The organism is Bacillus sp. FSL M8-0049 (assembly GCF_038593355.1).
Lineage (GTDB): Bacteria > Bacillota > Bacilli > Bacillales > Bacillaceae > Bacillus > Bacillus safensis.
On the sequence record NZ_CP151986.1, the window covers coordinates 3,219,949 to 3,277,619 of the forward strand.

General features: G+C 41.7%; 59 protein-coding genes (2 of these 59 only partly in view). 33 read left to right on the forward strand and 26 right to left on the reverse strand.

The genetic code is table 11. The features are described 5' to 3' along the window. The 5 genes from NSU13_RS16625 to pgsB all read right to left on the reverse strand — a co-directional run. Nucleotides 1-1,068, reverse strand: the 5' portion of a protein-coding gene (locus tag NSU13_RS16625) for a C40 family peptidase (RefSeq protein ID WP_046313026.1). It extends 156 nt beyond the left edge of the window; the window shows 1,068 of its 1,224 coding nt (coding positions 1-1,068); its start codon is at nt 1,066-1,068; its stop codon lies off the left edge, out of view. A gap of 108 nt (nt 1,069-1,176) precedes the next feature. Beyond that, complete coding sequence (locus tag NSU13_RS16630; RefSeq protein ID WP_087976066.1) at nt 1,177-1,347, reverse strand: hypothetical protein; 171 nt, start codon at nt 1,345-1,347, stop codon at nt 1,177-1,179. Continuing rightward, on the reverse strand, nt 1,344-2,510 hold the full coding sequence (locus NSU13_RS16635; protein WP_024426300.1) for a CapA family protein: 1,167 nt from the start codon (nt 2,508-2,510) through the stop codon (nt 1,344-1,346). The genes NSU13_RS16630 and NSU13_RS16635 overlap by 4 nt, the downstream gene beginning before the upstream one ends. Before the next feature lie 18 nt (nt 2,511-2,528). Beyond that, nucleotides 2,529-2,978 (reverse strand): poly-gamma-glutamate biosynthesis protein PgsC, encoded by a 450-nt coding sequence (gene pgsC / locus NSU13_RS16640; protein ID WP_024426301.1) that lies wholly within the window; start codon nt 2,976-2,978, stop codon nt 2,529-2,531. Nucleotides 2,979-2,993: 15 nt separating this feature from the next. Beyond that, nucleotides 2,994-4,175 (reverse strand): poly-gamma-glutamate synthase PgsB, encoded by a 1,182-nt coding sequence (pgsB, locus tag NSU13_RS16645; protein ID WP_024423670.1) that lies wholly within the window; start codon nt 4,173-4,175, stop codon nt 2,994-2,996. A 755-nt stretch (nt 4,176-4,930) separates the two neighbouring features. On the opposite strand from pgsB, the gene NSU13_RS16650 reads away from it, so the two are divergent. The 9 genes from NSU13_RS16650 to rbsB all read left to right on the forward strand — a co-directional run bounded on the left by NSU13_RS16650 (nt 4,931) and on the right by rbsB (nt 14,381). Continuing rightward, nucleotides 4,931-6,412 (forward strand): spore germination protein, encoded by a 1,482-nt coding sequence (locus NSU13_RS16650; protein WP_034281169.1) that lies wholly within the window; start codon nt 4,931-4,933, stop codon nt 6,410-6,412. After that, nucleotides 6,402-7,499 (forward strand): endospore germination permease, encoded by a 1,098-nt coding sequence (locus NSU13_RS16655; protein ID WP_342489646.1) that lies wholly within the window; start codon nt 6,402-6,404, stop codon nt 7,497-7,499. Before NSU13_RS16650 ends, NSU13_RS16655 begins: the two co-directional genes overlap by 11 nt. Then, a complete protein-coding gene (locus NSU13_RS16660) occupies nt 7,489-8,631 on the forward strand; it encodes a Ger(x)C family spore germination protein (RefSeq protein WP_034281174.1) in 1,143 nt (380 codons plus the stop codon). The genes NSU13_RS16655 and NSU13_RS16660 overlap by 11 nt, the downstream gene beginning before the upstream one ends. Nucleotides 8,632-8,747: 116 nt before the next feature. Then, on the forward strand, nt 8,748-9,734 hold the full coding sequence (locus NSU13_RS16665; RefSeq protein WP_342489647.1) for a LacI family DNA-binding transcriptional regulator: 987 nt from the start codon (nt 8,748-8,750) through the stop codon (nt 9,732-9,734). Beyond that, nucleotides 9,731-10,609, forward strand: a complete 879-nt coding sequence (rbsK, locus tag NSU13_RS16670) for a ribokinase (RefSeq protein ID WP_024426306.1) — start codon at nt 9,731-9,733, stop codon at nt 10,607-10,609. Before NSU13_RS16665 ends, rbsK begins: the two co-directional genes overlap by 4 nt. Beyond that, entirely contained in the window at nt 10,606-10,998 is a 393-nt protein-coding gene (gene rbsD / locus NSU13_RS16675; protein WP_034281179.1) for a D-ribose pyranase, read from the forward strand. The genes rbsK and rbsD overlap by 4 nt, the downstream gene beginning before the upstream one ends. A gap of 15 nt (nt 10,999-11,013) precedes the next feature. Next, a complete protein-coding gene (locus tag NSU13_RS16680; RefSeq protein WP_342489648.1) occupies nt 11,014-12,495 on the forward strand; it encodes a sugar ABC transporter ATP-binding protein in 1,482 nt (493 codons plus the stop codon). Between the two features lies 1 nt (nt 12,496). Beyond that, nucleotides 12,497-13,450 carry a ribose ABC transporter permease RbsC gene (gene rbsC / locus NSU13_RS16685; RefSeq protein WP_024423678.1) on the forward strand — a complete coding sequence of 318 codons (954 nt, stop codon included), beginning with the start codon at nt 12,497-12,499 and terminating at the stop codon, nt 13,448-13,450. Nucleotides 13,451-13,463: 13 nt separating this feature from the next. After that, a complete protein-coding gene (gene rbsB / locus NSU13_RS16690) occupies nt 13,464-14,381 on the forward strand; it encodes a ribose ABC transporter substrate-binding protein RbsB (RefSeq protein ID WP_034281181.1) in 918 nt (305 codons plus the stop codon). Between the two features lie 38 nt (nt 14,382-14,419). Here rbsB and NSU13_RS16695 read toward each other — a convergent pair whose 3' ends face one another. Together NSU13_RS16695 and alsR are read right to left on the reverse strand one after the other, a co-directional pair. Further along, on the reverse strand, nt 14,420-15,037 hold the full coding sequence (locus NSU13_RS16695) for a flavin reductase family protein (RefSeq protein WP_065214862.1): 618 nt from the start codon (nt 15,035-15,037) through the stop codon (nt 14,420-14,422). 59 nt (nt 15,038-15,096) lie between these two features. Then, nucleotides 15,097-15,984, reverse strand: a complete 888-nt coding sequence (gene alsR, locus NSU13_RS16700) for an acetoin biosynthesis transcriptional regulator AlsR (protein WP_034281183.1) — start codon at nt 15,982-15,984, stop codon at nt 15,097-15,099. A gap of 150 nt (nt 15,985-16,134) precedes the next feature. On the opposite strand from alsR, the gene alsS reads away from it, so the two are divergent. From alsS to NSU13_RS16725, 5 genes are all read left to right on the forward strand, one after another. Further along, entirely contained in the window at nt 16,135-17,835 is a 1,701-nt protein-coding gene (alsS, locus tag NSU13_RS16705) for an acetolactate synthase AlsS (RefSeq protein WP_217008699.1), read from the forward strand. A gap of 35 nt (nt 17,836-17,870) precedes the next feature. After that, on the forward strand, nt 17,871-18,641 hold the full coding sequence (gene budA, locus NSU13_RS16710; RefSeq protein WP_024423683.1) for an acetolactate decarboxylase: 771 nt from the start codon (nt 17,871-17,873) through the stop codon (nt 18,639-18,641). A gap of 152 nt (nt 18,642-18,793) precedes the next feature. After that, nucleotides 18,794-19,270 carry an Lrp/AsnC family transcriptional regulator gene (locus tag NSU13_RS16715; protein WP_024426311.1) on the forward strand — a complete coding sequence of 159 codons (477 nt, stop codon included), beginning with the start codon at nt 18,794-18,796 and terminating at the stop codon, nt 19,268-19,270. Nucleotides 19,271-19,286: 16 nt separating this feature from the next. Further along, nucleotides 19,287-19,868: a chromate transporter gene (locus tag NSU13_RS16720; RefSeq protein ID WP_342489649.1), complete on the forward strand. Its 582-nt coding sequence runs from the start codon at nt 19,287-19,289 to the stop codon at nt 19,866-19,868. Further along, complete coding sequence (locus NSU13_RS16725) at nt 19,868-20,404, forward strand: chromate transporter (protein ID WP_335370887.1); 537 nt, start codon at nt 19,868-19,870, stop codon at nt 20,402-20,404. Before NSU13_RS16720 ends, NSU13_RS16725 begins: the two co-directional genes overlap by 1 nt. Nucleotides 20,405-20,438: 34 nt before the next feature. Here the strand turns inward: NSU13_RS16725 and NSU13_RS16730 are convergent, their stop codons facing one another. Then, nucleotides 20,439-21,758: a UDP-glucose/GDP-mannose dehydrogenase family protein gene (locus tag NSU13_RS16730; protein ID WP_342489650.1), complete on the reverse strand. Its 1,320-nt coding sequence runs from the start codon at nt 21,756-21,758 to the stop codon at nt 20,439-20,441. Between the two features lie 116 nt (nt 21,759-21,874). Beyond that, nucleotides 21,875-22,018 carry a hypothetical protein gene (locus tag NSU13_RS16735; RefSeq protein WP_003214884.1) on the reverse strand — a complete coding sequence of 48 codons (144 nt, stop codon included), beginning with the start codon at nt 22,016-22,018 and terminating at the stop codon, nt 21,875-21,877. Between the two features lie 186 nt (nt 22,019-22,204). Here NSU13_RS16735 and NSU13_RS16740 point away from each other — a divergent pair, with 186 nt between their 5' ends. Together NSU13_RS16740 and NSU13_RS16745 are read left to right on the forward strand one after the other, a co-directional pair. Then, nucleotides 22,205-23,812, forward strand: a complete 1,608-nt coding sequence (locus tag NSU13_RS16740) for an SWIM zinc finger family protein (RefSeq protein WP_326135247.1) — start codon at nt 22,205-22,207, stop codon at nt 23,810-23,812. After that, complete coding sequence (locus NSU13_RS16745) at nt 23,799-26,576, forward strand: DEAD/DEAH box helicase (protein ID WP_125585889.1); 2,778 nt, start codon at nt 23,799-23,801, stop codon at nt 26,574-26,576. Before NSU13_RS16740 ends, NSU13_RS16745 begins: the two co-directional genes overlap by 14 nt. 68 nt (nt 26,577-26,644) lie before the next feature. On the opposite strand, the gene NSU13_RS16750 is transcribed toward NSU13_RS16745, so the two are convergent. From NSU13_RS16750 to NSU13_RS16760, 3 genes are all read right to left on the reverse strand, one after another. Further along, nucleotides 26,645-27,433, reverse strand: coding sequence for a PAS domain-containing protein (locus tag NSU13_RS16750; RefSeq protein WP_342489651.1), 789 nt, complete (start codon nt 27,431-27,433; stop codon nt 26,645-26,647). A gap of 153 nt (nt 27,434-27,586) precedes the next feature. Then, complete coding sequence (locus NSU13_RS16755) at nt 27,587-28,447, reverse strand: Cof-type HAD-IIB family hydrolase (protein WP_335370886.1); 861 nt, start codon at nt 28,445-28,447, stop codon at nt 27,587-27,589. 407 nt (nt 28,448-28,854) lie between these two features. After that, a complete protein-coding gene (locus NSU13_RS16760) occupies nt 28,855-29,211 on the reverse strand; it encodes a hypothetical protein (RefSeq protein WP_024423691.1) in 357 nt (118 codons plus the stop codon). 117 nt (nt 29,212-29,328) lie between these two features. Between NSU13_RS16760 and NSU13_RS16765 the strand changes: the two genes are divergently transcribed. Then, nucleotides 29,329-29,739 (forward strand): YwpF-like family protein, encoded by a 411-nt coding sequence (locus tag NSU13_RS16765; RefSeq protein WP_024423692.1) that lies wholly within the window; start codon nt 29,329-29,331, stop codon nt 29,737-29,739. 27 nt (nt 29,740-29,766) lie between these two features. On the opposite strand, the gene mscL is transcribed toward NSU13_RS16765, so the two are convergent. Both mscL and fabZ read right to left on the reverse strand, forming a co-directional pair. Further along, complete coding sequence (gene mscL, locus NSU13_RS16770; protein ID WP_024423693.1) at nt 29,767-30,162, reverse strand: large conductance mechanosensitive channel protein MscL; 396 nt, start codon at nt 30,160-30,162, stop codon at nt 29,767-29,769. 127 nt (nt 30,163-30,289) lie between these two features. Next, nucleotides 30,290-30,724, reverse strand: a complete 435-nt coding sequence (gene fabZ, locus NSU13_RS16775; RefSeq protein ID WP_012011512.1) for a 3-hydroxyacyl-ACP dehydratase FabZ — start codon at nt 30,722-30,724, stop codon at nt 30,290-30,292. Nucleotides 30,725-30,943: 219 nt separating this feature from the next. On the opposite strand from fabZ, the gene NSU13_RS16780 reads away from it, so the two are divergent. Continuing rightward, nucleotides 30,944-31,999 carry a tetratricopeptide repeat protein gene (locus tag NSU13_RS16780; protein WP_251232408.1) on the forward strand — a complete coding sequence of 352 codons (1,056 nt, stop codon included), beginning with the start codon at nt 30,944-30,946 and terminating at the stop codon, nt 31,997-31,999. 14 nt (nt 32,000-32,013) lie between these two features. Here the strand turns inward: NSU13_RS16780 and NSU13_RS16785 are convergent, their stop codons facing one another. From NSU13_RS16785 to spoIIID, 4 genes are all read right to left on the reverse strand, one after another. Beyond that, a complete protein-coding gene (locus NSU13_RS16785) occupies nt 32,014-32,832 on the reverse strand; it encodes a flagellar hook-basal body protein (RefSeq protein ID WP_098677175.1) in 819 nt (272 codons plus the stop codon). 30 nt (nt 32,833-32,862) lie between these two features. Beyond that, nucleotides 32,863-33,702 carry a flagellar hook-basal body protein gene (locus NSU13_RS16790; protein WP_034281198.1) on the reverse strand — a complete coding sequence of 280 codons (840 nt, stop codon included), beginning with the start codon at nt 33,700-33,702 and terminating at the stop codon, nt 32,863-32,865. A 124-nt stretch (nt 33,703-33,826) separates the two neighbouring features. Continuing rightward, nucleotides 33,827-34,828, reverse strand: coding sequence for a cell shape-determining protein Mbl (mbl, locus tag NSU13_RS16795; protein ID WP_007497573.1), 1,002 nt, complete (start codon nt 34,826-34,828; stop codon nt 33,827-33,829). Nucleotides 34,829-35,012: 184 nt separating this feature from the next. Further along, a complete protein-coding gene (gene spoIIID / locus NSU13_RS16800) occupies nt 35,013-35,291 on the reverse strand; it encodes a sporulation transcriptional regulator SpoIIID (RefSeq protein ID WP_008343327.1) in 279 nt (92 codons plus the stop codon). A 347-nt stretch (nt 35,292-35,638) separates the two neighbouring features. On the opposite strand from spoIIID, the gene NSU13_RS16805 reads away from it, so the two are divergent. From NSU13_RS16805 to NSU13_RS16815, 3 genes are all read left to right on the forward strand, one after another. Next, a complete protein-coding gene (locus NSU13_RS16805) occupies nt 35,639-36,052 on the forward strand; it encodes a MarR family transcriptional regulator (protein ID WP_024423697.1) in 414 nt (137 codons plus the stop codon). A gap of 15 nt (nt 36,053-36,067) precedes the next feature. Beyond that, nucleotides 36,068-37,255 (forward strand): MFS transporter, encoded by a 1,188-nt coding sequence (locus tag NSU13_RS16810; RefSeq protein ID WP_041115530.1) that lies wholly within the window; start codon nt 36,068-36,070, stop codon nt 37,253-37,255. A 114-nt stretch (nt 37,256-37,369) separates the two neighbouring features. After that, the gene (locus tag NSU13_RS16815; RefSeq protein WP_041115529.1) at nt 37,370-37,969 is read left to right on the forward strand and encodes an undecaprenyl-diphosphatase; all 600 of its coding nucleotides are present in this window, start codon (nt 37,370-37,372) and stop codon (nt 37,967-37,969) included. Nucleotides 37,970-38,007: 38 nt separating this feature from the next. Here the strand turns inward: NSU13_RS16815 and NSU13_RS16820 are convergent, their stop codons facing one another. Continuing rightward, entirely contained in the window at nt 38,008-39,396 is a 1,389-nt protein-coding gene (locus NSU13_RS16820) for an MFS transporter (protein WP_034281204.1), read from the reverse strand. Nucleotides 39,397-39,553: 157 nt separating this feature from the next. Here NSU13_RS16820 and NSU13_RS16825 point away from each other — a divergent pair, with 157 nt between their 5' ends. The 5 genes from NSU13_RS16825 to NSU13_RS16845 all read left to right on the forward strand — a co-directional run bounded on the left by NSU13_RS16825 (nt 39,554) and on the right by NSU13_RS16845 (nt 43,678). Next, a complete protein-coding gene (locus NSU13_RS16825; RefSeq protein ID WP_046312998.1) occupies nt 39,554-40,441 on the forward strand; it encodes a transporter substrate-binding domain-containing protein in 888 nt (295 codons plus the stop codon). A gap of 42 nt (nt 40,442-40,483) precedes the next feature. After that, a complete protein-coding gene (locus NSU13_RS16830) occupies nt 40,484-41,161 on the forward strand; it encodes an amino acid ABC transporter permease (protein ID WP_342489652.1) in 678 nt (225 codons plus the stop codon). Nucleotides 41,162-41,171: 10 nt separating this feature from the next. Next, complete coding sequence (locus tag NSU13_RS16835) at nt 41,172-41,912, forward strand: amino acid ABC transporter ATP-binding protein (RefSeq protein ID WP_101676546.1); 741 nt, start codon at nt 41,172-41,174, stop codon at nt 41,910-41,912. 191 nt (nt 41,913-42,103) lie between these two features. Continuing rightward, a complete protein-coding gene (locus NSU13_RS16840) occupies nt 42,104-43,312 on the forward strand; it encodes an ammonium transporter (protein ID WP_034281208.1) in 1,209 nt (402 codons plus the stop codon). Between the two features lie 18 nt (nt 43,313-43,330). Further along, entirely contained in the window at nt 43,331-43,678 is a 348-nt protein-coding gene (locus NSU13_RS16845; protein ID WP_034281209.1) for a P-II family nitrogen regulator, read from the forward strand. Nucleotides 43,679-43,762: 84 nt separating this feature from the next. On the opposite strand, the gene NSU13_RS16850 is transcribed toward NSU13_RS16845, so the two are convergent. Next, on the reverse strand, nt 43,763-44,659 hold the full coding sequence (locus tag NSU13_RS16850) for a peptidoglycan DD-metalloendopeptidase family protein (RefSeq protein ID WP_342489653.1): 897 nt from the start codon (nt 44,657-44,659) through the stop codon (nt 43,763-43,765). A 116-nt stretch (nt 44,660-44,775) separates the two neighbouring features. On the opposite strand from NSU13_RS16850, the gene NSU13_RS16855 reads away from it, so the two are divergent. From NSU13_RS16855 to rpsN, 5 genes are all read left to right on the forward strand, one after another. After that, entirely contained in the window at nt 44,776-45,285 is a 510-nt protein-coding gene (locus tag NSU13_RS16855) for a GNAT family N-acetyltransferase (protein WP_029706351.1), read from the forward strand. Nucleotides 45,286-45,450: 165 nt separating this feature from the next. Beyond that, the gene (locus tag NSU13_RS16860) at nt 45,451-45,873 is read left to right on the forward strand and encodes a DUF5362 family protein (RefSeq protein WP_070326111.1); all 423 of its coding nucleotides are present in this window, start codon (nt 45,451-45,453) and stop codon (nt 45,871-45,873) included. Nucleotides 45,874-46,017: 144 nt separating this feature from the next. Next, nucleotides 46,018-46,167 (forward strand): 50S ribosomal protein L33, encoded by a 150-nt coding sequence (rpmG, locus tag NSU13_RS16865; protein ID WP_024423713.1) that lies wholly within the window; start codon nt 46,018-46,020, stop codon nt 46,165-46,167. Nucleotides 46,168-46,249: 82 nt separating this feature from the next. Next, a complete protein-coding gene (locus tag NSU13_RS16870; protein WP_342489654.1) occupies nt 46,250-47,446 on the forward strand; it encodes a GTP-binding protein in 1,197 nt (398 codons plus the stop codon). A gap of 16 nt (nt 47,447-47,462) precedes the next feature. After that, nucleotides 47,463-47,732, forward strand: coding sequence for a 30S ribosomal protein S14 (rpsN, locus tag NSU13_RS16875; protein ID WP_025093900.1), 270 nt, complete (start codon nt 47,463-47,465; stop codon nt 47,730-47,732). A gap of 253 nt (nt 47,733-47,985) precedes the next feature. Here rpsN and moaA read toward each other — a convergent pair whose 3' ends face one another. Together moaA and fdhD are read right to left on the reverse strand one after the other, a co-directional pair. Then, nucleotides 47,986-48,993: a GTP 3',8-cyclase MoaA gene (gene moaA, locus NSU13_RS16880; protein WP_029707486.1), complete on the reverse strand. Its 1,008-nt coding sequence runs from the start codon at nt 48,991-48,993 to the stop codon at nt 47,986-47,988. Nucleotides 48,994-49,003: 10 nt separating this feature from the next. Continuing rightward, a complete protein-coding gene (gene fdhD / locus NSU13_RS16885) occupies nt 49,004-49,792 on the reverse strand; it encodes a formate dehydrogenase accessory sulfurtransferase FdhD (RefSeq protein WP_034281213.1) in 789 nt (262 codons plus the stop codon). A 134-nt stretch (nt 49,793-49,926) separates the two neighbouring features. Here fdhD and NSU13_RS16890 point away from each other — a divergent pair, with 134 nt between their 5' ends. Continuing rightward, the gene (locus NSU13_RS16890) at nt 49,927-51,192 is read left to right on the forward strand and encodes an OFA family MFS transporter (RefSeq protein WP_046312982.1); all 1,266 of its coding nucleotides are present in this window, start codon (nt 49,927-49,929) and stop codon (nt 51,190-51,192) included. 82 nt (nt 51,193-51,274) lie between these two features. Next, nucleotides 51,275-53,623 carry an FdhF/YdeP family oxidoreductase gene (locus NSU13_RS16895; RefSeq protein WP_342489655.1) on the forward strand — a complete coding sequence of 783 codons (2,349 nt, stop codon included), beginning with the start codon at nt 51,275-51,277 and terminating at the stop codon, nt 53,621-53,623. A gap of 51 nt (nt 53,624-53,674) precedes the next feature. Here NSU13_RS16895 and NSU13_RS16900 read toward each other — a convergent pair whose 3' ends face one another. From NSU13_RS16900 to murA, 4 genes are all read right to left on the reverse strand, one after another. Next, entirely contained in the window at nt 53,675-54,352 is a 678-nt protein-coding gene (locus NSU13_RS16900) for a VWA domain-containing protein (RefSeq protein ID WP_070326115.1), read from the reverse strand. A gap of 83 nt (nt 54,353-54,435) precedes the next feature. Then, nucleotides 54,436-55,134 carry a VWA domain-containing protein gene (locus NSU13_RS16905; RefSeq protein WP_065214878.1) on the reverse strand — a complete coding sequence of 233 codons (699 nt, stop codon included), beginning with the start codon at nt 55,132-55,134 and terminating at the stop codon, nt 54,436-54,438. A 322-nt stretch (nt 55,135-55,456) separates the two neighbouring features. Beyond that, complete coding sequence (spoIID, locus tag NSU13_RS16910) at nt 55,457-56,482, reverse strand: stage II sporulation protein D (protein ID WP_342489656.1); 1,026 nt, start codon at nt 56,480-56,482, stop codon at nt 55,457-55,459. Between the two features lie 258 nt (nt 56,483-56,740). After that, nucleotides 56,741-57,671, reverse strand: the 3' portion of a protein-coding gene (gene murA / locus NSU13_RS16915; protein WP_024423722.1) for a UDP-N-acetylglucosamine 1-carboxyvinyltransferase. The gene runs 377 nt beyond the window's last position; the window shows 931 of its 1,308 coding nt (coding positions 378-1,308); the start codon falls outside the window, past its right edge — the gene reads right to left on this strand; the stop codon is at nt 56,741-56,743.

The window sequence follows — 57,671 nt, forward strand, 5'->3', positions numbered from 1 at the left end:
AAGATCTCCCGGCTGAAGCTCAGAACGTTTCACAGGTGTACCTGCTTTGACTTGACCTGATGCATAGCGGGGCAGCTCAATGCCAAGCACTTCTTGATACACGTACTGCGTGAACCCTGCTGTATCAAATCCTTCCTTTGGGTTCGTACCGCCTTTGACATAAGGGACTTCACCAATATACGTAGCGGCTTTTGATACGATAGGGTCCTCTTTCGCAAGCTCCAGATCTGTTAACCGTTTCGCACCTGTCCATTTCTCGCGCCAATACGATTCAGACAAATAAGAAATTGTCACACTTTCAGAACGGCTCGCATGAATAAAGCGGTCGCCTCCAATATACATACCTACATGAGAAATTCCGGGCTTATATGTGTTGCTAAAAAAGACAAAATCCCCAGGGCGGATATCGTCTAATGCCACTGTTTCTCCAACGATCCACTGCTGTTCAGCACTTCGAGGTAAATAGATTCCAAGTGATTTTTCAAATAAATACTGTAAAAATCCTGAGCAGTCGAATCCAGTCTTTGGATCTGCTCCTCCAAATTCATAAGGAATTCCTAAATAGGTCAGCGCATCTTTCACAAGAGGATCATCAGAAATTTCTTGCGTGCCGGGCAGGCGTTTGACCGCATAAAATCGGTCTGTCCAATATTTGCTTTTGCTGACATCCGTTTTCACCACACCTTGACTAAGCGTGATGTGGATGACCTGATTGTTCCCCGCGTACAACGCCACATGTGTTGGGATATCCTTTGTTTCTTCAAGGCTTCGGAAATACACAAGGTCACCGGGCTGCGCTTTATCCCATGATACCTTTTTTCCAATCTGATATTGGTCGATTACCTTCCGCGGCAAATCAAATGTTTCGGATGTCTTGTACACATATTGAATAAACCCAGATGCATCAAAGCCCGTTTTTGGATCGGTTCCTCCTTTATGATAAGGTGTTCCAATCAGCTTTTCCGCTTGCTCCAAAAGAGATGGTGTTTGAGCAGATACCGCTGATTGAGACATGAACATCAGCCCTACAAGCGCACACCCTCCTATCAATATTCCTTTCCATTTCATGATCCTTTCCCTCCAATCTTCTATAGTTTCGGCTTGACACCTTTCATTTTACACCCTTTTTCGACAAAAAAAGAGCACGCGATGTGCGTGCCCTTTATCCTTTTTAGGTTATTTACCTGCTTCCGCTTTTGACTGCTTTTGCTGTTCAATTTTCTGCATTTCAACCGAAATCTTTTGTTTTTCGTGATCTGTCAGACTGTCACTAAATTTAAAAGCAGACATAAAGACAAAGACTAAAATTAACGCAACAAACGGCCAGCTTGCTTTTAGGAATTTCATTTCTTCTCTTTCCCTCCGTTTTCTTTTAAGTTTTTAACTTTATCAGCGTGATCTACTTCAAAGAAAATGTGTCCGTCTTTTTCTTTCCAATCCGCATTCGTTCCATTGGTCAGCATACGGATAATGGCTTTTGATTCTAGAGATCCTGCTTTTACTGGAGCAGGTGTTGCTTCTTTGATGTACATTGGGACAACTTCAAATGTCGCTTTTCCATCTTCATTCAGATGATACTGAACAAGTGCAGAATCACGTGTTCTTGACCAGCCTTGGTCAAAAATAAAGTTGCCTAGGCTATAGAAAATCGCTGTTCCGTTATAGACTTCCATTGGTTCAAGGACGTGCGGGTGGGCACCGATAATGATATCAGCTCCGGCCTTAGACATCGCTCTTGCCAATTCTCTTTGTCTGTCGTTTACTTCATTGTTGTACTCCTGTCCCCAGTGAGCATGAACAACGACGAGATCTGCCTTTTCAGCAGCCTGCGAAATCATCGGAATAAAGATAGATGGATCGGCTGGCAGAATACCCGCCTGGCGATTCGTTGCTTTGAAATCTTTCCCATACACATCTGTAAAACCAAGTGTAGCAATTTTGACACCATTTACTTCTTTGTACGAAATGTTCTGCTTCGCATCTTGGAGGTTACGGCCTGCACCTGTATAATCCATGCCATTTTGTTCAAAGGCATTGATCGTGTTGTTCAGCCCTTTTTCACCATAGTCTGCCGCATGGTTATTCGCAAAGTTTAAGACAGAGAAATTTAAATCCTTCAACGCTTGGACAGAATCTTCATCTGTTTTTAAATGAATATTCTTTTGGGCTGCCTGTTCCTTATCTGATGCGACAGGATGCTCAAAGTTACCTGTCACATAATCTGACACATCAAAATATGGCTTGGCATAACGAAAGAGATGCTCTTTTCCATAGCGTTCTGTTACTTTCTCTACGTTTCTTCCAAACATAATGTCACCGACAAACGAAGCGGTCAGGATGTTTTCTGGATTCTTTTGTACAGTTGGCACTTGTGCTTTCCCGATAAACGTAAATAGAAATGTACAAGCAATGACGATCGGTAAAGCAATGAGTACGTGTTTATTCGTCTTTTTCTTTTGATTCTTTGTGATTTTCAGCAGCTTTTCCTGAAAGCTCAATTTTTTATTCATCATTGGACACACCTTATCTTAAAATAGATAGTAAACATACATGATGGCAAATGTTGCACCACTTAGAAGTAACGTGCTTCCAAGGGTAATCGTAAGACCTTGCTTTTGAATCGTATTTGCAATCAATCCAGGGACGATGATTCCGATTCCGCGGAATTCTGCTATTTCAAATGGGACCACTGGATAGAAGAAATCAAATATCAGCTTTAAGGCAATCCCTGTAATCAGCATCGCAGCAAACTTTCTGCGTCCGTATAAAATCATGAATTTTGATAAGCCAAAGCGAACGATCACATACGTAAGCAAGCTGACAGATAAGACGATTAAAATGAAGACTGGCTGGTTAAATACGAGCGCCAGATAACCCGGGACAACAAGTCCAGCTGGTACGATTCCTGTTTTTTCTGCAAAGATTAAACTAAGTAGAACACCTAAAATTAACGAGATATAAAGATCTGATCCGAACATTTTCTATATTTCCTCCTAGCTGACAAGCTGCTTAATTTTGTATTCTTGAATTTTTTCGATTAACGGTTCAGCGGCACCATGGATATTGCCGACTCCATAAACCACTCGATTATGAAGCTTTTTCTCAAGCATATTCATAATTTCTTCTGTAGATTGATATTCAAGGTTGTGTAAGTGGTCAGCCGGAATTTTCCCTTCCTCATATGCCTTCACAATTGGATCAGTTGTTTCACCAATTAAGACAAGATCACTTGCTTCAATATATGGAAGTACATCCTCCGCAAACTGGATCGTTCTATCTACCCGATCCGCACGGCAGTTCATAATAATAATCGGTTCATCTGTTGGATATCCAATTTCTTTCACACGCTTCCAAATGTTCAATGTAGATGCTGCGTCATTTGCCGCAAACCCATTTACAAAGTGTCCAGGTGTTTTCGCATCCATTAATGGGAGAATTCTCATCGCACCTGGATCAGGCGGCGCATTTAACATTCCTCTGAATGCCGTATCTTCATCAATCCCTAATGCTTGGGCAACACCAAGTGCAAGTGAAGCATTATCTGGGAAAACCATGTACTCAAATTTCCGCAAAAACTCATCGGAAATCTTGGAATTATCCGCAACAATGACTTCTGTGTTGCGTTTTTTCGCAATCTCTTTAAAGAAATCTGTATATTCACTATCCGTAATAACCAAGTGTCCATTGTAAGGAATTGTCGCTGTAAAGGCTTCTGCTATTTCATCAAGTGTCGGCCCCATAACGTCCATATGGTCTTCAAGAACGTTTACGATCACACCAATATTTGCTTGAAGCAGCTCTTCCTGAAAGATAATTTGGTAATCTGGATTTACCGCCATACATTCACTGACGATGGCATTTGCTCCTCTTTCAACTGTTTCTCTCATAACTTCTTTCTGCTCTCCGATATTCGGTCCTTGCGGTTTCCTTTTAATCGGTTTCTCCTCTGGCGTATCCCAATAAATCATTCTTGCATCCGTTCCCGTTGTTTTACCGACAGTTTTATAACCTGCCTCCATTAAGATACCGGTTGTCAATCTTGTGACGGTAGACTTTCCGCGAATACCATTAATATTGACGCGCACCGGCAGGGCATCGATATTTTTCTGATGACGCTTCTTTTCAATAAAGCCAATCCCTAACATGATGACACAGGCTATAACGATTAACCACATCGCTATCTACATCTCCTTTTTTTATGAGTGTGATATGTAAATTCAATCAACAGTATATCTGTTCAGCATAAAATCACAATCGGTATTATGTAACATAATCTTTCACTTCCTCGTATGCCAAATTCCTCTAATCAGAAGGCTTTTTTGCCTATCCATCCTTTAAATGAAAAGGCCAAAAGGCGTACAAAAATCAATCTGAATTTCTGCTGAATTCATGAGAAAGCGTTACCATCAATGATCCGAAAATCTTTTGTCCTTTTCTCCCTAAATTTTTTGACAATTATTAAGATGTATTTTGAATCAATGTTTTAAAGCCCGCTCTTCTCTATAACATCAGTCATATCAGCGCTTTAAATGAATAGTGCGTGTTTTGGAATGTTTTATATTTTTGAACGAACAGGTTAGAAAGTCATCCTCATTGGTCAGATTGCTATGTGTTGACCTATGACAAAGGTCACCTCTCAAAAAATCAAGTTATCTGCTTATTTTCAGGTCACAAAAAATTGGGATAAGATGTAAAAATTTAATCATTTCGTTATGGTTTCTCATTACGAGATTCGCTCCTTATGACCTAAACAATGAAACATTATTCATTTCTTTTTATCAAGATTCATCATTTCTTAACATTTTTAACAAGATTTTAGTTGAAAGGTGTTCAAAATTGTCGGATCATGTCATGCTTTCCCCAAAAATGACGAATAAAATTCGCTTCTCGGCTTACACTATGCTTAAAAATCTGTGAGAGGAGGCTAAAGATGCCAAACACCAATGAGCAAACACGCCTGCATTTTTTATCAGGCAGCTTCGAGGAAAAAATCCGTATCCTGAAAAAAACATTTCAGCAAAGCGGCGATTTTGAGTACCGAGAATTAATGGTGAATGAAACGAAATCTGCACTGTTTTTTATTAAAACAAGAATAGATGAAGGAAAACTAAATGATTTCATTATCGGTAACTTGTTAGGCTCTCCTGGAAAGCAGAATTATATAAAATCTCTTAGCACACTTGAAACAGGCGACTTGACACTGATCACAGACAGTATTATTGCGGGAAGTATTGCCTTTCTTGATGAAAACTCCTCGCAAATCAAGCTATTTGCTGTCGGACAGCCGCCGCTTCGCTCTATTTCTGAACCTTCTTCTGAAAGTATTATCGCGGGTGCACATGACGGGTTTGTTGAAAGCCTTGATACCAATATCTACTTACTGCGTTCGCATTTAAATGATCGGAAGCTCGCCATTCAATATCATAAGGTCGGTACAAAATCGGAAACAAAGCTTGCAACGGTTTATATATCTGATATTGCCAATCAAGAAAAGGTAGAAGAAGTCAACAGACGGATTTCTTCTATTAAAGTAGACACACTGATAAGTCCTGGCTCTATCGTTGAGGCAATTGAGGAAGATTCATATTCTATTTTCCCGCAGCTGATTGATACAGAACGTCCGGACAAGGTAAGATCTGCGATTCTTGAAGGCAGAATAGTCGTACTCATGGATGGCAGTCCAATGGCCATCATTCTGCCTATCACGTTCTTTAGTTTTTTTCAGTCGCCAGATGATTATAACAGCCGCTGGATTCCTGCTACGTTTATTCGTATTCTTCGTTATCTTGCCTGCATCATCGCAGTCATATTGCCATCTTTTTATATTGCTGTTATTGCGTTTCATTATGAGGTTGTACCAGATGAACTAGCCATTACGATGAAGAACTCTATAATTGGCATTCCCTTTCCTCCATTGATAGAGGCCATACTGATGGAGATCACAATTGAACTTATACGTGAAGCTGGGGTGCGTCTGCCTAAACCAATCGGGCAGACCATTGGCATCGTAGGAGGTTTGGTTATTGGGGATGCGGTTGTACAAGCAGGACTTATTTCGAATGTCCAAGTCATTGTAGTCGCTGTGACGGCTGTCGCTTCATTTGTACTTCCGTCGTTTGAAATGACGTCCACCATCAGGATGCTCCGTTTCCCGCTCATGTTTATGGCATCGATGTTTGGATTTATTGGCATTTCATTTGGGCTCGCCATTATTCTCATGAATTTATGCCGCCTAGAATCACTAGGGGTGCCATATTTATCACCTGTTGCTCCATTTAACTGGCAGGATTTAAAAGATACGGTAGTTCGACTCCCAATGTGGATGTACAAAAACCGCCCTGTTTATTTAAACCCGCAAAAAGACAAACAAATTGAACAACTGAGAGGGTGGACAAAGAAAAATGAAAAATAAAATATCTCCACCTCAAGCTGTTTTTTTTATCATCCAGTCTCAAATTGGTGTTGGAATTTTAGCGCTCCCCCATTTGCTGATGAAAGACATGGGACACGATGGCTGGATGGCGATAATTGTCGCGTGTTTTTTTATCCAGATTATCAATACCATTTTTCTTTATATCATCTACAAGTATCCAGAAACGTCATTTTTCCAAGCGCTGATTGATGTCTTTGGAAAATGGATCGGACGCGCCTTGGTCGTACTCTATACATTATACTTTGCCTCGGTTTGCATCGTAGTCCTTTCTATATTCACAAGGATTCTTGGCATATGGGTGCTCCCGCTCACACCAAACTGGGTGATTAACCTATTACTGATGATATGCATTATCTATATCGCAAAAGAGCAAATTACAGCCATTGTCAGGTTTAACTTTATTTTGACTCCCTTTTTGCTCATGCTCTCTCTATTGATGTTCTATGCATTGAAAGGAACCAATATTGATTACCTCCTGCCTTTTTTCCAAACAGATATCTCTCAATTTCAGCTTGGATTGAAGGACGTGGTGCTGTCAATGAATGGATTTGAGATGATTTTAATTATCTCTCCACTGATGAAGGGCACCATTAAGGAACGATATAAAGTGATGACCATTTCAAATATATGCACGACGCTTTACTACCTATTTATTACATTGATTTGTTTTATGTTTTTCAGCCCGGCTGAGCTTGATGTGATCCCGAATCCTGTTTTGTATCTATTAAAAACCATTACATTCGGTGTCATTGAGCGCACGGATTTAATTTTTCTGAGCTTTTGGGTCTTTGTCATTTTAGCCACACTGAGTAATTATCTGTACTTTTGTGCAAATGGTGTGTCCAGTATGCTGAAGAAAAAAAATCACAAAAAATATGTCTACTATTTTGCCATTTTGATTTATGCTGCAAGCTGTTTTCTTTCAACTGATAACTTTAGAATTCAGCGCTTTAATGACTTTACCACCGTTGCACAATATTCATTTATTTACACACTTCCGATCATGATGGCCATTATCATCTTTATCAAACACCGCAAAAAGAAGGTGAAATCACATGCATCATAGGTACATGTTGACACTGCTTATGTGTGTTTCCCTCATTTTCATGCCTGGCTGCTGGGATCAAAACCTATTAAAAGACATCTCTCTCGTATTAACTTCAGCTGTTGATCAAGGAGAAGATGACAATGCGAGATATTCGATTACCTATCGAAAGGTGCAGCAGTCTCAAAGTATGCAGCAAGGGAATTCTGGCAGCTATTTAACCACTGTTCTCACAACCGATGCGCCTACTTTAAGAAAAGCAAGAAGCAACTTTAGCCGGAGTGTAGACCAAAAAATTGATATGTCGAAAATGAGGGTGCTGCTGATCGGTGATGAATTTGCCCAAAACCGGCTGCTTCCTTACTTAGATATGTTTTATCGCGATCCCAAAAGCCCTTTGCTCGCAAATTTGGCAGTGGTGCAAGGGGGGAGCTGTGTGGACTTAATCAATTCTCTGCTCAAGGAAAAACTCATTGTGAGCGACTATTTAAACAACCTGATCACTTCCGCATCACGCTCCTCTCAAGTTGCACCTAAGAACATTCAAAATATCCGGTCCAAAATGCTGCAAACCGGCGAGGATTTCACACTGCCGTTACTCTACTACGATAAGTCAAAAAAGTTAACGAGTGTGAGAGGGGTTGCCTTATTTGATAATGAGAAAAAGAAAGGTGAACTGTATGCACAGGATGCCATTCTGCTCACCATTATGGATGGAAAAATGGGCAGTTATGCAAACTTCACGAAAAAAGTAAGAAGTGATATGAAATCAAAGGAGAACAATTACATCACCATTCAAGTAACGGATTCAAAGAGAGACATAAAAATCGTCAATCCTGATCATCGAAACGTAACCTTCTCTCTTGACTATGAATTCACCACCTCTGTTCTTGAATATCCGAAAGACAATTTAGATACAGACAAGAAAATCGAAATGTTAAATAAAAGGCTGTCAGCTATTTTTACAAAAGATGCCGAAAAAGTCATTGCAGCCCTGCAAGAGGCGAATTCTGACGTCCTCAGCCTTGGCAGAAAATATCGGGTCAGACACTATGATGAATATATGAAAATGAACTGGGTCACCGATTATCCGAAGGTGAAAATCATTCCAAAAGTGAAAGTGAACATTACACAAACAGGTATCATTAGTTAAGAAAAGGAAGAAGCCATCTTTCTTTTCTTTTTTTATTTTTTTAGATTGTCATTTCGATGCTTTCATGATAATCTATGTGTGTAAACGGTTACACATTCATGAAGGGAGGCTCTCCATTGGCTACAATTAAAGATGTTGCAAAAGCTGCACAAGTGTCTGTTGCCACTGTTTCACGCGTGCTCAATGATACTGGATATGTTCATTCAGATACGAAAATCCGCGTGACACAAGCGATGCAGGAGTTGAACTACTTTCCCAATGAAGTGGCTAGATCCCTTTTTAAAAGAGAATCACGCTTAATCGGCTTAATCTTGCCTGATATCACAAATCCCTTCTTTCCTCAGCTTGCTAGAGGCGTTGAGGATGAGATTCATGCGCACGGTTTTCGGTTATTATTCGGGAACAGTGATGAAGATCGAGCGAAGGAAATGGCTTACTTACAAACCTTTAAACAAAATCAAGTAGTCGGTGTCATTGCGGTCACAAATGAACCTGAATCAGATATATACAATGATGATGATCTACCTGTTGTGTTTTTAGATCGAACGGTCCCACATGCACCTTCTGTTTTTGCAGATGCTGCAGCTGGCGGGAAAATGGCGGCAATGGAATTAATCAGACGCGGCAGCCGGCAGATCACACTGTTAAAAGGACCTGCCCATCTGCAAACAGCGCGGCAGCGATTCAAAGGCGCACTCGATGTTCTCACGGAAACAGGCGTCGACTTTCATGTGATGTCAAATGCTTCATTTTCCTTTCAAGAAGCCCGAAAAAGCGCCAAGGCCCTTTTCCAGCTGTACCCTGAAACAGATGGGATCATTGCCAGCAATGATCTCGTCGCAACAGCGGTCATCCATGAAGCGCTTCGGATCGGAAAAGCCATTCCAGGAGACGTTCAAATCATTGGATTTGATGATATTCCGCAAAGTGAGCTGCTCTTCCCTTCCTTATCGACCATTAGGCAGCCCGCCTATGAGATGGGAAAAGAAGCGGCACAGCTGTTAATCAAAGCGATTCAGAAACAGCCGATAGATCAACCAGTTATTCAAATGCCCGTCTCTTTTATTGAACGAGAGACCACAAGAAAGGTGGATTCACAATGAGTCATATTGTTGTAGTAGGAAGCTGTTCAATGGATTTAGTCGTCACATCAGATAAACGGCCAAATGCCGGTGAAACGGTTTTAGGCAAATCGTTTAAAACGGTCCCAGGCGGGAAAGGTGCCAATCAGGCAGTCGCAAGCGCCAGACTCGGTGCAGATGTATACATGGTCGGCCGAGTTGGTGATGACGCTTATGGTCAGGATATTCTCAGCAATTTAGAAACACAAGGTGTCCGCACCTCATATATGAAACCGGTTACTGAAATGGAGAGCGGCACAGCTCATATCATTTTAGCAGAAGGTGATAACAGCATTGTTGTGGTCAAAGGGGCAAATAATGAGGTCACTCCTGACTATGTAAGAGAGGCCTTTTCTACAATTGATAATATCGGGATGGTTCTCATCCAGCAGGAAATACCTGAAGAAACGGTCGAAGCGGTCTGCGCCATTTGCAGTGAAAAAGAAATCCCTGTCATTTTAAACCCTGCACCAGCCCGCAAAGTATCGCAGCAGGTTTTAGAGCAGGCTGCTTACATTACACCGAATGAACATGAAGCTGTTCTAATGTTTGATGGTCTGCCAACCAGTGAGGCCTTGCGTCAATACCCTAACAAATTATTGATCACAGAAGGAAAAAATGGGGTTCGATATTTTGATGGAACGAAAGACGTGTTGGTTCCAGGCGTTCCTGTCGAAGCAGTCGATACAACAGGAGCTGGCGATACCTTTAACGGAGCCTTGGCTGTCGCTCTAACAGAAGGCAAATCCCTCTATGACGCACTTGCCTTTGCCAATCTTGCAGCATCAATGTCCGTCACAAAGTTTGGCGCACAAGGCGGCATGCCAACAAGAGAAGAATTGGAGAAAAAGAAATGAAAAAAAACGGCATCCTAAACAGCCATATCGCCAAGGTGCTTGCTGACCTTGGCCACACAGATACAATCGTCATCGCAGATTGTGGTCTCCCTATCCCAGAAGGTCCAGTCAAAATCGACCTGGCATTATCAATCGGCACACCATCCTTTCAGGAGGTCACCTCCCTCCTTCTTCAGGAAATGGCCGTTGAAAACATCACTGTAGCTAGTGAAATCAAAGAAGCCAATGAACGAGATCATTTATTTCTTAAGAAAGCGCTCTCAAAATCGTTACATGAAGTAGACCACGAGACGTTCAAAGACATGACCAAACAGGCAAAAGCAGTCATTCGAACGGGTGAAGCCACCCCATACGCAAACTGCATTCTTCATGCCGGTGTCATCTTTTAAAAGGAGGAGCCAGATATGAACATAGAGATGCATAACATCCATAAGGCTTTTGGAAAAAACACCGTTCTCTCCGGGGTCTCCTTTGACCTCGTCACAGGTGAAGTCCACGCACTCATGGGTGAAAATGGTGCGGGAAAATCAACTTTAATGAATCTGCTTACAGGTCTTTATTCTTTAGATCAAGGAACGATACAAATCGACGGAAAAGAAACCGCTTTCAAAGATCCGAAGGAAGCGGAACAGCACGGCATCGCCTTCATTCATCAGGAGCTTAACATATGGCCGGATATGACCGTCTTGGAGAACCTATTCATCGGGAAAGAAATCTATACGAAACTCGGACTGCTAGATACTAAGAAAATGAAGACTCTCGCCCAAACGCAGCTGGACCGTTTGTCTGTGAATCTCTCACTTGAACAAGAGGCAGGCAGCTGTTCTGTTGGACAAAAACAGATGATTGAGATTGCAAAAGCATTAATGACCGATGCAAAGGTCATCATCATGGATGAGCCGACAGCAGCTCTTACGGAACGGGAAATCGAGAAGCTCTTCCAGATCATTGAATCTCTCAAAAAAGAAGGCGTTTCCATTGTCTATATTTCTCACCGTATGGAGGAAATCTTTGCAATCTGTGACCGGATTACGATCATGCGTGATGGGAAAACGGTCGATACGAAAGCCATACCTGAAACGAATTTCCATGAAGTCGTCAAGAAAATGGTCGGCCGTGAATTGACAGATCGATATCCCGAGCGAACGCCTTCTACAGGAGACATTGTCCTTGAGGTGAAACAAGCAACGAGAAAAGGACAATTTCAAGATATCAGCTTCTCAGTTAAAGCTGGAGAAATCGTTGGTGTTGCAGGCTTAATGGGTGCTGGCCGGACCGAAATGATGCGGTCGCTGTTTGGCCTTGATCCTCTTGATCAAGGAGAAATATGGGTTCATGGAAAAAAGGCTGTTATTAAAAAACCAAGTGATGCCGTCAAGCTCGGCATCGGCTTTATCACAGAGGATCGCAAGGATGAAGGATTGATGCTTGATGCATCCATCCGAGAAAACATCGGTCTGCCAAACTTAAAAAGCTTCTCTCCAAAGGGATTGATTGATAAGAAAACTGAACAGGATTTTGTCGACCTGCTCATTAAAAGACTGACGATTAAAACGGCTTCCTCTGACATCTCTGCCCGAAGCCTGTCTGGTGGAAATCAGCAAAAAGTCGTCATCGCCAAATGGATCGGCATACAGCCAAAGGTGTTGATTTTAGATGAACCGACACGAGGTGTCGACGTCGGAGCGAAACGAGAAATCTATCAGTTAATGAATGAATTGACCGATCGAGGCGTTGCCATTTTAATGGTCTCCTCTGAACTCCCAGAGATACTCGGGATGAGCGATCGAGTGCTCGTCATTCATGAAGGAACCATCAGCGGAGAATTAGACAAAACAGAAGCAACGCAGGAACGAATTATGACACTAGCTACAGGAGGGAAGTAACATGAAACCACTTACTTCAAATGGACGATTTGATCACATCATGCAAAAGCTTGGGCCATTCTTAGGACTCATCATCCTTGTCGCCATTGTTTCTATTTTAAACCCGGCCTTTTTAGAGCCATTAAACATCTTAAACTTACTGAGACAAATCTCCATTAATGCCCTCATTGCCTTTGGGATGACATTTGTTATTTTAACTGGAGGCATTGATTTATCTGTCGGTGCCATTCTTGCACTGTCCAGTGCCCTGACTGCCGGCTTTATCGTTTCTGGCATGGACCCAATTTTAGCCATTATTGTCGGCTGTATCATCGGTGCCGTTCTTGGGATGATCAACGGTCTTTTAATTACAAAAGGAAAAATGGCTCCTTTTATCGCAACGCTTGCCACGATGACGATTTTCAGAGGTTTGACACTCGTTTATACAGACGGAAACCCGATTACTGGGCTTGGCTCTAACTATGCCTTTCAGTTATTCGGCCGCGGATATTTCTTAGGCATTCCTGTTCCAGCGATCACGATGCTTCTCACCTTTATCGTACTTTGGGTACTGCTTCATAAAACACCTTTCGGCAGAAGAACATATGCCATCGGCGGGAATGAAAAAGCGGCTCTCATCTCAGGAATCAAAGTACCGCGCGTGAAAATTATGATCTATTCATTAGCAGGCTTCATGTCTGCCTTAGCAGGTGCGATCTTAACATCTCGTCTAAATTCAGCGCAGCCAACAGCTGGTACGTCCTATGAGCTTGATGCCATTGCTGCCGTCGTACTTGGCGGGACAAGCCTGTCCGGCGGAAGAGGACGAATTGTCGGCACACTCATCGGGGTGCTCATTATCGGTGTCCTGAACAATGGTATGAACTTACTTGGTGTTTCATCATTCTATCAATCTGTTGTGAAAGGGATTGTCATCTTGATTGCAGTCCTGCTAGACAGAAAGAAATCTGCTTAAGGAGGCAGCTGCTATGAAAAAATATCTTATTCTCATCCTGACTCTCTCTTTGTTTCTGCTTTCTGCCTGCTCGCTTGAACCGCCGGAGTGGGCCAAGTCATCTAAGGATGGCAAGAAAAAAGACATCAAAATCGGTCTGTCGATCTCGACATTAAATAACCCATTCTTCGTTTCTCTGAAAAACGGTGTGACAAAAGAAGCAAAAAAGCTTGGCATTGAAGTCGTGATTGCAGATGCACAAAATGATTCAGCTAAACAAACAAGTGATGTAGAAGATTTAATTCAGCAAGGTGTCGACGCATTGCTCATCAACCCAGCGGATTCATCTGCCATATCAACCGCTGTCGAATCAGCAAACGCTTCAGATATACCTGTCATCACATTAGACCGCTCAGCCGAAAGTGGAAAGGTAGAAGCACTTGTCGCCTCAGATAACGTCAAAGGCGGAGAAATGGCAGCTAAATTTATCATTGACAAGGTTGGCAAAGGAGCAAAAGTCGCTGAATTAGAAGGCGTACCAGGCGCTTCCGCTACACGTGAGCGTGGAAAAGGATTCCATCAAATAGCGGATAAAGATCTAAAAGTGACAGCAAAACAAGCTGCTGACTTCGACCGGACAAAAGGACTGAATGTCATGGAAAACCTTCTTCAAGGAAACCCTGACATCAAAGCCGTTTTTGCCCACAATGATGAAATGGCTCTCGGCGCACTAGAAGCGATTCAAAGCTCTGGGAAAGACATTCTTGTCGTTGGCTTTGACGGCAACGAAGATGCACTCAGCTCGATCAAAGCAGGAAAGCTCTCTGCAACGGTTGCGCAGCAGCCAGAGCTGATCGGTCAACTGGCAGTCGGTGCTGCAAACGACGTATTAAAAGGGAAAAAAGTACAAAAGAACATCGCAGCTCCACTCAAACTAGAACAGAAGAAATAAACAGAAAACCCCCGATATCCCTCGGGGGTATTTTTCTATTACTGTGGTCTTTTCAGCACAAATGACGTGCCTAAATGGGCATAATCATTACCTGCTAGGCGAGCGACTGGTTTCAGTTCATTAGTAGAAACATAGCCTTTTTCTGCATCATAAACAGCCTCATCTAAATGTGCACATACAACCCGGCCAATGATATGATCAACTGTGATCTCCCCTTCATCATTTTGAAAGGTCAGATGTTTTTCCAGCTGACATTCAAAACGAATGCGTGCTTCCTTGATCCCCGGCACCGAAATGACATGACTCTCTACTTGATGAAGTCCGGTGCGATCCAGCTCACTCTCTTCCCTAGGCAGAGTAGCAGCTGTTTCATTAATATCTTCTATCATGCCTGCATCACTCACATGAACGACAAACTCTTTCTTATCGATGATATGCTGCGCAGTATCTTTCATCTGACCATCACGTCGTCCGATAGAAACCGCAATGAGCGGCGGGTGTCCGCTGATGACATTAAAGAAACTAAATGGTGCGGCATTGACGACATTTTCTTTAGATAGACTTGTAATAAATGCAATCGGTCTTGGAACGATAGATCCAGATAATAATTTATATGCCTCTTTTCGTGACAGCTGATCCAGTAGCAATGTAATCAATTCAGGTACGCCTCCTTTTAATGTAACGACATCATACCATACCCCTTTCTCTATACCTCTTATTCCAGCTCGGTGCGATGCAGGATATGGTGGACCAAATGAAATAAAGCAGGATTATGATTTTCACGCCTATAGGAAATCGTCCATTCCGCTAGAAGCTGTTCATCCTCAATGGAGCGATATACAACATCCAGATTAAATAAACGCCGGGCTGATTGTGGAATCACTGCAATACCGATCCCTGCTGTGACAAGGCCAATGATCATTTGATATTCCGCTGCTTCCTGCACGATATTTGGAGAAAATCCGTACTTTTCACATAGCAGGATAAAGTGCTGATAAAGGGACGGCCATGATTCCTGTGATAAAGAAATAATCGGTTCATGACGGATATCTTCAATTGTGACCGTCTCTTTTTTAGCCAATCGATGATTTTTTGGAATCGCAAAAATACATTCACTCTGCTTCATCAAACGACTGACTAATTCTTCATGCGGCGATGTAGGGTGTAAAAAACCGATATCAATCTCACCATTTAAAAGTGCCTCTAGCTGCTGCGGAACGGAAAGCTGCTGCAGCTCAATACTGACAGAGGGATACAGCTCCCTAAATTCACGTACAACGGGCGGCAGAATATCATATGTCGCCGTTCCAACAAAACCTATGATGATTTTCCCCAGCTCTCCTCTTGCTGTATGACGTGCATGATCAACGGCTTTATCAAGCTGCTGCAGCACTCCCCGAACCTCCTGTAAAAAGACCTTTCCAGCTGCTGTTAGCTCCACCACCCGCTTCGACCGGTGAAATAAAGGAAAACCCAATTCTTCCTCAAACTGCTTAATTTGCTGACTAAGTGGAGGCTGTGTCATATTCAACCGCGCGGCTGCTCTGCCAAAATGCAGCTCCTCCGCTACTGTGACAAAATACTGCAAATGTCTCAGTTCCATCCTTTCACTCCTCACACACTTATTCGTGAAACATATCAAAACTACGTTAAACATATATTGGAAAATTTATTTTATGAAATGTATAGTAAATCATATCATGAAAATATATTTTCATAAAAAATTTTACTTGCCGAAAGGAGTGCGGGGTAAATGAAATCTCAAGCACAACCCCTAACAAGACGAGGAGCAGAGTTGATTGTTGATACGCTGATTGCTCAAGGTGTGACCCATGTTTTTGCGATTCCAGGTGCAAAAATTGACGCTGTATTTGATGTATTAAAAGACAGAGGTCCAGAGCTTGTCCTATGCAGACACGAACAAAATGCAGCCTTTATGGCAGCCGCTGTCGGACGTTTAACCGGCAAACCAGGTGTTTGTCTCGTCACATCAGGTCCTGGTGCATCTAATTTAGCAACAGGTCTATTAACAGCCAATACAGAAGGTGATCCTGTTGTCGCAATCGCTGGGAACGTCATTCGTGCAGATCGTCTGAAACGAACACATCAATCACTCGACAATGCGGCATTATTCAAACCAGTCACAAAATATAGCGTTGAAGTACAAGACGTAAACAATATACCAGAAGCATTAACAAATGCTTTTCGCGCGGCACAAAAAGGGCAGGCTGGAGCAGCATTTATCAGCTTTCCACAAGATGTCGTGACAGAACACACCACACAAACACCAGTGTCTGCTCACCCTTCTCCAGAATTAGGTCCTGCACCAGATGCTCTCATCAGTTCGGCTATCGCCAAAATTCAAAATGCACACTTACCTATTGCGATTGTGGGAATGAAAGCTAGTCGTCCAGCTGCTGCAAATGCCACAAGAGCATTATTAAAAACACTTGGTATCCCATTTGTTGAAACGTACCAAGGAGCCGGCGTTCTCTCAAGAGAGCTCGAGTCTCAATATGTAGGCAGAATCGGCTTATTCCGTAATCAGCCGGGTGATCTTCTCATTGAACATGCAGATGTCCTTTTGACCATTGGCTTTGATCCAATTGAATATGATCCGAAGCATTGGAACCTTCAGCCGCAGCAGCGTCAGATCATCCATGTTGATGACATGCAGGCAGATATTGACCATTTTTATGAGCCAGCGCTTGAGCTTGTAGGCAATATTTCTGAAACCGTCAAACATCTAGCGCATGACAGTGTTCCCCTTTCTCTAAGCAAAGAGAACATAGAATTAGTCACTGAATTACAGGAGCTATTAAGCGACATTGAAAAGACACCAGAAAGAGAAAGTCATCGATCTCACCCGCTGGATGTCATTCATACATTGAGACGTCTGATTCCTGATGACACGAAGGTCACGTGTGATATCGGATCTCACGCGATTTGGATGTCCCGTCACTTCCGCGTCTATGAACCGAACTCATTCCTGGTGAGTAACGGCATGCAAACATTAGGCGTCGCATTACCATGGGCAATTGCGGCTTCTATCATGAATCCAGATGAAAAGATTATCTCGGTCTCAGGTGATGGCGGTTTTCTCTTCTCCGCAATGGAGCTAGAAACAGCAGTCCGGAAGAAAACAAACCTCGTTCACCTTGTTTGGAACGACAGCACATACGACATGGTCGCGTTCCAGCAGGAAATGAAATATGACCGTACATCCTGCGTTGAATTCGGGCAGATCGATTTAGTGAAATATGCGGAAAGCTTTGGAGCGACTGGACTAAGGGTCAACTCACCTGAGGAGCTTTCAACCGTCCTTCAAAAGGGTATAAACATAGAAGGACCCGTGATTATTGATATTCCGATTGACTATCAAGACAACCCTGACCTCGCCAGTCAAAAATGGCCAGAAGTCTTTCGCAAAAAACATGCAATGAACGTCAGATAAGACTTCGATACATTACATTAAAGGAGTGAGCGGTTATGGGTATGATGCACCCAATGAATCAACAGAATGACACAAGACAGCATGACAAACAGCAAGAGGTCTATCAAGTATCGACAATGACCTCCCTGCTGGAAGCCGTATATGATGGAGATTTCTCCCTCGCACATATTCCTGAACACGGTGATTTTGGCATCGGTACATTCAATCAATTAGATGGAGAGCTGATCGGCTTTGACGGCGCATTCTACCGGCTGCGCTCGGATGGAACAGCGACACCGGTCACCAATCAAGATTATTCACCATTCTGCTCTCTAGCATTCTTTGAAACAGATATCGTTCATCGAATTGATGCACCTATGACATCCAAAGAGCTGGAAGAAGAAATCGACCGCATTTTACCAAGTAAGAATATCTTTTATGCGGTCCGCATTGATGGATCTTTCAAAAAGGTTCAAACACGTACGGTTGAAAAACAGGAAAAACCTTACGTTCCGATGGTAGAAGCAGTCAAGTCTCAGCCTATTTTCGACTTTGAGGATATTCAAGGTACGATCGCAGGCTTCCGTACACCGCAGTATGCACACGGCATTGCGGTGAGTGGATATCATCTTCATTTTATTGATGAAGATCGAAGTGTTGGCGGACACGTATTTGATTACACCGTTGATCAAGTCACCATCCGCATTTCTCAAAAACGCCATATGAATTTACATCTGCCAAATACGCAGGAATTCTTCCAAGCAGACATTGATCGAGCTGACCTTGCACAGCAAATTGCCAGTGCAGAAAGCAGTCCAGATCAATAAATGAAGACACCCCGGTGAGCCCGGGGTGTTTTTTTATGCATAAAGACGATTTCCACCCCGTGATATTTTCGTTTCGATAGCAAATAACAAATTATCCATTCTATTCGTAATAAAATATGATAGAATATCAACAGAAGAAAGGTGGTTATACGGTGTCAAAAGACTATAGCATTCCAAACCTAACATTAGACGAAAGAGATAAACAAATTTTATCCCTATTACACGAGGACGGGCGCATGTCTTATACAGATCTCGGCAAACAGGTCGGTCTGTCACGTGTTGCCGTACAAGCCCGCATTCAGCAGCTCATTGAAGCAGGGGTCATTGAACGATTCACCGCTGTAATTAACCCCGCGAAGGTCGGCATTCATGTCTCTGTCTTCTTTAATGTAGAGGTAGAGCCGAAATTTTTAGAAGCGGTAGCCCTTCAGCTTGAAAAGGAAACGGCTGTCACAAGCCTTTATCACATGACAGGACCAAGCAAGCTGCATATGCATGGCATTTTTCAACATGAACAGGAAATGGAGACTTTCCTGACAAAAAAGCTATACCCGCTAGAAGGCGTTGTCAGTGTGGACTGCCAAATGCTCATTAAACGATACAAAAGCCGCATGGGCATGAAATTGTAGACAGGAGTTGAACCACTTGCAATCATATATCGAACTCATTATCGCTATGGTGCGAACCGGGATTCTCGGTTTTGGCGGAGGCCCTTCCGTCATACCGCTTATTCGCCATGAAGCGGTGGTGAAATATCAATGGATCAACGATGACGAATTCGGAGAAACACTCGCCATCGCCAATGCATTACCAGGCCCGATCGCAACCAAAATGTCAGCATACCTCGGCTATCGATTAAAGGGCGTATATGGCGCAATTGTCGCAACAGCTGCTCATATTTTACCAACATGTCTCGCCATGGTAGCCCTTGTTACACTTGTCAGCGTTTTAAGCTCCTCACAAATCATTCAAAATATGATTGGTGCTGTGACCCCGGTCATTGCCGTGCTACTCGGCATCATGGCATATGAGTTTGGACAAAAAGCGCTGAAAGGCTTCGGCATGATCTTCGGGGTCGCTCTATTCCTTCTTGCCTTTATTGGACTGCAAGTGCTGTCCATTCATCCAGGAATTATTGTCATGATCTTTTTACTTTATGGCGCCTTTCATTTTAAACTGAAAAATCGCTGGAATCGGCCAAATAAAGAGAAAGGAGTGTCTTCATGATGCTGATTCTCTTTTTATTCTGGGCATTCTTTTTATCCAATCTATTAGGATATGGCGGTGGTCCTGCATCTATCCCGCTCAATTATGAAGAAATCGTCAATCATTTTCATTGGATGACGAACGAAGGATTCTCCAATATGCTGGCCTTAGCCAATGCACTGCCGGGACCAATCGCTACGAAGATTGCAGCATATGTCGGCTATGACGTCATGGGCTGGCCAGGCTTTATCGTGGCACTGCTTGCCACTGTACTGCCGTCCGCTGTTGGGCTGATTTTATTGCTCAAGCTGATTGACCGCTTTCGTCAATCTTCCGTCGTTAAAGGCATGACCTTATCCGTTCAGCCTGTCATTGCGATGATGATGCTTTTATTAACATGGGAGATCGGCGGAGATGCAGTGAACGCCATCGGCTGGACGCAATCGCTCGCCATTGCTGCGATCTCCTTTTTCTTGATGACCAAATTCAAGCTGCACCCTGCCTTTCTTATTGTGGCTGCTTTCTTATATGGTGGCTTCATTCTGCCGCATTCGTAAAAAACCGATAACATTCACTGTTATCGGTTTTCTTTTACATATAAATTGGAGAAACTGATTTGCGCCCAATCGAATGATACTCGACCCCTGCTTGTTCTGCCGCTTCAAGTGTATGACAGTTTCGTCCATCAAAAATAAGCGGCCGCTTCATCCATTTCTTGTAGGAAGCGAGTGGAAACGACTGAATATCCGCCCACTCTGTTAATAGACAGACCGCATCGGCATCCTTGATCGCTTCCTCAATCGTTTGAGCAAATAAAACTTGATCCGGCAGCTCGCGAGCTGCATGCCGGGCAGCAACAGGATCATACGCCACAAGCTCCGCACCTAATTGATGGAGCTCATGAGCGATCGGAATAGATGGTGCCTCCCTCATATCGTCTGTATTCGGTTTAAAGGACAGACCAAGAAGCGCAATTCGCTTCCCTTCAAGAGCTGCCCCCAGCCGCTCCTGAATATTTCGGATAAAACCTGTCCGCTGCTCATTATTTACTTTAATCACAGCCTTTAACAGTTCAAAATCATGGGAAACATGCCCTGCAATTTGGACAAGTGCATTTGTATCCTTTGGAAAACAAGAACCTCCGTAGCCAATGCCCGCTCTGAGAAAGGAAGAACCAATCCGCTGATCAAGCCCCATTCCCTGCGCCACCCATTCAACATCAGCCCCTGTTTTTTCACAAATGGAGGCAATCTCATTCATAAAGCTGATTTTTGTCGCCAGAAATGCATTTGATGCATACTTGATCATTTCAGCACTTTTACGGTCTGTTTTGACCATTGGAAGGTGGAAATCAGCATACATGTCCTCCAGCTGATCTAATACGGCTTTTGTTTCAGCTCCAATCACAAGCCGATCCGCCCTCAATGTATCTGAAATGGCAGAGCCTTCCCGTAAAAATTCTGGGTTAGATGCAATCGCTAGTGGCTCCTTCCGTCCTAATTCTTGATGGATCAACTGATCGATTTGATCTCCCGTTCCGACAGGCACCGTACTTTTCACCACAAGAATCGCCCCTGACTTTGCTTTTAAGCCCATCTCTTTTGCAGCCTGAAACACATACTGTAAATCAGCTTGGCCATCTGCCTGCTGCGGGGTGCCGACTGCAATCATTAACACATCTGCCCGCGGGTAGACTTCCGCTCCATTTATGTGAAAATGAATTCGTCCCTGCTCAAGATTGCGTTTCAATAGCTCTTTTAACCCTGGCTCATACATTGGGGGAGTTCCCTGTTTCAGCTGCATGACCTTTCGGCGGTCAATATCAATACACGCCACATCATGTCCTGCCTCCGATAAACACACACCTGTCACAAGCCCCACATACCCACAGCCTGCAATCGCAATATTCATGACACCATCAGCTCCCCATACTCCTTATGCTTGTAATGACATCGTATGCCGGGAGCGTTCATTCCATTCTTAAAAGCATACAAAAACCCCCTGCCATCACTAGCAGGGGGTCACTTTTATGAAACAAGACCATTTCGAATATGAGCAATCAGATTTTCAAGCATTTCTTTTGTTGTGACATCATTTGAATTTTCACCAATATCATGAGCGTACATCAAAATCTTTAAAAATTCTTCTTGATTTAAACCCTTATTATCCATGTCTGTATCCTTTCGATTCCACTAATTTCATTATTATATGCTGTAAGGTTGGTTTATGCAATACTCTATTACATCATTCGACAGCTTTTGAAATTTATGACCATTTTCATGAAAAACTTTTTTATGAATCCCCATTGAGCTATAATAAAAGAATTGGAATCTTTTACTTGGTTAGGAGCGGATCAAATGCTTCAGCACAACATCAACGAAGAAGAAATCAAACAAACTGCCGAACAGATCAAAGAACTTCTTCCTGCAACAGATGAGAACAAACAACTCATCAAAAAAGCATTGATTACTTATAGACAGGACAGCGTATATCGGCTCAAGCAAGAGTCTGATACTGAATGGTCAGCTTATGTACATGACGTCGTGGCAGCAAAGGTCCACCTTCATGTGCTGTTTCCTGTGAGAAGCAGCTGCTCATGTCCAGCAGATGGACTTTGCAAACACATTCTTGCTGTCTTCTTTTCGCTATACGCTCAAGTAGAGAGTGTGACCGGATTTACAGAAAATTGGTCAGAAAAAGATGAATTACAGCGCAGCAAAGAACTGATTCGCCAGCACTTCCAAGTGAAGCGCCCAGACGAACAATCACTCCAAAGCTGGCTGACTTTTTTCCAAGAGGAATTTAACCTCTGGCTGAAACGGACACCGAAGCATCAGCAAACACCGCAGCATTTGTATTACGGCTATTTATCGATCCTAAAAAAACACGCACCTGCTTCACCTGAATTCAAGAGCTTGTATGCGATTCATACGTCGATCGATGTATGGCTGAGGCTTCATGAACTCATCGACCTCGGCCGGCTTGATGCCGAAAAGGACTTTTATTCCATGAATCCATATGTAGAACAGCTCATGAACACCATTTTCGATTCAGTGGATCATTTGAAGACATACGCCCTTTCCTTTTCCCTCGATCCGTTTCTTGAAAACACACCAACTGCCGTTCGCACACTTCTTCAAATCAATGGACCTTTCCAGCATGAACGAGTAGCGGTCTTTATGGAGATTTGGGGCACCATATTAAATAGAGGGAAATGGGTCAAAAAAGAAACAGAATTACTAAAGAACGCCCAGAAGAAAGAACAAACGGTTGAACGTACCATCGGCCTGATGCACATGGATTATTTACTGAAAGAAGACGAAAGCCTCTTTCAGCAATTACAGCTGCTCAATGCGGATATGCTGCCAAATGTGCTTAATTGGCTGAAGGATCTCACAAACCGAAAGGACTGGAAGCGGCTCAAGCTCTGGTATCATGAAATCACCTATATATTAGAGGAATATTGCCAGCTCGACCTTTCCTATAGAGAACTGCGGGGAGCCGTCAGTGATTTCTTCTTTTATTTAGATGCATACTTTAAGCAGACGAAGGATCATCATTTATATGAACGTTATCTCCAAATCTGTATGCCTTATGCGTTTACAGAATACAGTCAGCTTTTGTATGCACAGCAGCGTTATGCGGAATGGATTGAGATTCACAGCCTTGTTGGTTTCTCCATTAGTGAACTGGAGAAGGATTTGATCAAACAGATTGCAAAAGAGGAGCCGGAAGCCCTCATTCCATCGTACCACCGTGAAATCTCACTGCTTCTCGATCAAAAGAATCGAAGTGCTTATCGAGAGTCTGTGAAAATGCTGAAGAAACTGCGTACGCTTTATCATAAAACGAAAAAAACCGTGATCTGGGAAAGGTATGTAAAGCAGCTGCAAGATTCAACAAAACGGCTGCGTGCGTTCCAAGAGGAAATGAAGAAAGGAAAATTGATTGATGACACGCCATAAACAAATTGTCATTCATGCAGAACAAACTGAAGATTTCTCTTTCACCATTTCAGCGCAAGCAGAGGACGGACACCCTGTTCCGCTTAATGAAATGAAGAGGCAGCTTTTCCAATGGCACGAATCTTCTTTCTACGGAACATTTTTAGAAGATGTCAGCTTTATTGGCACTCCTGCCTTTCTGTTAAGCCCTTGGATGACCGTTGAATTGCTAGGAAAAAATTCATTTAATACGTTTAGTCATGTGACATTAACGGATGAAACGGAACCACTGATGAAGACTGCCTCCACCATTTACGAATTCATCGAGGACGAAGATTTCGTTCCCGATTATGAGGCGTGGACAAAAGGCGAGCTTCGGTTTAAAGATAAAGAAGGCCTATTAGATGGTTATACGGCTGATTGGTTCTCCTTTGCTGTACAGGATTACATTCAGTATGATGATGCCTTGCAGCACAAATGGGAACTCATGAACGCACAATCGCCTGCGCTCTCAACCTTCCAAGGACATTTTCTAGATGAGCAGGATTTCTTAGAGACGATTGGCTGGATAGATGATGAGACGCCGTTCACTGTCGGCTTGCGCTTAAATGAACCGGATTTTGACGGAGATGATTGGAAAATCGAATTGTTTTTGCGGGACAAGAAAAACAGTGACCTTCACTTTTTTGAAGGCATTCGTTCATTGAAAAGGTCTTGGCATCCGTATCAAGATAAAATTTCAAGAGAGCTGGAACGATTCAGTCAAATTGTCCCTTGGCTTTCTTTCACATCTGGCACCACACTTATGTCAGAAGAAGAAGCATGGCTCTTCCTATCTGAAGCAAGTGAAACACTTGTCAATATGGGCATTGAGATTCTGCTCCCATCGTGGTGGCAAATTGTTAAAGACAGCACGATGATGTTAAAAGCAAGGATTTCTTCTACACCGCGAGGCGAATCGCATGTCGGAATGGACGCATTAATGGACTTTAATTGGCGCTTTGCTACAAACGGCATTGAACTGACAGAAGATGAGTTCAACGAGCTTGTCCAAAGCAAACGACGCCTTGTCAACATTCGAGGACAATGGATCAAAATAGACCCGACCTTCATTCAGCAAATGAAAAAGTGGATGGAGCGTGCCGAAAATGAAGGGCTTCACATGTCTGATATTTTGTCACGCGAACTGGCAGATCAAGAAGCTTCCTCTGAATCGATTCCAGAACTACTAGACAGTTCAGCATTTGCCCATATTCAATTTGAACTTTCATCGCAATTAAGAGGGCTTGTCCACCAATTAAATGATTCGCACGAGCTGCCTTCTTACGAAATGAGTGAGTCCTTCAAAGGCAAACTGCGTCCGTATCAGCAGCATGGCGTAAATTGGCTTTTATTTTTAAGATCTCATGGATTTGGGGCTTGTTTAGCAGATGATATGGGTCTTGGAAAAACGATTCAAATGATCGCGTATTTCACGTATTTGAAGGAGCAGGAGCAAAATGCCGCTCCCTCTCTCATCATTGCGCCGACCTCTGTTTTAGGAAACTGGCAGCGAGAGCTCGAAACATTCGCACCACATTTGAAGGTTGCCCTGCATTATGGCCCATCGCGTCCACAGGGAGAGGACTTCACAAAAACATATGAGTCAACAGATATTGTTTTGACGTCTTATGGACTCTCACATTCTGATCGTGATGAATTAACGGCAGCAAAGTGGAATACCATTTGCTTAGACGAAGCCCAAAACATCAAGAACGCCCATACGAAACAATCGAGAGCGATTAGACAGCTCAAAGGACAGCATCACATTGCCCTCAGCGGGACACCAATGGAAAACCGTTTGACAGAGCTTTGGTCCATATTCGACTTCGTCAACAAAGGATATCTCGGCAGCCTGACCAGCTTCCATAAAAAGTTCGTCCTTCCGATTGAAAAAGACCGTGAAGAAAAAAGAATTGAACAGCTCCAGCAGCTGATCAAACCATTTTTATTAAGACGAACAAAACAAGATGAAGAGGTTGCCCTGAACCTGCCTGAGAAACTCGAAGAAAAAGAATTCATTCCGCTCTCCGCTGAGCAGGCGTCTTTATATGAACAGCTCGTGAAGGATACATTTGAACACATGGCATCATTAACAGGGATGCAGCGAAAAGCCATTATTTTAAGTATGCTTGGCAGACTCAAACAGATTTGTGATCACCCTGCGCTCTATTTAAAAGAGAGCGGAACAGATGTGAAACTGCTGAAACGTTCGTTAAAAATGGATAAACTCGCAGAGCTGTTAAAAGTGATACATGAGCAAGGAGAAAGCTGTCTCATCTTTACGCAATATATTGAAATGGGCAACATGATCAAGCAGCTGGCAGAAAAGATGTTTGGAGAACCAGTCCAATTTTTAAATGGCAGTCTCTCAAAACAAGAGCGGGACAAAATGGTGGACCGCTTCCAGAAGAAAGAATTCAACATCTTAATTCTCTCTTTAAAGGCAGGAGGAACAGGACTCAATCTAACCGCCGCAAACCATGTCATTCACTACGATAGATGGTGGAATCCTGCTGTGGAAAACCAAGCAACAGACCGAGCTTATCGGATTGGACAAAAACGATTTGTTCACGTCCATAAGATGATCACAACGGGCACAATCGAGGAAAAAATCGATCAAATGCTCGAAACAAAACAAACATTAAATGATCAAATTATCCAAAGCGAAAGCTGGATTACAGAGCTATCGACAAACGAACTAGAAGACTTATTTACCTTAAGTGCCGCCGCTCAATCATCTTAATCACAGCAAAAAGAGGACTTTTCATTAATCTTGAGAAAAGTCCTCTTTTTCATTTCATATAACGTACGCTAAATGTTTAGTTTTTTCAATGCAGATTTCACATTCATATACGTATTTAATTCACGGAAGTCCTCTCTCATTTCTCCCATTTTCATTGCAAGATTCGGTTTAATTCCTGTCACAATGAGTTCAGTACCTGTCATTAAAATCAAATCGTTCAGCTTAAAGATCGCATCTGCCACAAATGAATCCACTTCTAATAATCCGGACAGATCGACAATAAAATAATCATCCTTGGATTGAGAGATATAGGTGGAGACCGTTGAAATGATCTTATCAAATCTAGGCGCTGTTAACGTACCAATGATCGGTAACACAGAGATACCATCTTTCACCGGAACGATTGGGACAGAAATATTCAGCACTTCATCAATTGATTGCTCAAGAAGCTCCTGCTGTTCCTTCTCTTTCGTGACATCCTTTTGCAGACCAACGAAATAAAGACGTTTTCCTTCCTTTTCGTCAATCCAAAGGGGAGCGACACTTAACTCGTTCCAAAACATTTGTCCAGATTTTTTATAATTTTTCAGCTGAACCGTGACAGCCTCTTTGTTCTCAATGGCTGTTCTAATTTGCTTGAGAGCGTTTTGTTCAGTTTCATCTCCCTGAAGGAAACGACAATTCCTCCCCAATACTTCGGTTTCTTGATAGCCTGTCATATCTAAAAAGCCCTTGTTCACATATATTAAAGGATTATCAGGTAAAGACGGGTCCGTCACCGTCAGGCCAACCTGAGTATAGTCCAAGGCTTCCTTGATTAAATGCAGATTTTCGGACTTATAAGATTCCAGCGCCATTCGTTTACTCTCCTTATTTTCCTTACAAGCGGGTTATATTCATAATTAAATTATATGATGTTCCACATCATGTGTAAATAGAAGTGGTTCTGAATTCCTCTTTTGTAGAATGCGCTTCATCCTATGTGATTTATACCACGACATCTGATTCATCTATTTCAAAAGGTGCCGGATCATATGCGCGACACCGTGTTCATCATTTGATAACGTCACGTGATCAGCGATTTCTTTTATATCCTGTCTCGCATTCCCCATTGCAACCCCAACACCAGCAGCTCGAAGCATTGATTCATCATTTAAACTGTCTCCTACAGCCGCTGCCCTACTTAAAGGTATACCTAGTCCTTCTGCCAGCCTTGTTAATGCCTGCCCTTTAGACGCGTCCTTTGAACCAATTTCAAAGTTATGATCAGCCGAACTGACCAATGTTAAATCTGAATCATTACCAAACATATCCCATCCGGCTTTCAATCTGTCTTGAAAAAAAGAAAAACCTAAGATATTGTAAAATGAAAGCTTTCGATCCTCACGAAACAATTCTTTATATGTATCAATATAAGAAAAACCCGACTGGCTGTATTGAACTTCTGCCGCTTGTTTTAAGACATTTTGATCCGTTTCTGGATTTGCACTTTTTAAACGGTCCATTTCAATCGCAAGAAGCTCTCTGCCGCGATTTGGTGTGAAAATGGCTTCGTTTGTAAAGACTTCATAATAATAATCACGTTCTTCAAGCCATGACAATATATGTTTAGCCTTTTCTGCTTGTAAAGCAGCTGAATGGTACACTTGTCCAGTTGGATCATGAATCACAGCTCCATTGGCACTAATCACCCATGTATTCATACCAAGCTGGTCAAAAATAGACCTCACATCAAAATACGCTCTCCCTGTTGACACGACAACCTCAATTCCATTCGCAGCTGCTTCCTTTAATGCCTGCTCGTTTTCCTGACTCACTTTGTGTTCACTGTTCAATAAAGTTCCATCTAAATCCGTTGCGATTAATTGAATGTTTGTCATCGTTCTCTCCTTTTTGTCTTTATTTTCAACCGACATACCGTTAACAAAATCCATCATCATTATGAAATGAGTATCCACTATTTGCAAGAGCTGATCGGTTAAACAGTAAATAAAAGGGTATCCGGCCACGCAAATATGACCGGATACACACAAAGGGGATTCACAAGGGGATACATGACCTACACAAAGAAGTATTGGTTCTATATTACGCAGTGTACATATGAACAAGGCAGCATCTATCAGCTTTAGCTAGAGGGGGGGCTGTCAGATGATAGACGTTACCTTTTGATTCGGGACTTGCCTCCTTTCCTTTCAACTACCCCTAGTCTACGGAGAAAGGCCGTATGTGACAAAACAGGAAAATAGCAAAATAGGCCTTCAAATTCTCTATATCCTCATTAATTTCTGTTTTTTACGGCTTGCGTATAAAACATCATCTTGTTTTGTTTGATGAAATACTTATTTTTCATAAATTGATAAAAAATATCTGAATGAATCCAATTACTAGAAGGCATGTGAATATAATCAGATCCGTCCCACGCAAACCAATAAAAACAAAGCCGGCCATCATGAATCGACAGCTGAAACTCAAAACAGTCCATTTGATCCTCGGTGACATATTGAAACGTGAGTGACTCTCCTTCTTCCATATACACATCACAAAATGAAAGAATATCTCCCCACGAATAAACACGTATATCACTCTTTGCCTTGTCGTCGCCAATATGAATGTTTCTCAATTGATAGGACTCCATAAAACATCTCCTTTCACTCATGTGCAGCTAGTTCTAAGCAGGCAGCGGTTTCATTTATACAGATGTTGTATGCTATAATAATACTTACGAATAATGAACGCTTGTGAGGTGATAAATATGAAAACCTTTAGGCTGATTGATTTAAAAATTGAACTTGATCCACAGCAAGATAAAATGTCCAGCATTCCCCTTCGTGACGGTTTAATCATTAATAAAGAAGACGGTGAAAATCACTGGATGATTGAGGCACTCATTCCAAAGAAACATAGACAGGTGTTTGAGGTACTCTTTCAGCAGCACACAGAAGTGAAGATTCTTGTAACGATCACTAAAGAAAACAACCGCCCTGTTCATCTATCTGTCCAAGTCAAAAACATCGTTGCCTTAGAAGAAAACATTTCTGTATTACTCGATGGTAAAATGATTACAAATCGTTACAGAACTGAAACTGAAGAAGTATTAAAAGACCTCGTCAAAGAGGGGCTGTCAGGAGAAAAACTACTGGATGCTTTTAAACAAAACACATAAAAAAGAGCGGGATCAGCCGCTCTTTTTCTATTGCACATCTTTAGACTGGCTTTGATTTTTCAATAGATCTCTAATTTCAGTTAGCAAAACTTCCGTTTGATCCGGCGTTTCCACAACCTCTTCTTCCTCAACCTTTTTCCGTTTTAACTTATTCAAATAACGAATAAAGATAAAAATGGAAAACGAGATAATTAAGAAATCAACCACTGTTTGAATAAAGTTCCCATATAAAATTTGAGCGGCTCCGATTTTAATGGATAAACCGCTAAAATCATGCCCTCCAATAATAATACCGACAAGCGGCATGATTAAATCATTCACAAGAGAAGTGACAATTTTGCCAAATGCTCCCCCAATGATGACACCTACTGCCAAGTCAATGACATTGCCCTTGACTGCAAACTCTCTAAATTCTTTCAGCATCCTTTATCACCTTCATCTTTTTTTGTCTAATATGACGTTTTTTTGTCAAAATTGCAAGTCCTTATCCGTTCTAACTGAACGTTTCTAAATAAAAAAGCGATTCATGCTTGATGAACCGCCAGAAAAATCATGATACTTTAGGACCAATAGAAAATGTCAGTTCTGCTTCACATGCAACCTCGCCATCTACCGTCGCTACTGCTTTTCCTTTTGCAACCGGCCCGCGGAGGCGCGTCACTTCAACCTCTAAACGAAGCTGGTCTCCAGGCTTGACCTGTCTTTTGAAGCGGCATCCGTCAATCCCTGCAAACAAACCGATTTTTCCTTTGTTTTCTTCCTTGCCTAACATAATCACACCAAAAACCTGTGCGAGTGCTTCTACTATAAGCACACCCGGCATGACTGGGTAACCAGGGAAATGGCCATTAAAAAATTCTTCATTCACTGTAACATTTTTAATTCCAACCGCTCTTTTTTCTCCCTCAACCTCTAAAATACGGTCGACCAATAAGAATGGATAACGGTGTGGAATAATGTCTTGAATTTGCTGAGCATCAAGCATATCTTGATCTCTCCTTCTTTTCTATATCGCTGATCTTCATTTGATTCCTATAGAAGTATATTATGAATGCTGGCATTTTTCAATATTCGCCTTATACATATGGTAAAAAATAGAATCTATCATTACCAATTGTCATCAAATATAATCCACACTACACTCAATGTTTTTTCACAAATATGGTAATATATATTACATCATTGATTGAATAAGAGGGTAAAAATGAATTTTATGAGCGATAAATCCGTAAAAAAACTTCTCCATTCCTGGTATACAATGCTAAAGCATCGACATTTTTCGAAGGCTGAAGAAATCAAAAAAACACTGCTAAAATATAAACGGAAATTATCAAAAAAACAAGAACTCTATTTCCATTATCAGCTGATGCTTTTCCGTCACCAGCTCTGGATGAATCAGACAGAGGACTTAGAAAAACTCAAATATGAACTGCTGCCCCACAAAGATGAAATGAACGAAGAACTGCAATATTATTTTTATTTCTTTCTCGGATTATATGAATCTTTAAAAAGTGATCAAAATGATGCGATTCATTATCTCGAAAAGGCTGAGGAACGACTGCCATTACTTAACGATGAGCTGGAGGAAGCAGAGTTCCATTTCCGTACAAGCGGTGTTTATTATAACAACCGTTACTCGTTGTTATCGATTCGTCATGTTCAAAAAGCCATGGATATTTTTGCAAAGCACGGTGATATCCATAGCATCTATCGGTGTAAAATTGTGCTCGCTCTCAACTATAGCGACCAGAAAAAATATAAGGAAGCGGAAGATATTTTCATTGAAATTATTGATTACGTGAAAAAGATTGATGATCAAGAGCTGCTCGGTATCGTTTATTATGATGCTGGCTTTATTCAGTCAAGACAAAACCGTCATAAGGAAGCGCTGGAATACTTCAAAAAAGCGCTTCGTCTTCCAGCATACCGAAAGTCAGCACACTCCTATGTATCGTGCCTATACGAAACTGTGCGTTCCTGTTTTAAAGAAAATTTAACCGATGAAGGGATGAAGTATATTCAAAAAGGTCTGAAAGAAGCTGTTGCTTCCCAGTTTGATATATTAAGAATGAAGTTTCAAATCTTATCTCTTCTCTACAGCCAAACGCCAAAGGCAGATGAGCAGATCGCCACGCTCGTCACATGTCTTGAACGAAAAGAAGCCTGGATTGATCTTGAGGATCTTCTTGCTGATGTCTCAGATTTTTATAAAAAAAAGGGCGACTTTGAGCGAGCCGCCTTTTTTATCATGAGAGGCTGATACCAGCCTGCTGATTATCGAATTGTATTAATTAATCCCAGCATTTGATCGCCCATCGTAATTGTTCTTGAATTCATCTGATAGGAACGCTGTGTTGTCATGAGGTCTGTTAATTCTTTCGACATGTCCACATTTGATGTTTCCAGTGCACCTTGCTGAAGCTGAATCGCCTCTCGGTTTGCTCCATTTAGTGCTGTTAATGCACCTTGATAGGTTCCATCGACTGAGAACAAATTATCTCCTTCAGAGACAAGTGCTGACGAATTATTGACTTGTACAACGCCCAGATTCACTTGCTGATTGGGTTGATTGTCTCTTGAAACCGCCGTAAGCCGCCCATTTTTATCGATTGAAATATCACGGAAATTTGCATTTAAGACGATCGCATTTCCGTTTTCATCAAGAATCGGATAGCCTTCGCTCGTGACAAGCTGCACTTGATTACGATTATTGCCCGGCTGCAAGTAAAGTGAACCATCTCTTGTATAACGGATATTACCGCCGGCGTTGACCCGCAAATACTGCGACGGCGCTCCGAAGGCAACATCAAGATCACGTCCTGTTTCTTTAATAGAGCCTTGCAGCGAGTTAATGGACGCATTGACCATTGTCCCCGTGCCAAGCCTTAACCCAGCAGGTGTCAGACGACTGTTTGCCACCTGCTCATTTTTTTCATCTACCTGATTAAACTGCTGTCTGATCAGCTCTGAGAAACGGGTGTTTTTCGCGCGGTACCCTGTTGTTTCACTGTTCGCGATGTTGTTGCTGATGATGTCAAGCTGCTTTTGCACTTCATTCATCGATACAGCTGCGTTTATCATCGTTCTAAGCATGAGAATCCTCCTTTCTTTTTCATTTCTTGATTAGTACACTCTGCCAATTTCATTCACTGCTTTTTCTAAGCTTTTATCATACGCCTGAACCACTTTTTGATTTGTTTCAAATGCTCGGTAGGCCGTTGTCATATCTGTATATGATTTCGTCACATCCACGTTCGAGAGCTCCGATACGCCTTGGCTTAACGTATAGGACATTTGACCGTTATTGACTGCACTTGGCAGGGGCTGGTTATCAGCTGTACGGTATAAATCATTTCCTTCACGCGCTAGGTTTCTTGTATCCATCGCAACACGTACATCGATTTGACCAAGATTTTGCCCATTTTCAGACACAGTACCATCTGCATTCACTTTGAAATTCTCACTCTGAACCGTAATCGGCTGACCCGTCACGGAAAGAAGAGCGCGGCCATTAATCGTCAATTGATTTTGTGCGTTCAATGTAATGGAGCTGCTTTTCGTATAACGAACGCCTTCTGGTGTGTTGACCGCATAAAATAGCGCTGATTTCTGATTGGTCTCCGGATTGATCGGCACATTATTTTCAACTAGTGCTATGTCTGTTGTTTGATCTGTTGTTTTTAAAGTTCCCTGTGTAAATTGAGGGATTAATTCCTGCATATATGTCCCAGTATTGATTCCACCAATCGGCGATTGCAGTGGAACGCTAAAGCCTTTGCCTGAGGATGTTTGGAAACGTCCTGATTCCATTCGGCTCAGCAGCATTTCTGGAAATGCACGCATTGCCCCTTCATCCGCTTTATAGCCTGGGGTATTCGCATTTGCGATATTATTTGAAAGCATTTCTGTCCGCCGCTCTTGAGCGATCATGGCAGATGTTGCGGTGTATAGTCCTTTTAACACGTGCTCACCTCATTCAAATTCTTTCACATGACCTAAACACAATCTTCTATGAAATATATCGGCTGATTAGCAGGGTTCTTTAATAAAAATCCCCCATTCTTTCTAAAAAGAATGAGGGAAATCATCAGCTGAGTTTACGCTTTGGCAGCTTGTCCATATTATCAAGCATCACGCCAGTACCAACTGCTACACAGTCCATTGGATTTTCAGCAACGAAAACTGGTACTTTCAGCTCTTCTGCAAGCAATTGATCAAGCCCGTTTAGAAGAGCTCCGCCACCTGTAATGATGACGCCGCGATCGATAATATCAGCTGATAATTCAGGCGGTGTTCTTTCAAGAACTTGTTTCGCAGCCTGAACAATCGCAGATACAGATTCACGCAATGCTTCTTCTACTTCTTTGCTTGTGACGGTAATCGTTCTTGGTAATCCTGTCACCATGTCTCGTCCACGAATCGAAATCTCTTCGTGACGTGCGTCTGGGAATACCGTTGCAACTTGGATCTTAATATCCTCAGCCGTGCGCTCACCGATCAACAGCTTGTACTCTTTTTTAATGTAGTTTAGAATTTCCAGATCAAATTTGTCTCCAGCCATTTTAATAGAAGAGGCGGTTACAATGTCACCCATTGAGATGACAGCGATATCTGTCGTTCCGCCTCCAATATCTACGACCATGTTTCCACTTGGCTGAAAAATATCCATACCAGCACCAATCGCTGCTACTTTTGGCTCTTCTTCAAGAAATACATGCTTACCGCCGCTTTTTTCAGCAGCTTCTTTGATCGCCTTCTGCTCAACAGATGTAATATTTGTCGGGCAGCAGATGAGCATACGCGGCTTAGAGAACAGCCCTTTCACATTTAATTTGTTAATAAAATGCTTGAGCATCGCTTCAGTTACTTCAAAATCAGCGATTACGCCGTCTTTTAATGGACGAATCGCAACAATATTCCCAGGCGTACGTCCAACCATACGTCTAGCCTCTTCTCCAACAGCCAAAACTTTTCCGCTGTTTTTGTCAAGAGCTACCACAGATGGTTCATTTAACACAATTCCTTTTCCTTTGACATGAATCAGTACATTGGCAGTACCAAGATCAATTCCAATATCCCTAGCAAACATCTATATATATCCTCCTTGAAAATCTGTTTCCATAGCAAATACCACATTCTGCCCTAATTATATATTCTATCATAATTTGCAGAAAAAAAGATATTTCTTTACAAAAGTCTTTACAAAATTTGTGGTTAGAAACTACCGATATGAGGAAGATATATATATCATGTTTATGAACAAAGAACTAAGCTTACTGTTTCACAGGTTCGCCTTCTAAAATTTCTTCTTTTTTATACTTTAACTTGGTGGCTTCTCCTCCTCGCAAGTGGCGGATTGATTTATGATAATCCAGTATCTCCTTTACTTCATTAGCCAGATCTGGATTAATTTCTGGCAGTCTTTCTGTTAGATCCTTGTGTACAGTACTTTTAGAGACTCCAAATTCTTTCGCAATAACACGAACGGTTTTCTTTGTCTCCACGATATACTTTCCTATCTTGATTGTTCGCTCTTTGATGTAATCGTGCACACCACTCGACCTCCCTAAAATGGATGTGAGAAGTGTGAAATGAGATCCGTATGAAGATTATCCATTTTCAGCGGCGCTTGTTCGTCGTAATTTCTCATCCATTAGGTAGTAAATGCCAAACACGATCCCTCACCTCAAACACTCTCTTTGTCAGGTTTGTAACAGTGTATTAGCATTGAATAGGGAATATGCTAAAAATGAAGATGGGACAAGGGATTTATCAGAAAAGGCAAAACAAAAAATCATTTCGGGGCGCGAAAATTTTCACTTTACAAGAAAGAGTTCAGCACGTAAAATAGAAAAGGTGAATTTATTTACCTAGATAAATATTTAAAAAAGGTGAGCATATGGATACGTTAAATAGAGAGTGTTTACATCAAATACATCAAGGCGCACGGCTGCTGTCTAAAAAGGCGAACGAAGCGCTTGCTGCTTATGACTTGTACATGTCCCAGTGGACTGTGCTTTTTTGTTTGGATACATTCGGCCCGAAAACCCAAAAAGACATCTGGACATATTTGAACGTCGAAGCACCGACCATCACCAGAACCGTCACCCGTTTAGAAGCAAACGGCTGGGTGAAACGTGTACAAGGAAAAGACAAACGTGAGAATCTGATCGTGATGACAGATGATGCAAAAGCCCGATTTGAAGAAATCAAACGCACGATGGAACAATTTGAAGAAGAATGTCTTTCAGATTTTACCTACGAAGAAAAACAACTCCTCCATACACTTTTACACAAATTATCAACTGAATAGGAAGTGACATACATCATGAACGAACGCATATGGACAAAAGACTTTATCATGATTGTCCTGGTGAATTTATTTACGTTCACCTCTTTTTATGCCCTTTTGACATTACTGCCCATTTACACAATGGATGAACTAAATGGAACAGAATCACAGGGCGGTCTCCTTGTGACGGTCTTCTTATTATCTGCTATTGTGACAAGACCGTTTTCTGGCGCCATTATTGAGAAATTTGGCAAAAAACGGATGGCGATTTTCTCTTCTACGGCCTTTGCCTTACTCACTTATTTATACATCCCGATTGATCAATTCCAAACGCTTCTTATGCTGCGTTTCGTACAAGGGATCTTTTTTAGTATTTTGACGACAGTCGCCAGTGCCATTGCGGCTGATATGATCCCGAAACATAAACGCGGGGAAGGACTCGGATACTTTGTGATGTCTATGAACCTCGCTGTTGTCATCGGTCCGTTTATCGCACTGAATCAAGTAGGAAAAATAGGATTTCATTCATTATTTCTTCTCTTTTCCATTATCGTGACCATCGGAGCCGCTTTTACGATGCTGATTAGACAGCCAGAGCCTGAAAACGGTGGAAGCATTGTCTTCCGATTCACGTTTTCTCACCTGTTTGAAAAAGGCGCATTAAAAACAGCGGCCGTCGGCATTATTATTTCCTTCTGTTATTCGCCGATTATTTCATTTATTTCAGTTTATGCCAATTCACTTCATTTAATGGGTGCAAGTAGTTATTTCTTTATTGTATTTGCGGCCGCAATGCTTGGATCACGTCCATTTACAGGCAGACTTTTTGACCGGGTTGGAGCTCACGTTGTGATCTATCCTTCGATTGCCCTTTTTGCCATTGGTTTATGGATGCTGACAGCGACACATTCAGCTACAATGCTTCTTCTATCAGGCGCTGTGATTGGACTTGGCTACGGTTCGCTCGTGCCATGTTTACAAACACTTGCGATTCAGCACTCACCAGCTCATCGTACGGGATATGCGACGGCTACTTTCTTCACCCTGTATGATACAGGTATTGCTGCCGGCTCATTTGTCTTTGGACTCCTTGTCAGTTTCACAGACTTTTCAAATGTGTACCTCATTGCGGGTATTGTGGTCTTACTGAGTATGGGCGTTTTTTATTGGAGCGAACGAAAACCTCAGGAAGCAAAAGCACAAAAGGTCTCCCTTTCAGAGTAAAAGGGTACTATTTTAAACTTCGCCGGAAACATGCTAAAATATAGGATATTCCAAATAGAGCATACAGGCTTTGTTGAAAAATAGTTAGCATTAAGCGAAAGTATAGGTGATGTTTTGAATTACGAATTGTTTAAAGTCATACACGGGATGGCTCACCATTCTGAGTTTTTAGATCAGGCCATGATCTTTATTACGAAAAAGGCCATTCTTGTGTACGCCCTTGTCTTATTGATTTGCTGGTTTTTAGGGAATCACAAATTTAAGAAGCATGTCTTCTTTTCCGGTGTAACAGGCATTGCAGCACTTATCGTCAACTTTGCCATTACATTGTTTCATTATGAAGAGCGGCCGTTTGTGGCGCATAAAGTCGACACACTCATCCCGCACTCAGCAGATGCTTCCTTCCCAAGTGACCATACAACAGGTGCATTGGCTCTTTCATTAGCCATTCGATCCCGTAATAAAAGGCTTGGCAACATCTTGCTCGTCTTTGGATTACTTACAGGATTCTCCCGCATCTGGGTCGGTCATCATTATCCATTTGATGTTTTAGGCAGCTTGGTCGTATCGATTGTGGTTGTCTTTATCATGAATAAATTATGGAAGTTCTTTGACTCTCCTATTGATCGTATCGTGACATTTTACGAGACAATTGTAGGGAAAATTTTCAGAAGGAAGACAAAGGATCAGGGCTCAGACCTGTCCAACTCTTAAGCGGACTTGCGATAACGTGATGAAGATTCTCCTTCCACTTATCGCGCCGCTTTTTTTATTGGCTTTCCCCCTCTAACCATACTCGAAAAATAAAGACTGACACCAATGCCAATAAGAGAAATGATGATCAATGTCCAGCCTAATTGCGCAAAGTGAGCACCAGCAATTTCATCCCCAAACAGCATACCAAGCACAGCAGACGACAGAATAGAACCAAGGTAGCGGCATGTTTGAAAAAGTCCAGAGGACGTGCCAATCATGTGCTGAGGACTTGCCTTGAGCATCGCAGCTTGGAGCGCAACATTCCCAATCCCATAACTGAGCCCAAGCAGAGCTAGAACCAATCCTTTCCCCCATAATGGCGCAGGAATAAAAAAGAAAGTCATGGCAGACGCTCCAGCCAGCATCAATACAGCACTCGCTAAAACTGGATGGCGTTCATCCCCGCGATCCACCCACTTTCCAGTCAGCGGTGACACAATAATACTCACCCCTGACATACACAGCATAAAAAGACCCGTCATCTCCACACGCCAGCCTAACTCATCCTGAAAATAACTCGGCAAACCAAAAAAGAGACAATAGAAAAAGATATTTAAAATGATAAATTGCACATACACAAGTGACAGCCGCTGCTTCTCCCTGAACATCCGTATTTGAATAAACGGTTCATCCACCTGATACTCCCACCAGATAAAAGCGCCTGCACTCAGGAGACAAAGAATACCTTGAACATATTGAATGCCATCACCCAGTGATAATAAAAATGAAAGCAGGAGAACAATGCAGACGGTAAAAAGAAGCATCCCTGGCAAATCGAGTGTTCGCACAGTTTCGCCTATGCGGAGCTTTTTCTTCTTCTGCTCCTTCGGAAACAAAAATAGGCCGAGAAAGAAACTGATCAAAATAAAAGGCAGATTCACTAAAAAGATAGCCGGCCAGCCGCCAATGGTCATCAAAAATCCGCCAAGCGTCGGTCCAAGCGCCGTCATCGCTGAAGCAAAAATGGATAATACCGCTAACGCCGAAGCCTGTCTTTCTTGAATATGATCCCGAATGAGTCCGACCCCAGAAGGATAAATGGCACTGCTTCCCATCGCCTGTAACAAACGGATCACAATCAGCACCGCAAACGTTGGGGCAAACGGCGCGCAAATGGCTGAGACTGCGACAAGAACCAGACCGAATAAAAATAAGGTTCTCCGGCTCATGACATGATCCCCAATCCGGCCGCTCACCGGCTGCGTCACTGCACTGGCTAAATAAAAAGAAGAAATAAGCCAAGATACGGTCGTAAACGACAAACCGAATTCATGCTGAATTTGATGCAAGGCCAAAGAAATCATTGATGAATTCAGTGGATTCAACATCGTTCCAAAGGCAATAGCGGTTAAAAAAACTTTTCGGTTGTCTCTCCACTTGTTCATACACTGACCTCCTTTTTGCAATCCTTTCGTTATTATGAGATTCATTTCCCTTTTTTACCCTAATCAATTCAAGTTCTCTCTTAGAAAAGCAAGACATACATTCTAAAAAGGACGATTGTTGGAATAACACATATAAAATTGAGAATATGAGGAACAAATGGTAAGATGCTACACATATTTAAAAGCCTACTTTCTCCTTATATGGAGAACGGCTGAAAAGGAGGAGAAGCTTATTATTAAAAAAAGACGGTTTTGGGTCCCAGCCCTTTTCTCGGTTGCAGTATTACTTCTGTCTTCGTGTGGTTCAAATGAAACAAATGGGAACGGAGATAAACGTAATTCTACAGCGAAAGGGTCGCCAATTTTGGAGGATGGAAAATTTATTTTTGCAGCATCAGGTGAATTTCATCCGTTTAGTTACATGGATGGAAATCAGATGTCCGGCTTTGATATCGACGTAGGCAATGCGATTAGTGACAAACTAGGTCTCGAACCTATACAGAAAAAATATAAATTCGCAGGCATCGTCGAAGGCGTGAAAGCAGGTAAATTTGATGCGGCAGTTGCAAGTCATACCATCAATGAGGAACGAAAAAAACACGTCCTTTTTTCTAAACCCTATTACTATTCTGGTCCGCAAATTTTCACAAGACCCGGATCAGACATTCAACATGCGGATGACTTAAAAGACAAAGAAATTGCTGTATCCAAAGGGTCGTCCTACGCTGATATTGCCAAGGAACATAGCGGGCAAGAACCAAAGTATTATGATAGTGATGTCGTCGCCTTAGAAGCACTGGCCAACGGAAAACACGATGCAGTCGTGACAGATTTCGCCACAGGTGCAGAAGCGATGAAGAAAAAATTAAAAATCACAGCGCAGGAAAGACTCGGACAAAGTGAGCAGGCAATTGCTGTTTCAAAAGAAAATGAACAGCTCATAAAAGAGATCAACGATGCGATTGACGCACTAAAAAAAGACGGAACATTAAAACAAATTAGCAAAAAGTACTTTGATGAAGACATCACGGTCAAACAAGATTAAAACCACGATTGTGCGCCCTTTTTATAGGCGCACTTTCTTCAAATGGAGATGATTGTTTTGCCTACCCTATCACACTTTTTTCAGACACTCCTTGATTCAAGAGGTATTTTCTTAGAAGGAATGCTGATCACCTTACAGCTGACGGTGATCAGCATCTTCATCGGTATGTTCATCGGGCTTTTCTTTGCTTTATTGAAAATATCCCGCATAGCCGTTTTCGGTTATATCGCCAATGCTTATATCTTTCTTGTACGCGGAACACCACTTATTGTTCAGATTTTCATCCTATATTTCGGCCTCACAGAATTGAATATACCCGACTTCTGGGCTGCTTCCATTGCGCTCGCCTTTCATAATGGCGCCTATATAGCCGAAATATTCAGAGGCGCCATCCAATCCATCGATCAGGGGCAAAAAGAGGCAGGACGATCTCTTGGTATGGGTCGTTTTTTAACAATGAGGCGTATCATTCTCCCTCAAGCGATGCGGCGTGCTCTTCCCCCTCTTGGCAACCAGTTCATTATCGGCTTAAAAGACTCATCACTCGCCGCCTTTATCAGTGTCAATGAACTATTTAACATCGCCACCACGCAAGGCTCCAACAGCTTTGACAATATGACGTATTTACTTGTTGTAGCCGTCTATTACTTAGTTCTTGTTCTGCTGTTAACATTCGCTGTCCAAACCTTTGAGAAGAAACTATCAGCCAGTGACCAATAGGAGGAGAAGCATGACAGAATCAAAGGAAATCATACGTGTTGAAAAACTCAATAAATACTTTGGAGAGCTTCATGTTTTAAAAGATATCGATCTCACTGTTTATGAAAATGATGTGGTCGTCTTAATTGGCGCAAGCGGTTCTGGAAAAAGCACCTTGCTCCGCTGTATGAACTTTTTAGAAATAAAAAATGATGGAGATATTATCATTGATGGCAGTCCTGTTCATCCAAAACGCGATCAATTAAACGAAATGAGACAAAAAATAGGAATGGTGTTTCAGCATTTTAATCTTTTCCCGCACAAAACTGTGCTTGAAAATATCATCGAAGCGCCTGTTATGGTGAAAAAAACAAAGAAAGCGCAAGCCATCGCTGAAGCCAGCACCTTGCTAGAAAAAGTCGGACTTGCGGATAAAGCCAACGTATATCCTTCTAAACTATCAGGCGGCCAAAAACAGCGTGTAGCCATAGCCAGATCTCTCGCCATGAAGCCTGATGTCATGTTATTTGACGAACCTACGTCTGCCCTTGACCCAGAGCTTGTAGGCGAGGTGCTGCAAACGATGAAAAGCCTCGCAAAAGAAGGCATGACCATGGTCATTGTCACACATGAAATGGGCTTTGCGAAAGAAGTTGCCGATCGTATCGTCTACATGCACGAAGGCCGCATCGTCGAAGAAGGCGTCCCTTCGGAATTGTTTGATTCTCCTAGGGAGGAACGTACAAAACTGTTTCTCAGCTCCATTTTATAGGTCAAACGCCCTTCATTTTTAGTGCTTAACTTACGTTTTTGCTCATTTTTTACGAACTTTTCATCCATTTATATTGAACTTAACCAAAAACCATGTCAGATAAACTTCCATGTATATGTTATATATGACTTTTCTCTCTATAATGAAGAATTAAGAAAACAATAATTCTGAATGATTCGGGGGAATGCAGCATGCAAATGGGTGATACAGTATTTATGTTCTTCTGCGCACTACTCGTGTGGTTAATGACACCGGGTTTAGCTTTATTCTACGGAGGACTCGTGAGAAGTAAAAACGTGTTAAGCACAACCATGCACAGCTTAACGTCACTAGCGATCGTTTCAATCGTATGGATCGTATTCGGTTATTCCTTAGCTTTTGCACCAGGCAATGCATGGATTGGAGGATTAGACTGGGTGGGCCTGAAAGGCGTAGGCTTTGAGCCTGGTTCCTATAGTGAGACCATTCCACATTCATTGTTCATGATGTTTCAAATGACCTTTGCCGTCTTAACAACAGCCATCATCTCAGGGGCCTTTGCTGAACGGATTCGCTACTCAGCAGTCGTTGTATTTACACTCCTTTGGGTCACATTTGTATACGCTCCAGTCGCACACTGGGTATGGGGCGGCGGTTGGATTGGCGAGATGGGTGCGCTTGACTTCGCAGGCGGAAACGTGGTTCACATCTCATCCGGTGTTGCAGGTCTTGTCGTGGCAATTGTGCTCGGGAAGCGTAAAGAAGCAGCAAGCTCTTCTCCGCATAACTTGATCTACACCCTTCTTGGCGGAGCTGTCATCTGGTTTGGATGGTTTGGTTTTAACGTGGGTAGTGCTCTTACATTAGACAGCGTGGCCATGTATGCCTTTATTAACACCAATACAGCTGCTGCTGCAGGAATCATCGGCTGGCTGTTAGTAGAGTGGATGATCAACAAAAAACCGACCATGCTCGGCGCGATCTCTGGAGCCATCGCAGGTCTTGTCGCCATTACACCTGCCGCGGGCTTTGTTACACCGTTTGCTTCTATTATAATAGGAATCATTGGCGGGATCGTCTGTTTCTGGGGAGTCTTTTCACTCAAAGCCAAATTTGGCTATGATGACGCACTGGACGCATTCGGCCTTCACGGAATTGGCGGTACTTGGGGAGGAATTGCAACAGGACTTTTCGCCACAACTTCTGTCAATGACGGCGGAGCCAATGGCTTATTTTACGGAGATCCCAGCTTACTTTGGAAGCAAGTGGTCGCGATTGTTGCCACGTACGCTTTTGTTGCCGTTGTGACATACGTGATCATCAAAGTGGTCAATGTCTTCTTCAAAATTCGTGCAACCGAAGAAGAAGAATCAGTGGGTCTTGATTTAACCATGCACGGTGAAAAAGCTTATCAAGATTAAAGAAAAAGGGGTGTCTCTATGAGCAAAATGTATAAAGTGGAGATTGTCACACGTCCAGCTAATTTTGAAACATTAAAGGTGGAGCTTGGAAAGATTGGTGTCACCTCGATTACCTTTTCAAATGTACACGGCTGCGGCTTACAAAAGGGACATACAGAGCTATACCGCGGCGTCAAAAAAGAAAGCAACGTGTACGAACGATTAAAGATCGAAATCGTCCTAAGCAAAGTACCTGTCGAACAGGTCGTTGAAACAGCTCAAAAGGTACTTCGGACAGGCGAACCGGGGGATGGGAAAATTTTTATATATGAAATAGCGAATACAATCAACATTCGGACAGGTGAAGAAGGACCTGCCGCCCTATAGTGTATCCTCCGCCGAGTGGCGGAGGATCTTTTTAAGCAGAAAAAACCTCTGCATATTTATATACACAGAGGACCTTGTAAAACATTAAGATTGTTTTGTTTCTTCTGACTGACTGCTGTCTTTAGAAGAATCAGAAGACTTTTCTTGATCAGAGGATTTCCCCTTCTTATCAGACTTTTCTTCAGATTTTTCTTCAGCTGGCTCTTTGGCTTTATCTTCAGCAGCAGGTTCCTTCGTTTTTTCCTCAGTCTTTGGCTGAGCAGGTTCTTTTGCTTGTTCCGTCACTTCTTGCGCTGCTTTTTCAATTGTAGAAACAGGCTTGTCAATGAAGCTAAGCGGATTAAGCGCTAAACCTTCCATACGAATTTCAAAATGTACATGGTTGCCGCTTTCAGCACCATATAGATTTTTACCAGAAGCACCAATGACATCATTCTGCTTGACTTCATCGCCTTCTTTGACACTCACTTGTGACAACGATTGATAAACAGTCGATAATCCATCTTCATGTTCAATTTCAACAACGTGACCGAGGACTGGATCTTTTTTCGCTTGAACCACTGTTCCACTAAGAGCAGCTGTGACATCAAACACTTTGCCATCTTTATCTGCAAGATCAATACCTTTGCTCAAGGTATAGGTGTTATTATAGTTTACAAGTGCTGCTTCTTTTTCTTTTTGGTCAGCATCTGCTTCATAGAACTTTTTCACGACAGAAACATTATCAGAATTCTGGACCGGCATTGCGACATTTTCAATTGGCTTTCCAACTTCAACGGCATCATCGCGCTGTTCTTGCCCTGTTTGATTTCCATCAGATAGTTGGTCTTTTACATCTTTTGATACAGCTTGATACCAAAGAACGGCTGTTAACACGACCGCTGCGCTGACCAAGTAAATAGCAGGGAATACCCAGCGCTTACGGAAAAATTGCTGAACTTTTGTGATTTTGGAAGTACGTTTCTTTTCTTCCTCTCTCATTTTTCATCACCTCAGCAACATTCTGAACACTTTTCAAAAAATATATACACACGAAATCATTTTTCTTTTTATTTTGCGCAATCGCATCAATAATATGTATGATAAATGAAAAAAAGATGGGGGACTTAATTGTGAAAACTTTCAACCGTATAGCAACAGAAGATGACCTCAAAGCGATCGTTGATATCTACAATTCAACCATTGCTTCAAGAGAAGTGACCGCTGATACAGAACCAGTTTCTGTCGAGGACCGCCGGCAATGGTTTTTGAATCATTCCGAGAAAAGACCTCTCTATGTGAAAACAGATGAGGATGGAAATATCTACGGCTGGCTGAGCTTTGAAACGTTTTACGGAAGGCCTGCATACAACGGGACCGTTGAAATGAGTATCTATTTAAACCAAGACTATCGAGGAAAAGGCTTAGGATCACTTTTCTTGCAAGAAGCCATTGATTTAGCACCCTCATTAGGCATTCGAACGTTACTTGCCTTTATTTTCGGGCACAACGAAGCCAGCATTCGACTATTTAAAAAGCACGGCTTTGAGACATGGGGCCACCTGCCACGCATCGCAGAAATGGACGGCAGCAGATACGATTTAGATATCCTAGGAAAAGAATTATAAAACGAGCGTCTCCCTGAAAAAGAGACGCTTTTTTATGACGCATGTAACAGCTGTAAAAAAAGTGAAGTGAAGAGAGAAACAATTGAATCAATCAACATTCACTCTTCCTAAAGCACTACTTACTCAAGTATGATAAAGAGTGAATACATAAAGGAGTGAACACCATTGCAACAAACTGAGAAAATCATTCAATCTCTTCATTCAATCGTAAAGTGGGGAAAGGTTGGTAGTATCTTTCTCTATATTTCAGGCGGTCTGGCTATTCTTATTGGTTTTTGGCTTGTTCTTCCTGCAGCCCTTGGCGTCTTCCTCATTATGATGGGAATTCATGTACAAAAATCTGTAAAAGCAGCTGAACACTTGATTCAGGCTCCAGATGCTTCTTACGAAGAATTATTAGAACAGTACGCTAAGATGATGAAAATGCAAACACTGTTTGCCATTTCAAGTATTGCCGCAGTTATTCTTTCATTCATTGCTATCGTTTTGATACTTATACTAGGCGGGTTAGCCTTCCTTCAAGAAATTCCTTATGATGTCCAGCAGTATGAAGGTGATTACGAACAAGAACTCGGTGACTTTTATTAATGGAGAGGGGTATCAATAGTCATTCGATACCCCTCTTGTTTTTATCATTTGACTTGGATCATTCTCCTATGCTTGACATTCAGTCTTGATCATTTTAAAATACAAATCGTAACTATTACGAATTAAAGGAGGATCCTATTACTTATGCGCGTGAATATTACGTTGGCCTGTACTGAAACAGGTGACAGAAACTACATCACAACAAAAAATAAAAGAACGAATCCTGACCGATTGGAGTTAAAAAAATATTCTCCTCGATTAAAGAAATATACCCTTCATAGAGAAACAAAATAAATTTTTTATATTATAAATCGTAATGATTACTTTTTAAGTGAGGCGGAAAACAAAATGATCGTTTTCAAAAGGACAAAAACAAATGAATAAGCGTATACCTGTTACAGTATTAAGCGGCTTTTTAGGAGCAGGAAAAACAACGATATTAAATCATGTTCTTCAAAATCGCAAAGGATTAAAAGTGGCTGTAATCGTCAATGACATGAGCGAAATTAATATTGATGCAGAACTAGTCAAACAAGGCGGCAAGCTTTCTCGATCAGATGAGAAACTCGTTGAATTATCTAACGGCTGTATTTGCTGCACTTTGAGAGAAGACTTGTTAATCGAAGTAGAACGCCTTTGTAAGGCGGGTAATATTGATTATATTGTCATTGAATCAACCGGAATTAGTGAACCAATTCCCGTCGCTCAAACGTTTTCTTATATTGATGAAGAAATGGGTATAGATTTGACCCGCTTTTGCCGTCTAGATACGATGGTCACAGTAGTAGATGCAAATCGTTTCTGGACTGATTTCCAGTCAGGAGAGAGTTTATTAGATCGTAAAGAAGCGGTTTCCGATGACGACGAGCGAGAAATTTCCGATTTACTCATTGATCAAATTGAATTTTGTGACGTGCTTATTATCAATAAATGTGATCTAGTATCTCCCTCTGAATTAGATCGACTTGAGCATGTGCTGAACAAACTACAACCAGAAGCATCTATCATCAGAACCTCAAAAGGTATAGTACAGCCAGATGACATTTTGAATACTGGTTTATTCGACTTTGAAAAATCAAGTGCTTCTGCTGGGTGGATCAAAGAAATCAACGCAGGACATGTTCAGCATACACCGGAAACAGAGGAATACCAAATTTCATCTTTTGTTTACGAAAGAAGACTCCCTTTTCATACTGGCAGACTGAATGCTTGGTTAGATCAAATGCCTGAGCAGATCGTTCGTGCGAAAGGTTTTACTTGGCTTGCCACACATCATGATTTAACCATTTTAATTTCACAAGCTGGGAAATCTGTTGCGATTGAACCAATTGCATACTGGATTGCTGCTTTGCCTGAACAAGAAAAAGCACGGATATTAAATCAGGAACCAGAGCTTCTAGATGAGTGGGACGCAGAGTTTGGTGATCGCCATACAAAACTTGTGTTTATCGGTGTAGATTTACCTAAAGCAGAAATCATTCGTACTCTTGATCAATGCTTGCTTACACCTGAGGAATTTGATCAAGATTGGACTACATTTGAGGACCCCTTTCAATGGAAAATACAAAATTAGGCCAGGAGGGTTTTAATTGGCAAAGAAATCTAAGATTGCTAAAGAAAAAAAACGACAGCAGCTTGTATTGAAATATGCAGAATTAAGAAAAGAGTTAAAAGAAAAAGGTGACTATGAAGCTTTACGAAAATTACCTAGAGACTCTTCCCCTACCCGCTTAAAAAACCGCTGTGAATTAACGGGCCGTCCCAGAGGTTATTTACGAAAATTCAAAATGTCTAGGATTGCTTTTCGTGAGCTTGCCTATAAGGGTCATATCCCTGGAGTGAAAAAGTCGAGCTGGTAAAGAATGATTTGATCTTATCACAGCACTCGTAAAAGTAAAGCCGCACACAATGAGGGAAAATCTATTTTCCAATCTTATCTCAATCTTTTTGAGGTGCAAAATAGCAATTTAAAAACCAGCAGAGATTCTGCTGGTTTTTATAATGACTGAGTTCATAAGATAAAATGGCCTGTTTTCAAAAAAGGATTTTCAGCAACGATTATGACATTTTTTCTTCTTTTCAAAAATACATGATCATGATACTTTGTTGTCATTAACCACCGATGTATGACATCTCAACCTTTTTCTGATCTTTTTTCTGCTCTCTCTCGGCTGAATATTGGTCATGTCTATTCGACCATAATTCCTTTAACCTGTTCGTTAATTCTTCATTATCTTTTGTCGTACGAATCATCTGTTTCAGATCAAACCCCGATGAAGCAAACAGACATGTAAACAATTCCCCCCTTGCAGACAACCTTGCTCTGTTACATGTTCCACAAAAAGCATCTGAAACGGAAGAAATAATACCTATCTCTCCTGAACCATCTTTGTAAAAAAATCGTTTGGCTACTTCACCTGTATATTGAGGAGGTTCTGGTTTGATAGGATATGTTGAATCAATTAATTCAATTATTTCTTTCTTTGTCATGACATGTTCTAGATTCCATTTATTCGTATTACCGACATCCATAAATTCAATAAATCTGAGAACGTGTCCTTCTTTTTTGAAGTAAGCTGCCATTGGTAAGACATCCTGATCATTCACACCTTTTTGAACAACCATATTAATCTTGATAGCAAGTCCAGCCTTTTTTGCAGCCTCAATACCATCAAACACTTTTTGGATAGAAATATGCCTTCCGTTCATTTGCTTAAAACGGTCGGGATTTAATGAATCTAAACTAATGGTGACTCTATTGAGACCAGCTCTCTTCAACTGATCAGCATATAAAGGTAAAAGTGTTCCGTTGGTTGTCATCGCAATGTCTTCAATCCCTGGAATGTTTGCGAGCTTTTCTATTAAGACAGGCAGATCCTTCCGCATTAACGGTTCTCCGCCCGTGATGCGTATTTTTACCACACCTAAGTTCTTTACAAAAAGGGTAGCAAGTCGTTCAATTTCTTCGAAACTAAGCAGTTCTTCTTTTTTCAAGAAAGGATAATCCGGTCCAAAAATTTCAGCAGGCATACAGTACGTACATCTAAAGTTACAGCGATCAGTTACTGATATTCTTAAATCGCGCAATGGTCGATGTCTTTTATCTAAAATACTGACCATACTTTGCCTCCTATTCTGTAATACGATGAGGATGCGTGTAAATGTTAAAGGATTTTCCTCTGACGAATCCAACTGTCGTAATATTTAATTCTTCTGCCATTTTAAGCGCCAGCTCAGTAGGTGCTGATTTTGAAATGACGATAGACACTCCTAGTTTTGCTGCCTTCAATAGAACTTCTGACGATATCCGGCCGCTAAAAACAAGGATTTTATCTCTAAGTGGAATTCGCTGAAGTAAACAGTATCCATAAATTTTATCTAAAGCATTATGTCTTCCTATATCAGTTCTAGTGATGAATAGCTTCTCTGTGTCACACAGTCCAGCATTATGCACTCCGCCAGTATGTTGAAATAATTGGCTTTCTTCTTGCAAACACTTCATGAGATGCATACAGGTTTCAGCAGAAATACTGATTCGATCAATGGCTGTTTTTGCCGTCTTCACATCTTGAAGGAAATAAAAGTGTCTTCCTTTCCCGCAGCATGAACCAATCACTCGTTTTGTAAAATCTGATGAATCAAATCCACTTGAGTGAACTAAATCAACATAGGCAAAACCCATACTTTCATCTATTGTAAACCTTTTAATCTCTTTTTCAAATCGAATGACTCCTTCTGAAGCCAAAAAGCCGATAACCAATTCTTTCAAGTGCTCTGGTGAACAAACAAGGGTCACAAATTCTTCTCCATTTACCATCACAGTTAAAGGATATTCTTCTACAATTTCATCAGTTTTGCAGGTAAACTGGCCTTCATTGTATTGGTGTATAACTCGTTTCTTTTTAACAGAAGGATTCATTGTATGATCTTCCTTTCAATGCAAATTTAGTTATATGATCCAATCAAATTGTGATATTATTTTAAAAAGTCATAAAAATGTAACATATTTCTATCTTATCAAACTTCTTGACTGCTTTATATGGGGGGAACAAAATGAACAAATCGAAAAATCGCTGGCTCATCGCAGCAAGTGCTGTAGGAATTCATTTATCTATTGGGTCTGTTTATGCTTGGAGTGTTTTTACGAATCCTTTACATGAAGCCTTTCAGTGGTCATTAACAGAAATAAGTCTCACCTTCAGTATTGCTATTTTATTTTTAGGTTTATCTGCTGCTTTTATGGGACATTTCGTTGAAAGGTATGGTCCAAGGGCATCGGGGCTCTTCTCAGCTATTTTCTTCGGCATCGGAATGACTGGGTCAGGATTCGCTGTCCACATGTCATCACTGCCTCTCCTCTATTTATTTTATGGTGTACTCGCTGGAATAGGTTTAGGGGTAGGCTATATTGCACCTGTATCAACTCTAGTCAAATGGTTTCCGGATCGAAGAGGTCTTGCAACCGGCTTAGCCATTATGGGGTTTGGGTTTGCTTCTCTTATTTGCAGCCCAATTATTCAATATCTCATTGAAAAAGTGAATATCGCAAATACTTTTTATATTCTTGGAATCTCCTATTTTATCATCATGGTGATCTCATCTCTTTATTTATCACCACCAACACCTGATGACGTCAAACAATTTGATGTATTCAAAACAAAGAAAAGAAAAATCCCTCAAGATTTATCACAGCTTACAGCAAATGAAGCGATCAAAACAAGACGTTTTTATTATTTGTGGCTTATGCTTTTTATTAATATCACATGCGGAATCGCTATTATTTCAGTAGCGTCACCTCTTGCTCAAGAAAGTGTTGGGTTCACTGCAGGTGCTGCAGCTACTCTTGTGGGCATTTTAGGTGCTTTTAATGGTTTAGGACGCATTGGCTGGGCATCGTTTTCAGATTATATAGGAAGACCGAATACGTATACGATTTTTTTCAGTATCCAGCTCATTGCTTTTCCTTTACTCCCCTATTTAAAAGAACCGTTCATCTTTTCAATCGTCATGGCGATCATTTATACTTGCTATGGAGGAGGATTTGCTTCAATTCCAGCCTATATTGGGGATTTGTTTGGTACAAAGCAGCTTGGTGCCATACATGGTTATATTTTGACTGCTTGGGCCGCTGCGGGATTAGCAGGACCACTATTTTCATCCTTCATCCGAGATATAACAGGTAATTACACACAAAGCCTTATGGTGTTCTCTGGCTTATTTTTCATTGCTTTTATCATATCACTTCTGATTCGAAAGGATATTCAGCAGCTAAGAGAAAAAAACCTATCTGCTGCTTCCTCTGTCTCAGCCCGATCTTAATTTGAATTTGACAGAATCACAATCTAAAGGTAATTTTTAGATATGAAAACGCTTTACAAAGTATTAGGAGGGTGATGATCTCATGGGGAAAACAAAACATAAGGGGCCTGTTAAACTCAATAAAAAACCCTCACCAAAGCTATGGGCGTCTTTTGTACCAATGGGGCTTGGCAAAGTGAAACCGAAACACATTCGAGATACGATGAAAGTGGCTTGGGAGAACAAAGATAACCTTCCCTACGCGTATCGTATTTTAACGCAGGGTGTTTGTGACGGCTGTGCCCTTGGCGTCTCAGGACTGTATGATCAAACGCTCGCAGGACCTCATATATGCACCACAAGACTAAATGTGCTTCGTCTTAACACAATGCCAGCTATTGATCCAAAATGGTTTGAAGATATTCATCAGCTAAAGCAAATGGACAGCACCTCTCTTCGCAAGCTTGGGCGGATTCCTTATCCATTGATCCGAAAAAAAGGTGACAATGCCTTTACACGTATTTCTTGGGATGATGCACTAGATCAAATCGCAGCTAAAATCCAATCAATTGATAAACGGCAGCTTGCTTTCTATTTAACCGCCAGAGGAATTACAAATGAAGTTTATTATACGGCTGCAAAGGCTGCTCGATTTATAGGGACGAATCATATTGATAATGCTTCTCGCATTTGCCATTCACCAAGTAAAACCGCTCTTAAACGGTCCCTTGGCATCGGTGCTTCCAGCTGTAATTACAGTGATTGGATTGGAACGGATGTATTAATTTTTTGGGGATCTGTCGCAGCAAACAATCAGCCTGTTTCCACTAAATATATGTACGCTGCTAAAAAGAAGGGAACAAAAATTATCGTCATCAATCCGTATAAAGAGCCTGCTATGGAAAAGTATTGGGTTCCTTCTATTCCAGAGAGTGCTTTATTCGGTACAAAAATTGCAGATGATTTTTACCAAGTCAATATAGGCGGAGATATTGCGTTTATGAACGGCGTCATCAAGCATTGGTTTGACATGGAGCAGCATGCTCCCCATTCGGCTCTTGATCACGAATTTATTCAAAAACATACAACAGGCATACAGGATTTAAAGCAGCATGTCGCACAATTGAAGTGGGAGGACCTAGAAGCATCATCAGGTTTATCAAAAGAAAGAATGAAGGAATTTGCGACACTGCTTGCCAATGCTAATTCAGGCGTTTTTATTTGGAGTATGGGCCTTACTCAGCACCGCTTTGCAACTGATAATATATCACAGGTTGCCAACCTTGCCATGCTGCGCGGATTTATCGGCAGAAAACATTGTGGTGTCATGCCAATTCGGGGGCATAGCGGCGTCCAAGGTTCTGGTGAAATGGGCGCTGATCCATTCGTTTTGCCGGGTAGTGATTTTGATGAAGAGAATATTGAAAGAATCGAACGTATATGGGAGTTTGACATTCCTAAATGGCATGGTGACACCATTGGGCAATCCTTTGAAAAGATGGCTCTCCCAAAAGACCATCCACAAAAACTCAAAATGCTGTTTACGAGTGGCGGAAACTTTTTAGAAACGATGCCAAATCCGGAAGCGATCGAAAAAGCATTATCTGAACTTGAACTCCGTGTTCACCAAGATATTATTTTGAATACCTCTACGCTGGTAGACGCTGAAGAGGCGGTGATTGTGCTGCCTGCTATGACAAGGTATGAACAACCAGGCGGCGGCACATCAACCAGTACGGAACGCATGGTATATTTCAGTCCAGAAATTGAAGGACCTCGTATTGAGGAAGCCAGAGCGGAATGGGACATTTATGTTGATCTTGCGAAAAGAGTCCGGCCAGAAGATGCCGAGCTGATACATTTTGAAACAGCTGAAGACATTCGTCGTGAGATTGCGGTCGCCAACCGAAATTATGATGGCATCCAGCATTTACATCACAAGGGAGACGTTTTTCAATGGGGAGGCGCATGGCTTTGTGAAGATGGCGTGTGTCCAACACCAGACGGCAAGGGACATCTTCTTCCTGCCCAGCTGCCTCAATATCGAAAAACCGAAGGACATTTCAATATCACGACAAGAAGAGGAAAGCAATTCAACTCCATGATCTACAGTGAAAAGGATGCCTTTAATGGTGGAAAACGTCATTCTATCCTAATGAATGAAGAAGATGCAAAAGAGCTTTACGTCCAAGAAGGTGATCCAGTTGTTCTCTTTAATCAATATGGATCCTATCAAGGAGTGGCTCAATTCGGAGAGTTGAGACGCGGCAATATCGCAGTTTATTGGCCGGAAGGGAACGTTTTAATTCCTAAAGGTGTGTATGAGAGCTACTCACAGATTCCCGAGTATAATACGGCTGCTATATTAGAAAAAGCCGAAACCTTCCATGCAAGAAAGGATCAGCATTATGTGGAGAAACGAATTGATGAATTAGAAACGACTTTGAATTAATCGTCAACTTAAAAACAGCTGGGGTTGTTTTCCCCAGCTGCCATTCATTCTCTACCGACCAAAAGCGCTCGCTTCCTGTTGAAGAATATGGTTCAATTCTTCGGCATTTGCAGCCGGTTGATATTGTCCTCCACCCGCTTTTGCAACAGATTTAAGACTTTTTGCTTCCTTTTCATTCACATCGAAGCCAATGATATTGACGATTGTATCTATTCCGTCTTCATGTAATTCCTTTGCTGCTTGTGAAGGGCTTCCACCACAAGTTTCTTCACCATCACTGACAACATAGACAATATTTTTCCCTTCAGCTTGGTGATCTTCAAAATCTTGTTTCGTATCCGTTAATGCTTTTGCAAGTGGTGTCCAGCCAGTTGGCTTATACACATTCAGTGCTTGCTGAAAGGTTGATGGCTCATATGCTCCAAATCCGTAAACAGCTTCAGAACTTGAACAAGAAACAGCTTTCCCTGCATTTTTATTGGTTCCTTCATGACCAAACACACGAAGCAGAACTTGTGTATCTTCTGATAAAATGCTCGCAAAGCTTTGAATAGACCGTTTGGCGATTTCAATTTTCTTTTCACCTTCAACTGATTGTGCCATGCTCCCGCTTAAATCGAGTAATATCACCACATGCGCAGGCGGCTCCTGTTTTGTTACAGCATGAGCTGGTGAAGAAAGAAGCAGGACAAGACTAGCCAAAATGGTTAATACGATGTTTTTTTTCATCAATAAAAACCTCCCTTTTTTACTTTTGTACAGAAAAAGAGAAACGAAAGCATGAATCAATCGTTTCCCTTTTGTTCAGCAAGTTATTCGTGTAGTTTTAATGATTCTGCTGAAAAGATAGAACCCATTTCTTTACCAGTGCTTGCTTGGTAGTAATGGCCTTTACCAGCTTTGGCTACTTGCTTCAATTGACCTTCATAGCCATCGTTAAAGTCTAATCCGATCACATTTACAACAGTTGATCCTTTTGAGTTATGCAATTCTTTTGCTACTTTTACTGGATCTCCGCCACAAGTTTCCTCACCATCAGTGATTAAGTACACAATATGCTTTGTTCCTGCAGTAAGCTGCTCATCCGCTTGCTTTGCATTTTCTAGTGCACGTGCAATCGGTGTCCAGCCAGTTGGCCCAAGTCCGTTTAAAGAGTTTTCGAAGCTGTCCTTTTCATAAGGCTGTACGCCGTAAACGCCTCTAATGACTTCACATGATTGAGCTTTACCTGAATTTTTGTTGTTTCCTTCAGAACCAAACAAGCTCATACGAATTTTAGCGTCTTTTGGAAGTGACTGAGCAAATTTAAATACCTCTTGTTTAGCGAGATCAAATTTGCGCTCTCCCTCTACTTTTCTTGCCATGCTTCCGCTTGCATCAAGTAAGATTGTCACTCTTACATCTTTATTATGTTTTTTGACTGTAGATGCTTCTGCAAATACTGGTGAAGAGATTGACATAGATAATGTCAATACAGCTAAGGTTACGAGTGAGAATACTTTTTTCAACATAATTTTCCTTCCTCCTTATGTATTTGATTGAAACATCTTAATCGTAAATTATTCTGTCTTGGAATGGTATAGGACTCGGTCCCTTTTTCTCTTTCATCAAAATCACTAAAATTCTGTCAGATGTCTAGATATTTTCACCTAACACACCCATTATTCTCTCGTTTTCTCTGTCTTTCGAGGGACTTTGTATCAGCCATCAGTTCTTGTCAGGACATAAATGTTTAAGATTTCCTGGTCTGCGTCTTAAGTCGCGATTTGACACATTCTGTTCAAATCTCTTTGAACACAAAAAAAAATGCCTCATTTCTGAGGCACCTTTGCTTTATTTTTTAGCCATATACGTGTTGAGAAAACGATCGGCTGATTCGATTTGAATTCCTTTATAATAATGCTTCACGATGGCATCTACTTTTTTGCCTGCCTGCGCCATATAATGCGCACCATATTGACTCATGCCTACACCATGACCATATCCTTTTGTTGTAATGACAATCTGCTGGCCCTGGCGTTCCCATGTGAAGTCCGCTGAATGAAGGCCTAGTGATTCTCGAATGTCTCGGCCTGACATTGTTTTACCGTTGATCACGGCTTTCGCTACCTGATTTCCTGGTGTCCGTTCTAAAATCTGTCCGACCTGAGCCTGCTGAGTGAGCGTCACACCTAATTTTTGCTGAAATTCACTGACCGAGATGGTTTTCTTATTTTGAAATTTTGGCGATTTTTCGTCCCATTTACTTGAGACACTTTTCAAATAAGGGATTTCGTTTTTCCAATAGGCTTCGGCATTTTCCGTTTTTCCGTTACTTGTTGAAAAGAATGAAGCATCAATTGGTTTCTCGTCATAAGTCAGCACTTTTCCTTGTGTGCTGGCGACAGCTTCCGTGACCTTTTTTAATTTCCAATTGTACGCTTTCCCCCAAATTTTCTTGAGTTCCTGTTTGTTTTTGTAAACTTGGAACATTTGGGTATCATCTACAAGAGAGCCCTTAGGTGATTTGACAGTCTTATCACTGATCATTTGTCTGACGATATACGTTCTTGCTGCGAGCGCCTGTGCCTTGAGTGCTTCCATTTCAAAATCAGCTGGCATTTCAGATGCGACGACACCGATCACATACTCTTCTAAGGGGATGTTTTCTACCTGCTGATGAGCTGAGCGATAGACGGGGATAGCGACGGGTGATTGCTTCAATTTGACTGAACCCTTGACTTCTTTTTTAACTGATGGTTCTGCTGCTACGTGCTGGCTGGCCGCCGGCTTCCCTTGGAACGTCGGCAACACAAGTAATGTTGGAATCATTAAAATGATGATGCATATTCCTGCGATTGTCCATATCATTGGTTTCATATTTGGCTGCCCCCATTTGTCATTGAATCTCTTTTATCCTATGGGCAGGGACAAGCTAATATGACAGCTTCTTTCATTTAGTGGACAAGTCTTTTATGAAGTTATGTGCCTGTTCTTAGAATGGATTTTACTGTTCGTCTGTATGAATAAAATTTAAGATGGTTGGATACACTAATGATAAGCTTCGTGAAATGAGGCATTCTATGATTCTAAAAAAAAATCAGCATGCCCCAATGGACACACTGATTTCTTTCATGATTAAGCGTTCAGATCTGATACAACTTGTTCTTGTGTCACATCTGCTGATTCATCGTTTACTCTTTCAATATCTGCACCGATTGCTGCAAGCTTTTGGTGGAAGTTCACATAACCACGGTCAATATGCTTCAACTCAGTGACACGTGTATGACCTTCTGCCACTAATCCAGCAAGTACAAGTGCTGCTCCTGCTCTTAAATCAGTCGCTGCCACTTCAGCACCTTGAAGTTGAACCGGCCCATTGATAATGACAGAGCGACCCTCAATTTTAATATCGCCATTCATGCGGCGGAATTCTTCAGCATGCATAAAGCGGTTTTCAAACACCGTTTCTGTGATCATGCTTGTTCCGTTCGCACGAAGCAATAGCGCCATCATCTGAGATTGCATATCCGTTGGGAACCCAGGATGCGGCATTGTTTTTAGATCGATTGGCTTGAGCTCAGATGGTCCAATGACTCTTAAACCTTCTTCTTCTTCAATGATCTGAATACCCATTTCTTCCATTTTTGCCACAAGTGATGTCATGTGCTCTGGCACTGCGCCTTTTACAAGAACATTTCCTTCTGTAATGGCTGCTGCCACCATGAAAGTACCTGCTTCAATTCTGTCAGGGATGATGTTGTGTTTTGCACCGTGAAGTGTTTCCACACCTTCGATTTTGATTGTACCAGTACCAGCACCGCGAACCTTACCGCCCATGGCATTGATGTAGTTTGCTAAATCAACAATTTCAGGTTCTTTTGCTACGTTTTCTAAAATCGTTGTTCCTTCAGCTAATGCTGCTGCCATGATGATGTTTTCAGTTGCCCCTACACTTGGGAAATCCAAATAGATTTTTGCACCTTTTAAACGGCCTTTTACTTCAGCCTCGATGAAACCATTACCTACTTGAATTTTAGCTCCCATTGCTTCAAAGCCTTTTAAATGC

What these genes read in the sequence shown, in the direction of transcription:
- NSU13_RS16630 (WP_087976066.1), bottom strand. Translation starts at nt 1,347, where the DNA reads ATGAAATTCCTAAAAGCAAGCTGGCCGTTTGTTGCGTTAATTTTAGTC.
- NSU13_RS16635 (WP_024426300.1), bottom strand. Translation starts at nt 2,510, where the DNA reads ATGAATAAAAAATTGAGCTTTCAGGAAAAGCTGCTGAAAATCACAAAG.
- pgsC (WP_024426301.1), bottom strand. Translation starts at nt 2,978, where the DNA reads ATGTTCGGATCAGATCTTTATATCTCGTTAATTTTAGGTGTTCTACTT.
- pgsB (WP_024423670.1), bottom strand. Translation starts at nt 4,175, where the DNA reads ATGTGGTTAATCGTTATAGCCTGTGTCATCATGTTAGGGATTGGCTTT.
- NSU13_RS16650 (WP_034281169.1), top strand. Translation starts at nt 4,931, where the DNA reads ATGCCAAACACCAATGAGCAAACACGCCTGCATTTTTTATCAGGCAGC.
- NSU13_RS16655 (WP_342489646.1), top strand. Translation starts at nt 6,402, where the DNA reads ATGAAAAATAAAATATCTCCACCTCAAGCTGTTTTTTTTATCATCCAG.
- NSU13_RS16660 (WP_034281174.1), top strand. Translation starts at nt 7,489, where the DNA reads ATGCATCATAGGTACATGTTGACACTGCTTATGTGTGTTTCCCTCATT.
- rbsK (WP_024426306.1), top strand. Translation starts at nt 9,731, where the DNA reads ATGAGTCATATTGTTGTAGTAGGAAGCTGTTCAATGGATTTAGTCGTC.
- rbsD (WP_034281179.1), top strand. Translation starts at nt 10,606, where the DNA reads ATGAAAAAAAACGGCATCCTAAACAGCCATATCGCCAAGGTGCTTGCT.
- NSU13_RS16680 (WP_342489648.1), top strand. Translation starts at nt 11,014, where the DNA reads ATGAACATAGAGATGCATAACATCCATAAGGCTTTTGGAAAAAACACC.
- rbsC (WP_024423678.1), top strand. Translation starts at nt 12,497, where the DNA reads ATGAAACCACTTACTTCAAATGGACGATTTGATCACATCATGCAAAAG.
- rbsB (WP_034281181.1), top strand. Translation starts at nt 13,464, where the DNA reads ATGAAAAAATATCTTATTCTCATCCTGACTCTCTCTTTGTTTCTGCTT.
- alsR (WP_034281183.1), bottom strand. Translation starts at nt 15,984, where the DNA reads ATGGAACTGAGACATTTGCAGTATTTTGTCACAGTAGCGGAGGAGCTG.
- alsS (WP_217008699.1), top strand. Translation starts at nt 16,135, where the DNA reads ATGAAATCTCAAGCACAACCCCTAACAAGACGAGGAGCAGAGTTGATT.
- budA (WP_024423683.1), top strand. Translation starts at nt 17,871, where the DNA reads ATGGGTATGATGCACCCAATGAATCAACAGAATGACACAAGACAGCAT.
- NSU13_RS16725 (WP_335370887.1), top strand. Translation starts at nt 19,868, where the DNA reads ATGCTGATTCTCTTTTTATTCTGGGCATTCTTTTTATCCAATCTATTA.
- NSU13_RS16730 (WP_342489650.1), bottom strand. Translation starts at nt 21,758, where the DNA reads ATGAATATTGCGATTGCAGGCTGTGGGTATGTGGGGCTTGTGACAGGT.
- NSU13_RS16735 (WP_003214884.1), bottom strand. Translation starts at nt 22,018, where the DNA reads ATGGATAATAAGGGTTTAAATCAAGAAGAATTTTTAAAGATTTTGATG.
- NSU13_RS16740 (WP_326135247.1), top strand. Translation starts at nt 22,205, where the DNA reads ATGCTTCAGCACAACATCAACGAAGAAGAAATCAAACAAACTGCCGAA.
- NSU13_RS16745 (WP_125585889.1), top strand. Translation starts at nt 23,799, where the DNA reads ATGACACGCCATAAACAAATTGTCATTCATGCAGAACAAACTGAAGAT.
- NSU13_RS16750 (WP_342489651.1), bottom strand. Translation starts at nt 27,433, where the DNA reads ATGGCGCTGGAATCTTATAAGTCCGAAAATCTGCATTTAATCAAGGAA.
- NSU13_RS16760 (WP_024423691.1), bottom strand. Translation starts at nt 29,211, where the DNA reads ATGGAGTCCTATCAATTGAGAAACATTCATATTGGCGACGACAAGGCA.
- NSU13_RS16765 (WP_024423692.1), top strand. Translation starts at nt 29,329, where the DNA reads ATGAAAACCTTTAGGCTGATTGATTTAAAAATTGAACTTGATCCACAG.
- mscL (WP_024423693.1), bottom strand. Translation starts at nt 30,162, where the DNA reads ATGCTGAAAGAATTTAGAGAGTTTGCAGTCAAGGGCAATGTCATTGAC.
- fabZ (WP_012011512.1), bottom strand. Translation starts at nt 30,724, where the DNA reads ATGCTTGATGCTCAGCAAATTCAAGACATTATTCCACACCGTTATCCA.
- NSU13_RS16780 (WP_251232408.1), top strand. Translation starts at nt 30,944, where the DNA reads ATGAATTTTATGAGCGATAAATCCGTAAAAAAACTTCTCCATTCCTGG.
- NSU13_RS16785 (WP_098677175.1), bottom strand. Translation starts at nt 32,832, where the DNA reads ATGCTTAGAACGATGATAAACGCAGCTGTATCGATGAATGAAGTGCAA.
- mbl (WP_007497573.1), bottom strand. Translation starts at nt 34,828, where the DNA reads ATGTTTGCTAGGGATATTGGAATTGATCTTGGTACTGCCAATGTACTG.
- NSU13_RS16805 (WP_024423697.1), top strand. Translation starts at nt 35,639, where the DNA reads ATGGATACGTTAAATAGAGAGTGTTTACATCAAATACATCAAGGCGCA.
- NSU13_RS16810 (WP_041115530.1), top strand. Translation starts at nt 36,068, where the DNA reads ATGAACGAACGCATATGGACAAAAGACTTTATCATGATTGTCCTGGTG.
- NSU13_RS16820 (WP_034281204.1), bottom strand. Translation starts at nt 39,396, where the DNA reads ATGAACAAGTGGAGAGACAACCGAAAAGTTTTTTTAACCGCTATTGCC.
- NSU13_RS16825 (WP_046312998.1), top strand. Translation starts at nt 39,554, where the DNA reads ATGGTAAGATGCTACACATATTTAAAAGCCTACTTTCTCCTTATATGG.
- NSU13_RS16830 (WP_342489652.1), top strand. Translation starts at nt 40,484, where the DNA reads ATGGAGATGATTGTTTTGCCTACCCTATCACACTTTTTTCAGACACTC.
- NSU13_RS16835 (WP_101676546.1), top strand. Translation starts at nt 41,172, where the DNA reads ATGACAGAATCAAAGGAAATCATACGTGTTGAAAAACTCAATAAATAC.
- NSU13_RS16840 (WP_034281208.1), top strand. Translation starts at nt 42,104, where the DNA reads ATGCAAATGGGTGATACAGTATTTATGTTCTTCTGCGCACTACTCGTG.
- NSU13_RS16845 (WP_034281209.1), top strand. Translation starts at nt 43,331, where the DNA reads ATGAGCAAAATGTATAAAGTGGAGATTGTCACACGTCCAGCTAATTTT.
- NSU13_RS16850 (WP_342489653.1), bottom strand. Translation starts at nt 44,659, where the DNA reads ATGAGAGAGGAAGAAAAGAAACGTACTTCCAAAATCACAAAAGTTCAG.
- NSU13_RS16855 (WP_029706351.1), top strand. Translation starts at nt 44,776, where the DNA reads ATGGGGGACTTAATTGTGAAAACTTTCAACCGTATAGCAACAGAAGAT.
- rpmG (WP_024423713.1), top strand. Translation starts at nt 46,018, where the DNA reads ATGCGCGTGAATATTACGTTGGCCTGTACTGAAACAGGTGACAGAAAC.
- NSU13_RS16870 (WP_342489654.1), top strand. Translation starts at nt 46,250, where the DNA reads ATGAATAAGCGTATACCTGTTACAGTATTAAGCGGCTTTTTAGGAGCA.
- moaA (WP_029707486.1), bottom strand. Translation starts at nt 48,993, where the DNA reads ATGGTCAGTATTTTAGATAAAAGACATCGACCATTGCGCGATTTAAGA.
- fdhD (WP_034281213.1), bottom strand. Translation starts at nt 49,792, where the DNA reads ATGAATCCTTCTGTTAAAAAGAAACGAGTTATACACCAATACAATGAA.
- NSU13_RS16890 (WP_046312982.1), top strand. Translation starts at nt 49,927, where the DNA reads ATGAACAAATCGAAAAATCGCTGGCTCATCGCAGCAAGTGCTGTAGGA.
- NSU13_RS16895 (WP_342489655.1), top strand. Translation starts at nt 51,275, where the DNA reads ATGGGGAAAACAAAACATAAGGGGCCTGTTAAACTCAATAAAAAACCC.
- NSU13_RS16900 (WP_070326115.1), bottom strand. Translation starts at nt 54,352, where the DNA reads ATGAAAAAAAACATCGTATTAACCATTTTGGCTAGTCTTGTCCTGCTT.
- NSU13_RS16905 (WP_065214878.1), bottom strand. Translation starts at nt 55,134, where the DNA reads ATGTTGAAAAAAGTATTCTCACTCGTAACCTTAGCTGTATTGACATTA.
- spoIID (WP_342489656.1), bottom strand. Translation starts at nt 56,482, where the DNA reads ATGAAACCAATGATATGGACAATCGCAGGAATATGCATCATCATTTTA.